The 55,553-nt window shown below is 72.1% G+C and carries 52 protein-coding genes and 1 pseudogene (2 of these 53 running past the window's edge); 25 read left to right on the plus strand and 28 right to left on the minus strand.

Going from position 1 to position 55,553, the window contains the following annotated elements; genetic code table 11:
- The 8 genes from hpnC to AB0P24_RS25280 form a co-directional block, all read right to left on the minus strand.
- Positions 1–275: the 5' end (the start) of a squalene synthase HpnC gene (hpnC, locus tag AB0P24_RS25245; protein WP_365797626.1), read on the minus strand. It extends 628 nt beyond the left edge of the window; only the first 275 of its 903 coding nucleotides appear in the window; its start codon is at positions 273–275; its stop codon lies beyond the left edge, outside the window.
- A 359-nt stretch (positions 276–634) separates the two neighbouring features.
- A complete protein-coding gene (locus tag AB0P24_RS25250; RefSeq protein WP_365797628.1) occupies positions 635–1,429 on the minus strand; it encodes an ABC transporter ATP-binding protein in 795 nt (264 codons plus the stop codon).
- A complete protein-coding gene (locus AB0P24_RS25255; RefSeq protein ID WP_365797630.1) occupies positions 1,422–2,351 on the minus strand; it encodes an ABC transporter permease in 930 nt (309 codons plus the stop codon). The genes AB0P24_RS25250 and AB0P24_RS25255 overlap by 8 nt, the downstream gene beginning before the upstream one ends.
- A gap of 209 nt (positions 2,352–2,560) precedes the next feature.
- Complete coding sequence (locus AB0P24_RS25260) at positions 2,561–3,445, minus strand: glycosyltransferase (RefSeq protein WP_181803038.1); 885 nt, start codon at positions 3,443–3,445, stop codon at positions 2,561–2,563.
- Positions 3,442–4,185, minus strand: coding sequence for a CDP-alcohol phosphatidyltransferase family protein (locus tag AB0P24_RS25265; RefSeq protein WP_234540340.1), 744 nt, complete (start codon positions 4,183–4,185; stop codon positions 3,442–3,444). The genes AB0P24_RS25260 and AB0P24_RS25265 overlap by 4 nt, the downstream gene beginning before the upstream one ends.
- A gap of 13 nt (positions 4,186–4,198) precedes the next feature.
- Positions 4,199–5,260, minus strand: a complete 1,062-nt coding sequence (locus AB0P24_RS25270; protein WP_365797633.1) for an iron-containing alcohol dehydrogenase family protein — start codon at positions 5,258–5,260, stop codon at positions 4,199–4,201.
- Positions 5,248–6,000 (minus strand): phosphocholine cytidylyltransferase family protein, encoded by a 753-nt coding sequence (locus AB0P24_RS25275; RefSeq protein ID WP_365797635.1) that lies wholly within the window; start codon positions 5,998–6,000, stop codon positions 5,248–5,250. The genes AB0P24_RS25270 and AB0P24_RS25275 overlap by 13 nt, the downstream gene beginning before the upstream one ends.
- Positions 5,997–7,769, minus strand: coding sequence for a DUF5941 domain-containing protein (locus AB0P24_RS25280; RefSeq protein WP_365797637.1), 1,773 nt, complete (start codon positions 7,767–7,769; stop codon positions 5,997–5,999). The genes AB0P24_RS25275 and AB0P24_RS25280 overlap by 4 nt, the downstream gene beginning before the upstream one ends.
- Before the next feature lie 436 nt (positions 7,770–8,205).
- Between AB0P24_RS25280 and AB0P24_RS25285 the strand changes: the two genes are divergently transcribed.
- Both AB0P24_RS25285 and idi read left to right on the plus strand, forming a co-directional pair.
- Positions 8,206–9,147, plus strand: a complete 942-nt coding sequence (locus tag AB0P24_RS25285; RefSeq protein WP_365797639.1) for a cation diffusion facilitator family transporter — start codon at positions 8,206–8,208, stop codon at positions 9,145–9,147.
- A gap of 201 nt (positions 9,148–9,348) precedes the next feature.
- Positions 9,349–9,942 carry an isopentenyl-diphosphate Delta-isomerase gene (gene idi / locus AB0P24_RS25290; RefSeq protein WP_365797641.1) on the plus strand — a complete coding sequence of 198 codons (594 nt, stop codon included), beginning with the start codon at positions 9,349–9,351 and terminating at the stop codon, positions 9,940–9,942.
- A gap of 6 nt (positions 9,943–9,948) precedes the next feature.
- Here the strand turns inward: idi and AB0P24_RS25295 are convergent, their stop codons facing one another.
- Complete coding sequence (locus AB0P24_RS25295; protein WP_365797746.1) at positions 9,949–10,443, minus strand: ATP-binding protein; 495 nt, start codon at positions 10,441–10,443, stop codon at positions 9,949–9,951.
- 279 nt (positions 10,444–10,722) lie between these two features.
- Here AB0P24_RS25295 and AB0P24_RS25300 point away from each other — a divergent pair, with 279 nt between their 5' ends.
- Positions 10,723–11,478: an enoyl-CoA hydratase/isomerase family protein gene (locus tag AB0P24_RS25300; RefSeq protein WP_365797643.1), complete on the plus strand. Its 756-nt coding sequence runs from the start codon at positions 10,723–10,725 to the stop codon at positions 11,476–11,478.
- On the opposite strand, the gene AB0P24_RS25305 is transcribed toward AB0P24_RS25300, so the two are convergent.
- The gene (locus AB0P24_RS25305; protein WP_365797645.1) at positions 11,450–11,662 is read right to left on the minus strand and encodes a hypothetical protein; all 213 of its coding nucleotides are present in this window, start codon (positions 11,660–11,662) and stop codon (positions 11,450–11,452) included. The two genes, AB0P24_RS25300 and AB0P24_RS25305, sit on opposite strands and share 29 nt — an antisense overlap.
- Here AB0P24_RS25305 and AB0P24_RS25310 point away from each other — a divergent pair.
- The 3 genes from AB0P24_RS25310 (at position 11,661) to AB0P24_RS25320 (ending at position 16,135) form a co-directional block, all read left to right on the plus strand.
- The gene (locus tag AB0P24_RS25310) at positions 11,661–12,530 is read left to right on the plus strand and encodes a hypothetical protein (protein WP_365797647.1); all 870 of its coding nucleotides are present in this window, start codon (positions 11,661–11,663) and stop codon (positions 12,528–12,530) included. The two genes, AB0P24_RS25305 and AB0P24_RS25310, sit on opposite strands and share 2 nt — an antisense overlap.
- Positions 12,531–12,995: 465 nt before the next feature.
- Positions 12,996–15,383 (plus strand): Tex family protein, encoded by a 2,388-nt coding sequence (locus tag AB0P24_RS25315; protein ID WP_365797649.1) that lies wholly within the window; start codon positions 12,996–12,998, stop codon positions 15,381–15,383.
- A gap of 152 nt (positions 15,384–15,535) precedes the next feature.
- Positions 15,536–16,135, plus strand: coding sequence for a DinB family protein (locus AB0P24_RS25320; RefSeq protein WP_365797651.1), 600 nt, complete (start codon positions 15,536–15,538; stop codon positions 16,133–16,135).
- Positions 16,136–16,204: 69 nt separating this feature from the next.
- On the opposite strand, the gene AB0P24_RS25325 is transcribed toward AB0P24_RS25320, so the two are convergent.
- The 3 genes from AB0P24_RS25325 to AB0P24_RS25335 all read right to left on the minus strand — a co-directional run bounded on the left by AB0P24_RS25325 (position 16,205) and on the right by AB0P24_RS25335 (position 19,523).
- Positions 16,205–16,681 carry a DUF1003 domain-containing protein gene (locus tag AB0P24_RS25325; RefSeq protein WP_365797653.1) on the minus strand — a complete coding sequence of 159 codons (477 nt, stop codon included), beginning with the start codon at positions 16,679–16,681 and terminating at the stop codon, positions 16,205–16,207.
- 136 nt (positions 16,682–16,817) lie between these two features.
- Positions 16,818–18,464: an ABC-F family ATP-binding cassette domain-containing protein gene (locus AB0P24_RS25330; protein ID WP_365797655.1), complete on the minus strand. Its 1,647-nt coding sequence runs from the start codon at positions 18,462–18,464 to the stop codon at positions 16,818–16,820.
- Positions 18,465–18,500: 36 nt separating this feature from the next.
- Positions 18,501–19,523, minus strand: a complete 1,023-nt coding sequence (locus AB0P24_RS25335) for an oxidoreductase (protein WP_365797657.1) — start codon at positions 19,521–19,523, stop codon at positions 18,501–18,503.
- 65 nt (positions 19,524–19,588) lie between these two features.
- Here AB0P24_RS25335 and AB0P24_RS25340 point away from each other — a divergent pair, with 65 nt between their 5' ends.
- Entirely contained in the window at positions 19,589–20,536 is a 948-nt protein-coding gene (locus AB0P24_RS25340) for an FAD-dependent oxidoreductase (protein WP_365797659.1), read from the plus strand.
- Positions 20,537–20,540: 4 nt separating this feature from the next.
- On the opposite strand, the gene AB0P24_RS25345 is transcribed toward AB0P24_RS25340, so the two are convergent.
- A complete protein-coding gene (locus AB0P24_RS25345) occupies positions 20,541–22,493 on the minus strand; it encodes a Xaa-Pro dipeptidyl-peptidase (RefSeq protein ID WP_365797661.1) in 1,953 nt (650 codons plus the stop codon).
- Positions 22,494–22,716: 223 nt separating this feature from the next.
- Between AB0P24_RS25345 and AB0P24_RS25350 the strand changes: the two genes are divergently transcribed.
- A complete protein-coding gene (locus AB0P24_RS25350; RefSeq protein WP_365797663.1) occupies positions 22,717–24,195 on the plus strand; it encodes a M1 family metallopeptidase in 1,479 nt (492 codons plus the stop codon).
- Between the two features lie 148 nt (positions 24,196–24,343).
- Complete coding sequence (locus AB0P24_RS25355) at positions 24,344–25,051, plus strand: MerR family transcriptional regulator (protein ID WP_365797748.1); 708 nt, start codon at positions 24,344–24,346, stop codon at positions 25,049–25,051.
- A 36-nt stretch (positions 25,052–25,087) separates the two neighbouring features.
- Here AB0P24_RS25355 and AB0P24_RS25360 read toward each other — a convergent pair whose 3' ends face one another.
- From AB0P24_RS25360 to AB0P24_RS25375, 4 genes are all read right to left on the minus strand, one after another.
- Positions 25,088–27,283 carry a 3-hydroxyacyl-CoA dehydrogenase NAD-binding domain-containing protein gene (locus AB0P24_RS25360; protein ID WP_365797665.1) on the minus strand — a complete coding sequence of 732 codons (2,196 nt, stop codon included), beginning with the start codon at positions 27,281–27,283 and terminating at the stop codon, positions 25,088–25,090.
- 39 nt (positions 27,284–27,322) lie between these two features.
- On the minus strand, positions 27,323–28,537 hold the full coding sequence (locus AB0P24_RS25365; protein ID WP_365797667.1) for an acetyl-CoA C-acetyltransferase: 1,215 nt from the start codon (positions 28,535–28,537) through the stop codon (positions 27,323–27,325).
- A 76-nt stretch (positions 28,538–28,613) separates the two neighbouring features.
- Positions 28,614–29,627 carry an LLM class F420-dependent oxidoreductase gene (locus tag AB0P24_RS25370; RefSeq protein WP_365797669.1) on the minus strand — a complete coding sequence of 338 codons (1,014 nt, stop codon included), beginning with the start codon at positions 29,625–29,627 and terminating at the stop codon, positions 28,614–28,616.
- Positions 29,627–30,778 (minus strand): CaiB/BaiF CoA-transferase family protein, encoded by a 1,152-nt coding sequence (locus AB0P24_RS25375; protein WP_365797671.1) that lies wholly within the window; start codon positions 30,776–30,778, stop codon positions 29,627–29,629. Before AB0P24_RS25375 ends, AB0P24_RS25370 begins: the two co-directional genes overlap by 1 nt.
- Before the next feature lie 179 nt (positions 30,779–30,957).
- Between AB0P24_RS25375 and AB0P24_RS25380 the strand changes: the two genes are divergently transcribed.
- Positions 30,958–32,136, plus strand: a complete 1,179-nt coding sequence (locus tag AB0P24_RS25380; protein ID WP_365797673.1) for a saccharopine dehydrogenase NADP-binding domain-containing protein — start codon at positions 30,958–30,960, stop codon at positions 32,134–32,136.
- Positions 32,137–32,166: 30 nt separating this feature from the next.
- Here AB0P24_RS25380 and AB0P24_RS25385 read toward each other — a convergent pair whose 3' ends face one another.
- From AB0P24_RS25385 to AB0P24_RS25400, 4 genes are all read right to left on the minus strand, one after another.
- Positions 32,167–32,313, minus strand: coding sequence for a hypothetical protein (locus AB0P24_RS25385; RefSeq protein ID WP_365797675.1), 147 nt, complete (start codon positions 32,311–32,313; stop codon positions 32,167–32,169).
- Positions 32,314–32,387: 74 nt separating this feature from the next.
- Entirely contained in the window at positions 32,388–33,080 is a 693-nt protein-coding gene (locus tag AB0P24_RS25390) for an endonuclease V (RefSeq protein WP_365797677.1), read from the minus strand.
- A gap of 80 nt (positions 33,081–33,160) precedes the next feature.
- Positions 33,161–33,499: a plasmid stabilization protein gene (locus tag AB0P24_RS25395; RefSeq protein ID WP_365797679.1), complete on the minus strand. Its 339-nt coding sequence runs from the start codon at positions 33,497–33,499 to the stop codon at positions 33,161–33,163.
- A gap of 42 nt (positions 33,500–33,541) precedes the next feature.
- Complete coding sequence (locus AB0P24_RS25400) at positions 33,542–34,645, minus strand: oxidoreductase (protein WP_365797681.1); 1,104 nt, start codon at positions 34,643–34,645, stop codon at positions 33,542–33,544.
- A gap of 203 nt (positions 34,646–34,848) precedes the next feature.
- Here AB0P24_RS25400 and AB0P24_RS25405 point away from each other — a divergent pair, with 203 nt between their 5' ends.
- The 4 genes from AB0P24_RS25405 to AB0P24_RS25420 all read left to right on the plus strand — a co-directional run bounded on the left by AB0P24_RS25405 (position 34,849) and on the right by AB0P24_RS25420 (position 39,274).
- On the plus strand, positions 34,849–35,265 hold the full coding sequence (locus AB0P24_RS25405; protein WP_365797683.1) for an SsgA family sporulation/cell division regulator: 417 nt from the start codon (positions 34,849–34,851) through the stop codon (positions 35,263–35,265).
- A gap of 303 nt (positions 35,266–35,568) precedes the next feature.
- The gene (locus AB0P24_RS25410; RefSeq protein WP_365797685.1) at positions 35,569–37,206 is read left to right on the plus strand and encodes an ABC-F family ATP-binding cassette domain-containing protein; all 1,638 of its coding nucleotides are present in this window, start codon (positions 35,569–35,571) and stop codon (positions 37,204–37,206) included.
- 96 nt (positions 37,207–37,302) lie between these two features.
- A complete protein-coding gene (gene ddaH / locus AB0P24_RS25415; RefSeq protein WP_365797687.1) occupies positions 37,303–38,079 on the plus strand; it encodes a dimethylargininase in 777 nt (258 codons plus the stop codon).
- Positions 38,080–38,299: 220 nt separating this feature from the next.
- On the plus strand, positions 38,300–39,274 hold the full coding sequence (locus AB0P24_RS25420; RefSeq protein WP_365797689.1) for an acyl-ACP desaturase: 975 nt from the start codon (positions 38,300–38,302) through the stop codon (positions 39,272–39,274).
- A 172-nt stretch (positions 39,275–39,446) separates the two neighbouring features.
- Here AB0P24_RS25420 and AB0P24_RS25425 read toward each other — a convergent pair whose 3' ends face one another.
- Positions 39,447–39,701, minus strand: a complete 255-nt coding sequence (locus tag AB0P24_RS25425; protein ID WP_174856072.1) for a WhiB family transcriptional regulator — start codon at positions 39,699–39,701, stop codon at positions 39,447–39,449.
- Positions 39,702–39,960: 259 nt separating this feature from the next.
- On the opposite strand from AB0P24_RS25425, the gene AB0P24_RS25430 reads away from it, so the two are divergent.
- Positions 39,961–40,752 (plus strand): VOC family protein, encoded by a 792-nt coding sequence (locus AB0P24_RS25430; protein ID WP_365797750.1) that lies wholly within the window; start codon positions 39,961–39,963, stop codon positions 40,750–40,752.
- A gap of 36 nt (positions 40,753–40,788) precedes the next feature.
- Here the strand turns inward: AB0P24_RS25430 and AB0P24_RS25435 are convergent, their stop codons facing one another.
- Both AB0P24_RS25435 and ligD read right to left on the minus strand, forming a co-directional pair.
- Positions 40,789–41,826 (minus strand): LacI family DNA-binding transcriptional regulator, encoded by a 1,038-nt coding sequence (locus AB0P24_RS25435; RefSeq protein ID WP_365797691.1) that lies wholly within the window; start codon positions 41,824–41,826, stop codon positions 40,789–40,791.
- Between the two features lie 119 nt (positions 41,827–41,945).
- Positions 41,946–42,965, minus strand: coding sequence for a non-homologous end-joining DNA ligase (gene ligD / locus AB0P24_RS25440; RefSeq protein ID WP_365797693.1), 1,020 nt, complete (start codon positions 42,963–42,965; stop codon positions 41,946–41,948).
- 118 nt (positions 42,966–43,083) lie between these two features.
- Between ligD and AB0P24_RS25445 the strand changes: the two genes are divergently transcribed.
- A complete protein-coding gene (locus AB0P24_RS25445) occupies positions 43,084–44,148 on the plus strand; it encodes an ATP-dependent DNA ligase (protein WP_365797695.1) in 1,065 nt (354 codons plus the stop codon).
- 9 nt (positions 44,149–44,157) lie between these two features.
- Here AB0P24_RS25445 and AB0P24_RS25450 read toward each other — a convergent pair whose 3' ends face one another.
- Entirely contained in the window at positions 44,158–45,348 is a 1,191-nt protein-coding gene (locus AB0P24_RS25450; RefSeq protein WP_365797697.1) for a zinc-dependent alcohol dehydrogenase, read from the minus strand.
- Between the two features lie 226 nt (positions 45,349–45,574).
- On the opposite strand from AB0P24_RS25450, the gene AB0P24_RS25455 reads away from it, so the two are divergent.
- A complete protein-coding gene (locus AB0P24_RS25455; protein WP_365797699.1) occupies positions 45,575–46,540 on the plus strand; it encodes a DUF3048 domain-containing protein in 966 nt (321 codons plus the stop codon).
- A 61-nt stretch (positions 46,541–46,601) separates the two neighbouring features.
- Here AB0P24_RS25455 and AB0P24_RS25460 read toward each other — a convergent pair whose 3' ends face one another.
- Complete coding sequence (locus tag AB0P24_RS25460) at positions 46,602–47,066, minus strand: MarR family transcriptional regulator (protein ID WP_365797701.1); 465 nt, start codon at positions 47,064–47,066, stop codon at positions 46,602–46,604.
- A 187-nt stretch (positions 47,067–47,253) separates the two neighbouring features.
- Here AB0P24_RS25460 and AB0P24_RS25465 point away from each other — a divergent pair, with 187 nt between their 5' ends.
- From AB0P24_RS25465 to AB0P24_RS25500, 8 genes and pseudogenes are all read left to right on the plus strand, one after another.
- Positions 47,254–48,009: a CoA transferase subunit A gene (locus AB0P24_RS25465; RefSeq protein WP_365797703.1), complete on the plus strand. Its 756-nt coding sequence runs from the start codon at positions 47,254–47,256 to the stop codon at positions 48,007–48,009.
- The gene (locus AB0P24_RS25470; protein ID WP_365797705.1) at positions 48,009–48,653 is read left to right on the plus strand and encodes a CoA transferase subunit B; all 645 of its coding nucleotides are present in this window, start codon (positions 48,009–48,011) and stop codon (positions 48,651–48,653) included. The genes AB0P24_RS25465 and AB0P24_RS25470 overlap by 1 nt, the downstream gene beginning before the upstream one ends.
- Positions 48,650–48,805: pseudogene (locus AB0P24_RS25475) on the plus strand (3-oxoadipyl-CoA thiolase); the annotation flags it as partial. The gene AB0P24_RS25470 and the pseudogene AB0P24_RS25475, both read left to right, overlap by 4 nt.
- A 191-nt stretch (positions 48,806–48,996) precedes the next feature.
- Positions 48,997–49,770: a protocatechuate 3,4-dioxygenase subunit beta gene (pcaH, locus tag AB0P24_RS25480; RefSeq protein ID WP_365797707.1), complete on the plus strand. Its 774-nt coding sequence runs from the start codon at positions 48,997–48,999 to the stop codon at positions 49,768–49,770.
- Positions 49,771–49,776: 6 nt separating this feature from the next.
- Positions 49,777–50,379 carry a protocatechuate 3,4-dioxygenase subunit alpha gene (gene pcaG / locus AB0P24_RS25485; protein ID WP_365797709.1) on the plus strand — a complete coding sequence of 201 codons (603 nt, stop codon included), beginning with the start codon at positions 49,777–49,779 and terminating at the stop codon, positions 50,377–50,379.
- Between the two features lie 5 nt (positions 50,380–50,384).
- Complete coding sequence (gene pcaB, locus AB0P24_RS25490; RefSeq protein WP_365797752.1) at positions 50,385–51,716, plus strand: 3-carboxy-cis,cis-muconate cycloisomerase; 1,332 nt, start codon at positions 50,385–50,387, stop codon at positions 51,714–51,716.
- A complete protein-coding gene (gene pcaD / locus AB0P24_RS25495; protein ID WP_365797711.1) occupies positions 51,713–52,831 on the plus strand; it encodes a 3-oxoadipate enol-lactonase in 1,119 nt (372 codons plus the stop codon). Before pcaB ends, pcaD begins: the two co-directional genes overlap by 4 nt.
- A 64-nt stretch (positions 52,832–52,895) precedes the next feature.
- Positions 52,896–53,687: an SDR family NAD(P)-dependent oxidoreductase gene (locus tag AB0P24_RS25500; RefSeq protein WP_365797713.1), complete on the plus strand. Its 792-nt coding sequence runs from the start codon at positions 52,896–52,898 to the stop codon at positions 53,685–53,687.
- A gap of 83 nt (positions 53,688–53,770) precedes the next feature.
- On the opposite strand, the gene AB0P24_RS25505 is transcribed toward AB0P24_RS25500, so the two are convergent.
- A protein-coding gene (locus AB0P24_RS25505; protein ID WP_365797715.1) for an AAA family ATPase crosses the window boundary here: on the minus strand, positions 53,771–55,553 show its 3' portion. The gene runs 899 nt beyond the window's last position; only the last 1,783 of its 2,682 coding nucleotides appear in the window; its start codon lies beyond the right edge, outside the window; it ends in the stop codon at positions 53,771–53,773.

Here is a 55,553-nt window from a genome sequence, read left to right on the forward strand (position 1 = left end):
ACGCGGCGCAGGTCGGCCTCGAAGGCGTCGAGCAGGACCAGGCGGTTGTCGGCATCGGCCTGCGACACGCCGAGCAGGCGGGCGTCGGCGCCGCCGGGGGCCAGGTCGCCGTCGCCGATGTCGTCGACGAGGCGGGCGAAGCCGTACACCGCCATCAGGTCGTCGCGCCAGGCTTTCGGCAGGAAGAAGGGGGCCACGGGGAAGTTCTCGTCCGCGGCCTTGTCCAGGGTGCCGCGCTCCGGGTCTCCGGTGCGCGCCGAGGCGGTCGCCGTCACCGTTCGCTGCCCGGGGCGGGGACGGCACGGCCTGCGTTGATCTGGGGAGTTTCCGTAGCCATTGCCGTCACATCTCCCGTTCTACACTGCCGACCCAATACACACTATTTCGGACACGCCGCCCGGCAATCCGCGGGGCGGCCCGGCAGAGGGTGTCGCGCATTATCGCCCCACTTGCCGCTTTCCGGGACCGGTACAGCTTACGTTGTACAACGCATCGAGGTTCGTCGGGGTGTCCCGCAGATCACAACAACACACCGATTGGCGTCAAGATTCCTAAGGCAAGCCGGAGTTGACGTTTCCTTTGCAGACGCGGGGCCCCACCGGAAAGGTTCCGGCGGGGCCCCGGCGAGTCAGGGCTACTTGCCCGTGAACTTCTCGTACTCCTTGAGTACCTCTTCGGTCGGGCCGTCCATGCGCAGTTCACCGCGCTCCAGCCACAGGACGCGGTCGCAGGTGTCGCGGATCGACTTGTTGTTGTGACTGACCAGAAACACCGTGCCCGCGTGCTCACGCAATTCACGGATCCGGTCCTCGGAGCGCCTGCGGAAGGCCGCGTCACCGGTGGCCAGCGCCTCGTCGATCATGAGGACGTCGTGGTCCTTGGCGGCGGCGATGGAGAACCGTAGCCGGGCCGCCATGCCGGAGGAGTAGGTGCGCATCGGGAGGGTGATGAAATCGCCCTTGTCGTTGATGCCGGAGAAATCGACGATCTCCTGGTAGCGGGCCTTTATGTCGTCCCGGGTCATGCCCATGGCCAGGCCGCCCAGGATGACGTTGCGCTCGCCCGTGAGGTCGTTCATCAGGGCCGCGTTGACGCCGAGCAGCGAGGGCTGGCCGTTGGTGTAGACCCTGCCCTTCTCGGCGGGCAGCAGGCCGGCGATGGCGCGCAGCAGGGTGGACTTGCCGGAGCCGTTGGAGCCGATCAGGCCGATCGCCTCGCCGCGGTAGGCGACGAAGGAGACGCCACGGACCGCGTGCACCTTGCGGACGCCCCGGTCTTCGCCGCGTTTGAAGATGCGGCTGAGGGCAGCCGTCGCGCTGCCCTTGCCGGTCTTGGCGCCGTTGACCCGGTAGACGATGTGCACCTCCTCCGCGATGACGGTGGGGATCCGCTCCCCGGGGTTGCGCTCCACGTCGTTGAGATCAGCCACGGCCGTACCGCTCCTCCGCCTTCCAGAAGTACACGAAACCGCCGGCGAACACGACCACGGCCCAGGACAGGGCGACGGCCCAGACGTGCGGCGGGAGGTTCGAGGCGCCGTAGCCGTCGATGAGGGCGAAGCGCATCAGGTCCATGTAGACGGTGGCGGGGTTCACCTGGAGGAGCGTGCGCGCCCACTCCGGTCGGCCCTCCATCATCTTGCTGATCGAGAACATCACGCCGGACATGTACATCCAGGTGCGCAGGATGAACGGCAGCAACTGGGCGAGGTCCGGCGTCTTCGCGCCCAGCCGGGCCACGACCAGGGCGAGGCCGGTGTTGAAGAGGAACAGCAGGAACAGGATCGGGACGACCAGCACCCAGGACAGGCCCGGGCGGCTGCCGAACCCGACCACCACCGCGATCATGACGATCATCGAGAAGAGCAGCTGCTGGAGCTGCTGGAGCGCGAAGGAGATCGGCAGCGAGGCGCGCGGGAAGTGCAGCGCGCGCACCAGACCGAGGTTGCCGGAGATCGCGCGCACGCCCGTCATGATCGAGCTCTGCGTGAACGTGAAGGTGAACACGCCGGTGACCAGGAACGGAATGTAGACGTCCTGCGACATGCCGCGGCTGGCGTGCAGGATGACACCGAAGATGAAGTAGTACACGGCCGCGTTCAGCAGCGGCGTGGCCACCTGCCAGAGCTGGCCGAGCTTGGCCTGGCTGTACTGGGCGGTGAGCTTCGCCTGCGAGAAGGCCAGGATGAAGTGGCGCCGCCCCCAGAGCTGGCGCACGTACTCGGGCAGCGAGGGGCGTGCGCCGCTCACCGCGAGCCCGTACCTGGCGGCGAGCTGCGCCGCCGTGAGGCCCTCGTCGGCGGACGGCACCGCGCTCACCGCGATCCCGCCGTCATGCGTTGTCTCACTCAAGGGTGGAAGCCTTCGCTTTCGGACGCGTCCTCGGATGCGTCTTCGGATGCGTCTTCGGATGCGTCTTACGTTCGTCTTACGGAATTGTGCTACTGGGCACGACACGTCTGCGCCATCGGACGCATTTCCGGGGACGCCGGAGTGCCGAGCGCGGCCGTTCCGTGGCGTGTCCGCACGCCGTCACGCGCGGACACACGCCTTCGAGCTTGTCAGATCACCGGAGGACGGCCCAGTCGCGTGAGTTTCCACACGGTCCGCCAGCGCATCGGGCGGCGGGGTCCGCAGGGGGTGGTCCAGCCCTCCCGGAAACCGGCGAACCAGGCGTGCAGGGCCGGCCGGGACGGGCGGCGCACCAGGGTCAGCAGCATCCACACCCCGAGGTAGACCGGGACCAGGAGGGCCGGCAGGTTGCGGCGGGCCAGCCAGACCCGGTTGCGTGCGACCATCCGGTGGTAGACCGCGTGCCGGGAGGGGGCGGTCGTGGGGTGGAACAGCACCATGTCGGAGCGGTAGTCGATCATCCAGCCGGCGTCCAGGGCCCGCCAGGCCAGGTCGGTCTCCTCATGGGCGTAGAAGAACTCGTCCGGCAGGCCGCCGACCTCGGCGAGGACCTGGGTGCGGACGGCGTTGGCGCCGCCGAGGAAGGTGGTGACCCGGGAGGAGCGCATCGGGTCGGAGGCCCGCAGCCGCGGCACGTGCCGGCGCTGGGTCTGCCCGGTCTCCGGGTCGGCGATGCGGAAGCTGATGATGCCGAGCCTCGGGTCGGCCGTGAAGGCCTCCCGGCACAGCTCGGCGGTGTCGTGCTCGGCGAGCAGGCCGTCGTCGTCGAGGAAGAGCAATATGTCGACGTCGCGGCCGCTCGGGCCGAAGGCTTCTATGCCGACGTTGCGCCCGCCGGGGATGCCGAGGTTCTCGGGCAGTTCCAGGGTGCGGACGCCGTCGGGCACCTCCGGGACGGGCGAGCCGTTGCCGACGACGACCACCTCGACCGGGTCGCCGTGCTGCTTGGCGACCGAGTCGAGGAGGGCGCGCAGTTCGTCGGGGCGGTTGCCCATGGTGATGACGACCGCGCCGACCTTCGGTCCGCCGCTCACCGCAGCCTGCTCGACGCGAGGACCGAGACCAGGTGCAGCAGGGTCTGGAGCAGCGCGATGCCGGCGAGCACGGCGGTGCCCAGACGGGTGAAGAAGAGGTCGCCGCGGACGTGGTCGACGATCGCGAGCAGCAGGATCAGCAGGGAGGCCTCGATGCCGAGGATCAGCCGGTGGAACCGGAGCAGGGCGGCGGCCCGGCGGGCCAGCGCCATGCCGGAGGAGCGCATCTCGGCGGCGGCCTCCTTGACCACCGGAAGGCCGGCCTGGTGACGGGCGACGCCGACCAGGTCGGTCTCGGCCTTGATCAGGATGGCGCCGAGCGCGGCCAGCGTGCCGAGGAAGGCCCACAGCCAGTCGATACGGCCGCTGCCGAACAGGTCGGCGGCGCGCAGCCCGAGCCCGACCAGGACCGCCGCGTCGGTGAGGTACGCCCCGACCCGGTCGAGATAGACCCCGCCCAGCGAGTACTGCTGCTTCCAGCGGGCGACCTCGCCGTCGACGCAGTCCAGCAGCAGGTACATCTGGACGCACACCACGCCGAGGACGGCGCCCGTGATCCCCGGCACCAGCAGGGCCGGGGCCGCGAGCACGCCGAAGACGGTCATCAGATACGTGAGCTGGTTGGGCGTGACCCTGGTGTTCACCAGGTAGCGGTCCACCCGCAGGGACACCTCACGCATGTAGAGGCGTCCCATCCAGTGCTCACCGCTGCGCCGGTCCTTGACCCCAGCGGGGTGCACGACCGGACGGAGTTCAGCTACCGATGGCCTTGACATAGTCGACGTAGAAGTCCTTGATCTGGTGGGTCTTGAGGTCGAGGTGTTCGAGGATGGTGTAGCGGCCGGGCCTGGTCTCCGGAGCGAACTCCACGACCCGGACGAACTCGTCCACGGTGAAGCCGATCTCCTCCGGCAGCACCGGCAGTCCGTGCCGGCGCAGCACATCGGCCATGTACACGGACTGTTCGTGGGCTCCGCGCAGATACATCGCGAAGGCCGCGCCCAGCCCGCACTGCTCGCCGTGGCTGGCGGCACGCCTCGGGAAGAGCAGGTCGAAGGCGTGGTTGATCTCGTGGCAGGCGCCGGAGGACGGACGGGAGTCGCCCGACACCGACATGGCGATGCCGCTGAGCACCAGCGCCTCGGCGAGGACCTGGAGGAAGTCGTTCTCGCCGATGCCGCCGGGGTGGCGCAGCACCGCCTCACCGGCCTGCCGGGCCATGGCGGCCGCCAGACCGTCGATCTTCTCGCCGTTGACGCGGTGGGACAGCTCCCAGTCCGCGATCGCCGAGATGTTGGAGACGGCGTCTCCGATGCCGGAGCGCACGAAGCGCGCCGGTGCCTCACGGATGACGTCGAGGTCGATGACGACGGCGATCGGGTTCGGCACGCCGTAGGAGCCGCGGCCCGCGTCGTTGTCGAGGGTGGCGACCGGCGAGCACAGGCCGTCGTGGGCGAGGTTCGTCGGCACGGCGACCAGCGGCAGGCCCACCCGGGCCGCGGCGAACTTGGCGCAGTCGATGATCTTGCCGCCGCCGAGGCCGACGACCGCGTCGTAGTGGCCGGCCTTGATGTCGCCGGCCAGCCGGATCGCGTCGTCGAGGGTGCCGCCGCCGACCTCGTACCAGGTGGCGCCGGGCAGACTCGGCGAGAGGCGCTCGCGCAGCTTCGAGCCGGAGCCGCCGCTGACGGCGACGGCGAGCCGCCCCGAGTGCGAGATGCGCTCGTCGGCGAGCACGCCCCCGAGGTCGTCGAGGGCACCCGGGCGGATGTCCACGACGACCGGCGAGGGGATCAGCCGGGTCAGTACTGGCACGCGATCTCCCGTCCCCTGGCGAGATCGTCGTGGTTGTCGATCTCGACCCACCGGACGTCGCCGATGGGCGCCACGTCGATCCGGAAGCCGCGGTTGACCAGTTCCTGGTAGCCGTGCTCGTAGAACTGCTGCGGGTCGGTCTCCCAGACCGCCTTCAGCGCGTCGGCGAGCTCGGGGGCCGCGTCGCCCTCGATGAGGGTGACGCCGATGTACTCACCGGTGGCCTCGGCGGGGTCCATCAGCTTGGTGATCTTCGTCATGCCCTTGTCGGCGTCGACGACGACCTTCATCTCCTCGTCCGCGAGGGACTTGACGGTGTCCAGGGCGAGGATGATCCGCCTGCCGTCGCCGCGGGCGGCGAGCAGCGTCTTCTCGACGGAGACCGGGTGCACGGTGTCGCCGTTGGCGAGGATCACGCCGTCCTTGAGGGCGTCACGGCCGCACCACAGGGAGTAGGCGTTGTTCCACTCCTCGGCCTTGTCGTTGTCGATGAGGGTGAGCTTGAGGCCGTACTTCTGCTCCAGGGCCGCCTTGCGCTCGTACACGGCCTCCTTGCGGTAGCCGACGATGATGGCGACCTCGGTCAGGCCGATCTCGGCGAAGTTCCCGAGGGTCAGGTCGAGCACCGTGATCGAGTCCTCTATCCCGGCGGGCCCCACCGGCACCAGTGCCTTGGGCAGGCTGTCGGTGTAGGGGCGCAGACGCCGGCCGGCGCCGGCCGCCAGCACGAGGCCGATCATGCGGGTTCTCCTTCGTCGTGTACGGCGGGCGCCCCTGCGGACACCCAGAAGCGGATGCTCTCGACGAGCACCAGCCCGGCCACGGCCACGGCGAGGACCGTGAGCGCGACCTTGAACTGCGCGGCGGTGAGCACCGCGGCCAGGACGGTGACGAGCAGCGTCCGCCCCTCCTGCCCCCCGATGGCGCGGACGAGCCAGGCCGGCGGCGCTCCGGCGTCGCCGCGGATGCGGTACACCGTGTCGTAGTGATGGTAGGCGACGGCAGCCACCAGGCCGAAAGCCGCGGGAAGGGCTCCGTTTACCCCGGCTTTACTTGCGAGGACGAGCACGGTGCCGTACTCGGCAGCCCGGAACAGGGGCGGGACCAGCCAGTCGAGGGCGCCCTTGAGGGGGCGGGCGAGGGCCCGGCCGGAGGCGAGGGCGTAGGCGACGGCGCCCGCGACCGGGGCCCAGGTCACACCGGAGAGGAGGCAGGCGGTGAGAACCGCCACGCCGGCGAGGGCCACCGGGAACGGGGAGCCGAACGGGGCGCGCAGGGCGCGGGACACGAATCCCGCGAGGGGGCCGTTGTCGGCCAGGTCCGCCAGCGCCTTCGCCGCCCGGTCGGTGCGCTTCGCCTTCCGGGTCAGCGACCGCAGGACCCGCCCGGCCGTGGTGTAGGTCGCGGCGAAGGCGCAGCCGGCCAGCAGCACGTAGAAGGTGATCCGCGGGGTCGTGGCCGCCGTCAGGACGGCTATCAGTGCCCATCGCTCGCCGATGGGCAGAACTATCATCCGGCGCACCCAGACCGTCCAGCCGACGCTGTCGAGCCTGCCGGAGAGGGCGGCGGTGGGGCTGGTGTTGGCGGTGGCGTCGTGGTTGGCCTCGTTGAAGGAGAAGTCGACCACGTGCCGGCAGGTCTGCAGGATCATCGCGCCGAGGGCGAGGGCCCATACGTCGTCGTGGCCCCCGCCGCGGGCGGCGCCGAGGGCGAGGCCCGCGTAGTACGCGTACTCCTTGGCCCGGTCGAAGGTGGCGTCCAGCCACGCGCCGAGCGTGGAGTACTGCAGGGAGTAGCGGGCGAGCTGGCCGTCGGTGCAGTCCAGGACGAACGAGCAGATCAGCAGGGCGCCGGCGGCGACGAAGCCGATCCGCGTACCGGTGGCCGCGCAGCCCGCCGCGATCAGGGCGGTGAGCAGGGAGGCGGTGGTGACCTGGTTGGGGGTCAGTCCGCGCCGGGCGCACCAGCGGGCGAGGTACCGCGAGTACGGGCTGATGAAGAAGGTGGTGAAGAAGCCGTCCCGGGACTTCACGGCCGACTTCAGGCGTACGGCCTCGTCGTCGACGGCGGCCACGGCCTGCCGTGCCTCGTTGCGGGCCTGCGGGTCGGCGGGTACGGCGGCGACCAGGCTGCCCAGCTCGGGGCGGTGGACGTCGGCGTCCATGGCGGTGACGAGGTTGTCGACCGCGAGGTCGGTGCTGCCGCCCGCGGAGGCCTCCCGGGCCAGCGCCTGGCTCAGGGCCGGACGGCCGGCGGGCTGGGCGGTGACGGCGCCGGGTATCGCGGCGAGCGGGAAGCGGGGGTCGGTGAGGCCGAGCCGCAGGGCGTGCACATGGCCGACGAAGCGGGCGTCCACGACGGCGACGCGCCGGTCGGCGGGTACGGCCGTGAGCAGCGCCTCGGTCTCGGCGGTGTCCGACGCCGCCCGCACCTCGAAGCCGAGCGCCCGCAGATCGCTCTCCAGTGACGATCCGGGCACCGGCGGACCGGTGACGATGGCGGTCGACAACCGAACTCACTCCCTGGGTGCCGGCGTACGGGCGCCGGTCTGCTGCGTGGTGGGGCGGGGGGGTGCCTGGTGGTCCCCTGACGGCATTCGGCAGAGGTTATCGGATGGTGAGGACCGCTTGTTCACCGGCCGTTCACGGCACGGTCGGCCCGCTCTGCCCCGGCCGTTGCCGAGATCATCATCCGTGATCCAGGCCCCGGCCGACAAACCGCGCTCCCAGAACGGGCATTGGGGACACCGGTCCATGGCGGCGCATCCCCGTCCGGCCGGCCGCCCACGCGGCGCGCCCCCTCACGGAAGGCAACTGAGGCCACCCTGACCTGCGGTTCGTTTCCGCAGGTCAGGGCACATGACAACGGTGTTCAGTGCCGCGTTGCCGGATACCCCCCACCCGTAGTTCACTGTGAGCCCGGGCGGAACACAGGAGGCGTATCTCATGGGGGCAGGGCACGACCACGGTCACGGCCACGACCACGCGCCGCCCACCGGTACGGCCGCGGCGGCGTACCGCGGACGGCTCCGGGTGGCGCTCGCCATCACCCTCGGGGTGATGATGGTCGAGGTCGTCGGCGGTCTGCTGGCCGACTCGCTGGCACTGATCGCGGACGCGGCCCACATGGCGACCGACGCCCTGGGCCTCGGCATGGCCCTGCTGGCGATCCACTTCGCCAACCGCCCGCCGAGCACCAACCGCACCTTCGGACTGGCCCGCGCCGAGATCCTCGCCGCCCTGGCGAACTGCCTGCTGCTGCTGGGGGTCGGCGGCTATGTGCTGTTCGAGGCGGTCCAGCGGTTCGTCACGCCCGCGGACACCCGTGGCGGCCAGATGATCGTGTTCGGTCTGATCGGGCTGGTCGCCAACATGATCTCGCTCACGCTGCTGGTGCGCGGCCAGCAGGAGAGCCTGAACGTGCGCGCCGCCTTCCTGGAGGTGGCGGCCGACGCGCTGGGCTCGCTGGCGGTGCTGATCTCGGCCGTGGTGATCCTGACCACCGGCTGGCAGGCGGCCGACCCGATCGCCTCGCTCGTCATCGGCCTGATGATCGTGCCGAGGACGTTCAAGCTGCTGCGCGAGACCCTGAACGTCCTGCTGGAGGCGGCACCGCGGGATGTCGACATGGCGGAGGTGCGGGCGCACATCCTGGCGCTGGACGGCGTGGAGGACGTCCACGACCTGCACGCCTGGACGATCACCTCGGGGATGCCGGTGCTGTCGGCGCACGTGGTGGTCCGCTCGGACGTGCTCAGCGCCATCGGGCACGAGAAGATGCTGCACGAGTTGCAGGGCTGCCTGGGCCACCACTTCGACGTGGAACACTGCACCTTCCAACTGGAGCCGGGCGGACACGCGGAGCACGAGGCCCGGCTCTGCCACTGACCCCGTCCGGCCGGGTCCTGGACGAGGCGCTCCGCACTGCCCCGGCGTCCTTGCGTTCGAGGGCCCCGGGCGGTTCCCTCCCACACCCGTAGGGCACGATCAACTACCGGGTCCCTCTTCCGGCGTGCCCGTGCCGGGAAGTGCCGGGAGTGTCGGATTCGTACGGCAGACTTGGTACGAAGACCGAGGCGAAGGATGGGTATGCCGATCACACCTGCCACCGCGACGCACAGCACGTCGGAAGGGACCGCAGACGCGATTTTCCTTGAACTCGTCGACGAGAAGGGTCTGACCATCGGCACCGCCGAGAAGATGGCCGCGCATCAGCCCCCCGGGCAGCTGCACCGGGCGTTCTCCGTCTTTCTCTTCGACGAACACGGCAGGCTGCTGCTCCAGCAGCGGGCGCTGGGCAAGTACCACTCCCCCGGTGTGTGGTCCAACACCTGCTGCGGTCATCCCTACCCCGGTGAGGCGCCCTTCGCGGCGGCGGCCCGGCGGACCTTCGAGGAGCTGGGGGTCTCCCCGTCGCTGCTCGCCGAGGCGGGCACGGTCCGCTACAACCACCCGGACCCGGCCTCCGGCCTGGTCGAGCAGGAGTTCAACCACCTGTTCGTCGGCATGGTCCAGGCGCCGCTCGCGCCGGACTCCGACGAGGTCGAGGCGACCGCCTTCGTGACGGCCGCCGAGCTGGCCGAGCGGCACGCCCAGGACACCTTCTCGTCCTGGTTCATGACCGTGCTGGACGCGGCCCGCCCGGCGATCAGGGAGCTGACGGGCCCGTCCGCCGGCTGGTGAGACCCCTCAGGGCAGCGTCGCGGGTTTGAGCGGCAGGGCGGCCCAGATCACCTTGCCGCCACTCGACGTGTGCTCCACGTCCACCACCCCGCCCGCCTCCCGGGCCACCTCCCGCACCAGCAGCAGCCCCCGGCCGCCGGTCTGGCCATGGTCGGCCTCCAGGGCGGTCGGGCGGTAGGGGTGGTTGTCCTCCACCGACACCCGCACCCACTCGGCGCCGACGGCGACCTCGACGGCGAGCACCGGCGACAGCAGCGCCGCATGCTTGACCGCGTTGGTGACCAGCTCGGAGACGATCAGCAACAGCCCGTACACCAGGTCCTCCGAGACCGGGACGCCCTGACGCTGGAGCAGGTCCCGTACGGCGCGCCGCGCCTGCGGGACCGAGGCGTCCACGGCGGCGGCGGTGAACCGCCAGACTCCTTCGTACGGCAGCGGATCCGGCGGCGGGGCGCCGCCTGCCTCTGGACGCGGGTCATGCCCGCGCCCGTGGTTCTCCATCGTCCGGTCGCCACCCTCGCGCTCGATTGTCACCACACGTCGAGTGTTGGTACAGACCCGCTCCGCGCCGGAGGACTGAACACAAGTCAGCAACTATCGAACGGATCTGACCGTTGGCGTATGACAAGGTCAGTTGTGGGATGACTCTTGCCCTCCTCGATGCCGACTTCGCGAACTATTCGGGTTGTACGGGTATGGGAACTTTCCGAGCGGGCGGGGGACGGCTCCCGTGAACCACCGGAATTCCGCCTCTTCCCGGCGCGGATACCATCGCGCACCATGGAGCCCCGCCTCGACCACCAGGTCAGAAACGCCGTTGCCACCGTAGTCATCGGCAACGCGGCCAAACGCAACGCGATGACCGCGCAGATGTGGCGCGCCCTCCCGCCTCTCCTCGACGGCCTCGCGGCCGACCCCGCCGTGCGCGCTCTCGTCCTCACCGGCGCGGGCGGCACCTTCTGCGCCGGCGCCGACATCTCCACCCTCCAGGGCTCCCCTGCCGAGGCACAGGCCCTCGCCGCCGCCGCCGAGGAGGCGCTCGCCGGGTTCCCCAAGCCGACCCTCGCCGCGGTGCGCGGCCACTGCGTCGGCGGCGGTTCGCAGCTGGCCGCCGCCTGCGATCTGCGGTTCGCCGAGGAGGGCGCGCTGTTCGGGGTGACTCCGGCGAAGCTCGGCATCGTCTACCCGGCCGCCTCCACCCGCCGCCTGGTGTCCCTGGTCGGCCCTGCCACCACCAAGTACCTGCTCTTCTCCGGCGAGCTGATCGACGCGGAGCGGGCCCTGCGCACCGGTCTGGTGGACGAGGTGCTGCCGCGGGGCGAGCTGGACAAGCGGGTGGCCGAATTCACCCGGATCCTGACCGAACGCTCGCAGTTGACGCAGGCCGCCGCGAAGGAGTTCGCGAACGGCCGCGCGGACCGGGACGCGCACTGGGCGGAGCAGGCGCGCGGCAACGACGACACCACCGAGGGGGTCGCCGCGTTCCTGGAGCGCCGCCGGCCGCGGTTCACGTGGACGGTTCCGCGCCGCGGATGAGGCGGCTCACCGAGCGGAGCCGGTCGACGACCTCGGCGGGCGCCCGGTGCGGGGAGCCCGCGTCGCAGGGCGGCCGCGGGCCGTACTCGACCCCCAGCTCCTCTGCCCTGCCGGACGGCGTACCGGGTCCGCATCGGGCCGGGCACTGGAGTCCGTACCAACCAGTCAGTAGCGTGCGGCTCATGACAACCGCCTTCCTGGAGCCGCTCGCCGGCCGCCGCTGCCAGTCCCTGCTCAATTCCCTGCACGCGACCCACTTCTTCAGCCCCGAGCTGGCCGAGGAACTGGCCGCGCTCGGCGTCACCCACCCGCGGGCCGTCAATTTCGCGGTGCGGGCGGCCGCGCTGGGGCCGGTCGGAGCCGGCACGGTGACGGCGACGTTCTACAACTACAAGTACGAGCTGGTGGCCCGGCATGTGCCGGCCGTCTGGGAGATCGCGTCCCCGAAGGACGTCCTCGCCGCCCGCGCGCGTGCCGTCGACGCGTCGCTGCGGAGGCTGCTCGGCGCGGACGCGGTGGCGTCCGAGGCGATGGCCGAGGCGGCGCGGCTCGCGCTGCGCGCCACCGAGGCCTGCGCGCGCCCTGGCCGCCCGCTGTACGCCGCCCACGCGGACCTGCCGGTGCCTCAGGAGCCCCACCTCGCCTACTGGCACGCGAGCACGCTGCTGCGCGAGCACCGCGGCGACGGGCACCTCGCGACGCTGCTGGCGGCCGGGCTGGACGGGCTGGAGGCGGTGGTGACGCATACGGCGACCGGCAAGGGCATGGCCCCGAAGTGGGTGTTCGCCACCCGTGGCTGGAGCCAGGACGACTGGGACGCGGCGGTGGCTCGGCTGCGCGAGCGCGGCCTGCTCGACGGGGCGGGCGAGCTGACCGAGGCGGGGGTGGCCCTGCGCGCGGACATCGAGGCCGAGACGGACCGTCTGGACCGGGCACCGTACGAGCACCTGGGAGCCGACGGCGTGACCCGCCTGACGGAACTGGCAGTGACCTTCGCTAGGGCCGCGGTGGCCGCCGGAGCGTTCCCCGCGGACCTTGTCGGCAAGGCCTGACGGGACCGAGGGCCGGGGCGGTTCCGGCACCGCCGGACACCGCCGTCGGGGCTGAGCGCCGCCGCGGCGGAAACATCGGAACCGGCGGATCGCGACACCGCCTACGCTCAGCACCGCTGCGGCCGAACCCCGGGACCAGCGGATCGCGACCCCGCCCGACAACACCGCCCACTCTCAGCACCGCTGCGGCCCAACACCAGGACCAGCGGAGCGCGACACCGCCCGACAACACCGTCCAGGCTCAGCACCGCTGCGGCCGAACGCGGGGACCGGCGGGTCGTGGGGAGCGGGTGATCGAGGTGGGGTGATTTGTTCGGCTCGTTGAATCAGGTGTGCGGGTGGTTTTTCGGGTGGGCGGGGGAATCGGGGAGAGTCCGTGTCGCGGAAAGGCGCCCTGGGGCCCGGTTGTCGGTGTCACCTGCCACAATTGCGGCGCAACCTCAGTGGAGAAGGCGGTACGGGATCGTGACGACACCCGGGTCCCTGGTTCCAGGGTCCATCGAAGGCAGGATCGCCGAGGAGCTCGGCGTACGGGAGCGGCAGGTCAAGGCTGCCGTGGAGCTGCTCGACGGCGGTTCGACGGTGCCCTTCATCGCCCGCTACCGCAAGGAAGCGACCGAGATGCTCGACGACGCGCAGTTGCGCACGATCGAGGAGCGGCTGCGCTATCTGCGGGAGCTGGAGGAGCGGCGGTCGGCGATCCTGGAGTCGGTGCGGGAGCAGGGCAAGCTCACCCCCGAACTGGAGGCGCAGATCCGGGGCGCCGAGACCAAGGCGCGGCTTGAGGACATCTACCTGCCGTACAAGCCGAAGCGGCGGACCAAGGCGCAGATCGCCCGGGAGGCCGGCCTGGAGCCGCTGGCCGAGGGGCTGCTCGGGGACCCGGGGGTGGAGCCGCTGGCGGCCGCCGCGGCCTTCGTCGACGCCGACAAGGGCGTCGCCGATCCGCAGGCCGCCCTGGACGGCGCCCGCGCGATCCTCACCGAGCGGTTCTCGGAGGACGCCGACCTCATCGGTGAGCTGCGTGAGCGGATGTGGGTGCGCGGCCGGCTCGCCGCCAAGGTGCGGGACGGCAAGGAGGAGGCGGGCGCGAAGTTCGCCGACTACTTCGACTTCGCCGAGCCGTTCACCGACCTGCCCTCGCACCGCATCCTGGCCATGCTGCGCGGCGAGAAGGAAGAGGTCCTCGACCTCGTCCTGGAGCCGGAGGAGCCGACCGAGGGCCCGTCCTCGTTCGAGGGAATCATCGCCCACAAGTTCGGGATCGCCGACCGCGGCCGGCCGGGCGACAAGTGGCTGTCGGACACGGTCCGCTGGGCCTGGCGCACCCGCATCCTGGTCCACCTCGGCATCGACCTGCGGCTGCGCCTGCGTACGGCCGCCGAGGACGAGGCGGTCGACGTCTTCGCGGCGAACCTGCGCGACCTGCTGCTCGCCGCTCCGGCCGGCACCCGGGCGACGCTGGGCCTGGACCCCGGTTTCCGGACCGGCGTGAAGGTCGCCGTCGTCGACGCCACCGGCAAGGTGGTCGCCACCGACGTCATCTACCCGCACGTCCCGGCCAACAAGTGGGACGAGGCGATCGCCAAGCTGGCCCGGCTCGCCAAGGAGCACGCGGTCGAGCTGGTCGCGATCGGCAACGGCACGGCGTCCCGCGAGACCGACAAGCTCGCCGGTGAACTCATCACCAGGCACCCGGACCTGAAGCTCACCAAGGTGATGGTGTCCGAGGCCGGCGCGTCCGTGTACTCGGCGTCCGCGTTCGCCTCCCAGGAACTGCCCGACATGGACGTGTCGCTGCGCGGCGCCGTGTCGATCGCCCGCCGGCTCCAGGACCCGCTGGCCGAGCTGGTGAAGATCGACCCCAAGTCGATCGGCGTCGGTCAGTACCAGCACGACCTGTCCGAGGTGAAGCTGTCCCGCTCGCTCGACGCGGTGGTCGAGGACTGTGTGAACGGCGTGGGCGTGGACGTCAACACGGCGTCCGCACCGCTCCTCGCCCGCGTCTCGGGCATCACCTCCGGGCTCGCCGAGAACATCGTCACCCACCGCGACGCCAACGGCCCCTTCACCTCCCGGAGCCAGCTGAAGAACGTGGCCCGGCTCGGCCCGAAGGCCTACGAGCAGTGCGCGGGCTTCCTGCGCATCCGTGGCGGTGACGACCCGCTGGACGCGTCGAGCGTCCACCCGGAGGCGTACCCCGTCGTACGGCGCATGGTGAAGACGTCGGGCCAGGAGGTGGCCGCGCTCATCGGCAACACGGGGGCGCTGCGCTCGCTGCGGCCGACGGACTTCGTGGACGAGACGTTCGGTCTGCCGACGGTCACCGACATCCTCAAGGAGCTGGAGAAGCCGGGGCGCGACCCGCGTCCGGCCTTCAAGACGGCCACCTTCAAGGAGGGCGTCGAGAAGATCTCCGACCTGTCGTCCGGGATGGTCCTGGAGGGGGTCGTCACGAACGTGGCGGCGTTCGGCGCGTTCGTCGACGTCGGTGTGCACCAGGACGGCCTGGTCCATGTCTCCGCGATGTCCAAGACGTTCGTCAAGGACCCGCGGGACGTGGCGAAGCCGGGTGACATCGTCAAGGTGAAGGTCCTCGACGTGGACATCCCGCGCAAGCGGATCTCGCTGACGCTGCGGCTGGACGACGAAGCGGCTCCGCCTCAGGGTGGCCGGCAGGGCGACGGCGGCGAACGGCGCCAGCGGGGCGGGCGTCCGCCGCAGCAGCGGCAACAGCAGCAGCGGCAGGGGGGCGGCGCTCGGCAGGCTTCGGCGCCGGCGCCCGCGAACAGTGCGATGGCCGATGCTCTGCGCCGGGCCGGGTTGCTGGGAGGGAAGGACGGGAAGCGCTGAGGGTGCCCGCCGGGGGCGGTGGGGAGCTGCGGGCTCGTTGTGGCCGGTCGCGCAGTTCCCCGCGCCCCCGGAGGGGCGCGTTTCCCTCGCCGGTGCCGTCTCGCGCCGCGTAATTCCGTGGACAACGATCTCCTGATCCGAAGACTGGTGCCATGACTGGCTCAGACTTCAAGGCCGATCTGCGGACCTACCTCCAGGACGCCCGGGACGTGCTGTTGTGGAAGCTGGAGGGGCTGTCCGAGTACGACATCCGACGGCCGCTGACGCCCACGGGCACGAATCTGCTGGGCCTGGTCAAACATCTCGCAGGTGCCGAGGCCTGGTACTTCGGGGCAGCCTTCGGACGGCCCTTCGACGGGGCACCACCGCTGTGGTTCACCGGTGACACGGAACCCAACGGAGATCTGTGGGCGCGGGCCGACGAGACGCGTGCGGCGGTGGTCGGCGGGTACCGGCGGGTCTGGACCCACTCGGACGAGACGATCGCGGCGTTGCCCCTGGACGCGGTCGGGCACCTCCCCGTCGATCCGCCGCGGGAGATCACCCTCCACCGCGTCCTCACGCACATGGTCGCCGAGAGTCAGCGGCACGCCGGTCACGCCGACATCGTGCGTGAACTCCTCGACGGCTCGACGGGACAGCGGGCGGACGGCAGCAATACGGCGCCCGGCGACGCGGCGGCCTGGGCCGAGCACCGGGACCGGGTGGAGCGGGCGGCCGAGGAGGCCGGGCGGGGCGGTCGGTGGACGTAGGACGTTCCACGCGGCCGGAGTTCCGCGTACGCGTCGGATGACCGTACGCGGACGCAGTCGGCCGAAAGATCATGTGTCCTTCGCAGGCCGGGCGGTGCCGTTCATCCGGGCCCGGTTCTCCGCGAGCAGTTCCTGGACGCGCCGCTCGACCTCCACGGGGTCGACGCCGAGGGCCTGGCCCATGTGGACCGACCACACCTCCGAGCGCACATTGGTCTCGAAGTCGAGGTCGGCGCGGACGTTCTCGCGGGCGGCCTGGCGGTTCTGGCTCACCATCACGAAGGTGGACAGGAAGATCGCCTCCAGGCTCACGATCATGGTGAGCAGGCCGAAAGGGAACGGGTCCCAGACCGCCCCGTCGCCGAACACCCCCTCGTTGCAGACGATCCAGACCGCGAACCACAACGCGTGCAGGTACACGAAGGTCATGGTCCCGGAGAAGGCGGTGACGGCGTCCGCGATCCGGTCCTGGGTGCCGCGCATGCGCGCGAGGACGTCCTGTTCGTGCACGATCCGCGCGGCCGGCCGCTTGGGCGATATGGCCATGGCCCCTCCCTGTCCGATGATCCGACTCGGGTCGGAGCGTACGTTGAGGGGGCCGATGGCGCCGGAGGGGGTGCCGGGTTGGATTGTCCGGCGGCTGCGGGCGGGTGGGGGCTGGTCGCGCAGTTCCCCGCGCCCCTTACGGGGCGCGTTCCGTCACCTTGCCCGCTGCCACCTCCAGGCGGCGGGTGACCCGGACCGCGTCCAGCATGCGGCGGTCGTGGGTGACCAGGAGGAGGGTGCCCTCGTAGGAATCGAGCGCCGATTCCAACTGCTCGATGGCAGGCAGGTCGAGGTGGTTCGTCGGCTCGTCCAGGACGAGGAGGTTGACGCCGCGGCCTTGGAGCAGGGCCAGCGCGGCGCGGGTCCGCTCCCCCGGTGACAACGTGGCCGCGGAGCGCAGCACGTGGTCCTGTTTGAGGCCGAACTTGGCCAGGAGGGTACGGACTTCGGCCGGTTCGGTGTCCGGTACGGCCGCGCCGAAGGCGTCCAGCAGGGACTCGTTGCCGTGGAACAGCTTGCGGGCCTGGTCGACCTCGCCGACCAGCACGCCCGAGCCGAGGGCCGCGTGCCCAGCGTCCAGTTCCACCCGGCCGAGCAGCGCGGCGAGCAGTGTCGACTTGCCCGCGCCGTTCGCGCCGGTGACCGCGACCCGGTCCGCCCAGTCGATCTGGAGGGACACCGGCCCGAAGGTGAAGTCCCCGCGGCGTACCTCCGCGTCCCGCAGGGTGGCGACGACGGCGCCGGAGCGCGGGGCCGCCGCGATCTCCATGCGCAGTTCCCACTCCTTGCGGGGCTCCTCGACGGCCTCCAGGCGTTCGATCATGCGCTGGGTCTGGCGGGCCTTGGCGGCCTGCTTCTCGCTGGCCTCGCTGCGGAACTTGCGGCCGATCTTGTCATTGTCGTTGGACGCCTTGCGGCGGGCGTTCTTGACGCCCTTGTCCATCCAGGAGCGCTGCATCTGGGCGCGGTCCTGGAGGGCGGTCCTCTTGTCGGCGTACTCCTCGTAGTCCTCGCGGGCGTGCCGACGGGCCACGTCACGTTCCTCCAGGTAGGCGTCGTAACCGCCGCCGTAGAGGTTGATCTGCCGCTGGGCGAGGTCGAGTTCGAGGACCTTGGTGACGGTGCGGGTGAGGAACTCGCGGTCGTGGCTGACGACGACCGTGCCGGCGCGCAGGCCGGTCACGAAGCGTTCGAGGCGCTCCAGGCCCTCCAGGTCGAGGTCGTTGGTGGGCTCGTCGAGGAGGAAGACGTCGTAGCGGGAGAGCAGGAGGGAGGCGAGTCCGGCCCGGGCGGCCTGGCCGCCGGAGAGGGCGGTCATCGGCTGCTCGAGGTCGACGGCCAGGCCGAGGGAGTCGCAGACCTCCTCGGCCCGCTCCTCCAGGTCGGCGCCGCCGAGGTCGAGCCAGCGCTCCAGGGCGGTGGCGTAGGCGTCGTCGGCGCCCGGTGCCCCGTCGACCAGGGCCTGGGTCGCCTCGTCCATCACGCGCTGTGCCTCGGCGACGCCGGTGCGCCGGGCGAGGAAGGCGCGGACGGTCTCGCCGGGCCGCCGCTCCGGCTCCTGGGGCAGGTGGCCGACGGTCGCGGCCGGCGGGGAGAGCCGCAGTTCGCCCTGTTCGGGGGCGGTGAGCCCGGCGAGCAGCCGGAGCAGGGTGGACTTGCCCGCGCCGTTGGCACCGACCAGCCCGATCACGTCACCGGGCGCGACGACGAGGTCGAGCCCGGAGAAGAGCGAGCGGTCGCCGTGCCCGGCGGCGAGGTTCTTGGCGACGAGGGTGGCAGTCATCAGAACGCCGATCCTAATGTCCGCGGGGCAGGGCGGTCAGCGCACCGTCGCCTGCACCAGGACGGTGCCGGACGTGCGGGCCACGACGAAGGACGCGCCTTTGGCCGCCTTGCCGTCCAGGGGGATGCGGTGGCGGCCGGGCTCCAGGACGCCGTCGAAGAGTTCGTGGGCGCGCGGCCGGGAGAGCCGGTCGAGGCGGTACGCCGTGAGCCGCACCCGGCAGGGCGAGGTGACCTCGATGCCGGCCGTGCCGTCGGCGGCGACCAGGCGGGCCAGCCGGCGCTGTGGCAGCGGGCTGCGATCGAGGGCGTGTTCGATCTGGGCGACGAGAAGCGGGACGATCGGGGCGAGGCCGTCGACGTGGGCCACGTCCACCCCCGCCCGCTCGAAGGCCTGGCGTACGGCGGTCCGCTCGGCCTCGCCCACCGTGGGGCCGAAGGCGACGGCACCGTAGCCGCGGAGTTCCTCGGCGGGGACGCCGTCGGCGTCGCGGGTGATGTCGGCCCCGATGCCGATGGTGCGCAGGGCGGCGGCCAGCTTGGCGAGGAGGGCCACGCGGGCGCCGATCAGCAGCACCCGGCGGCCGGGCGGCGGGACGGACTCCGCCAGCAGCGCGCCGAGGGCCTCACGGTACTCGGGGCCGCGGAAGCGGAAGGGGCCGATGCCCTGGTAGCCGTTCAGCTCCAGGTCGGCGTGTTCGCCGGTCTGCCAGGCGAACTCCCGCCAGACGTAGTCGTCGCCGTCGTGCTCGATGACCGCGGTGACCGCGCCGCAGGCCAGGTCCTCGCACTCCGGGCAGCCGTAGATGACGTACCGGTTGTCGGGCAGCGGTGCCTCCGACTCCAGGAGGAGGCTGCGGACCTGGGCGGTGAAGATCGCGGGCGGGACGTCGGAGGCGAGCGGGGAGACGGCGTCCAGGTCGGAGAGCTGGAACAGCAGCGGGTGGCCGTCGACGACGAAGTCCACGAAGTCCCGGTGGAGCTGGTAGCCGCCGTCGGCGCGGACACCGCCGGCGCGCGTCGCCGGAGCCAGGCCGAAGGTCGCGTATGCGGCAGACATGCTGTGAGTATCCCCAGAGCGGGACGATCTGAGCGCGGCATGACATATTCCGCTAACGTCACCGTGTGCGGTCTGAGCTGAGTGACGAAGTGATCGTGGTCGGTGGCGGGGTCGTCGGACTGACCACCGCGGTGGTGCTGGCCGAGGGCGGGCGCCGGGTGCGGGTGTGGGCCCGGGAGACCGGCGGGCGTACGACCTCGGCGGTCGCCGGCGCGCTGTGGTGGCCGTACCGCATCGAGCCGGAGGCGCTGGTCGGGGAGTGGGCGCTCGCCTCCTTTGTCGTGTACGCGGAGTTGGCGGCGCGGCCGGAGGAGACGGGCGTACGCCTGGTCGAGGGCGTACACGGCGGACAGCGGCTGGACGGGCTGGGTGCGTGGGCGGCTCAGGTGCCGGGGCTGGCCGAGACCGGTGAAGGCCTGGCGGCCCGGCTGCCGTTGATCGACATGCCGGTCCATCTGGGGTGGCTGCGGAAACGGTTGGAACGGGCGGGCGGGAAGGTCGAGGAGCGGGTGGTGGGCGACCTGGACGAGGTGGCCGCGCCGGTCGTGGTCAACTGCACCGGGCTCGGGGCCCGCTCCCTGGTCCCGGATCCGGCCGTGCGGCCGGTGCGCGGGCAGCTGGTCGTGGTGGAGAACCCCGGGATCACCACCTGGTACACGTCCGTCGACGAGGCGGAGGGGGGCGCCTCCGCCTACTTCTTCCCGCAGCCCGGCGGGCTGCTGCTCGGCGGTACGGCTCAGGAGGACGCCTGGTCGCTGGAGCCGGATCCGGAGGCCGCTGCCGGGATCGTGGCGCGGTGTGCGGCGATCCGGCCGGAGATCGCCGGGGCACGGGTGCTGGCGCACCGGGTGGGGCTGCGACCGTACCGGACGGCGGTCCGGCTGGAGCACGAACTCCGGCCGGGCGGGCGGATGCTGGTCCACAACTACGGGCACGGCGGGGCCGGGGTGACGGTCGCCTGGGGATGTGCGCGGGAGGCGGCCGGGCTGGTGGACGCCGGCCCGGCCGCCTGAGCGGTCAGCCGGCGGGGACGCGCTGGACGGTGTGCGGCGCGCGGACGCCGTACAGGGCGGTCGGCTCGGGGGCGGTCCACCGGGTGGCGGTCGCGCGGGTGAACGCGGCCGCGCCGCCGACCAGCGGGACCCTGGCCGTCGTACGGGACAGGTCCACGGTGAGCGTCGGGGTGGTGGACGGCGGATCGATGAGGTCCTTGTCCGTGCCCGCGACGATCAGCGCCAGGCGGTGGCCCTTGGGCACGACGTGGTCGGTGGCCGCCAGGTCGAGTGTGATCGTGTAGGACCTGCCCGGGGTGAGCGGGACGCCCTTGCCGGGGTCGGCGTAGGTGCCGAGGTCGGCCCAGCCGCGGCTGAAGACGGTGTAGTCGACGGCCTTGGTCCTGGCCGCGGTCTTCAGGAAGCACGCGCTGTCGCCGGCCGTGCTCTCGCCCCAGCAGGTGCGGTCGGTGAGGGTGGTGATGCCCTCGGCCGCGTCGGCGTAGTCCCGGATGGTGTCGGGGCCGAGGTCGACCAGGACGGCGGTCAGGTGGGCCGTCGAGGTGGTCGGGACGGCGGTGACGGTCACCTTCGACAAGCCGGACAGGCGCAGGTCACGGGTGAGCGGCGCGGTGAGGAAGCCGGCCTTGTCCGAGGTGGGGGTGGCGAGCTGGGCGGCCCAGTCGGTCTCGCTGTGCCGCGGGTCGTCGGTGAACGTCTCGGTGCCGGAGCCCCGGCTCAGCCCCAGGGTGCCGACGCCGGGCCGGCTGCCGGTGGCGGGGCGCAGGGTGGTGGCCTGCGTGCCACGCGGCGGCCAGACGGAGGAGGTCACCCACTGGTCGGGGTGGCGCTCGATGTCGGCCGTCGGCTCACGGTCGATGCCGTTGTCGTAGCCGAGGAGTGCGTGGTCGAACCAGCGGTGCAGGGTGTCGACCCAGGCGCCGCGCCGGTAGTCGAAGGGGTCCACGTGCCCGGTCTGGGAGAGCCAGATCTTGCGCTCGACGCCGTTGTGGGCGAGGGCGTCCCACCACTGGCCGAAGTGCTTGGTGCGGACGTTGAGGTCCTGCATGCCGTGCACGAGGAAGACGCTGGCCCTGACCTTGGCGGCGTCCTTGACGTAGTCGCGCTCGGTCCACAGTCCGGTCCAGTCGCCGCTGCGCGGGGCGCCGTCGACCAGCTTCTGCTGGACGGCACCGCACTTGGCGAAGGCCGCGTCGCTCTCCACGGCGCCGGCCAGCCAGTCGGGGCCCGAGTCGTAGAGCGGGGCGCCCTGGGCGAAGTAGTAGTCGTACCAGGAGGAGATGGCGCTGATCGGGACGATCGTCCTGAGACCCTCGACGCCGGTGGCGGCCACGCCGTTGGCGATGGTGCCGTCCCAGCTCTTGCCGATCATGCCGGTCCTGCCGTTGGTCCAGCTCGCCTTGACGGTGGTGGTGCCGGTACGGCTGCGGTACGCCTTGGCGCGGCCGTTCAGCCAGTCGATGACGGCCTTCGCGGACTGGATGTCGGAGCGGCCGCCGACGTCGACGCAGCCGTCGGAGCGGTTGGTGCCGGCCAGGTCGACGCCGACGAAGGCGTAGCCGCGGGGCACGAAGTAGTTGTCGTAGAAGAGCGGCATCTGGACGACGTCGCCGTTCGCGTCGTACGTCTTCACCTGGCTCTCGTTGCCGCGTCCGCAGCAGGAGTAGTAGGGGCTGGCGTCCATGATGACCGGCACCTTGCGGCCCTGCGCGGCGGGTTCCGCGGGCCGGACGATGTCGGCGGCGACGCGGTCGGTCTTCCCGTCGCCGTCGGAGTCCAGGCCGGTGTCCACCCAGACGGCCTCGCGGATGGCGTTCGCGTACGAGTAGACGGGCCGGCTCTCGCGAGGGGTACCGGCGGCCTGGGCCGCGCCCGGGGTGAGGAAGGCGGCGAGCAGGGCTGCGACGGCCGCGACGGCGAGCTGTCTCCAGATCGTGAAGCGCGTGCGTTTCGGCATGCGGCGGACGCTACCTCGGTCAACTCCCGTGCAGAAGGGGGCATCTGGGGGACGGGCGGGACGGATTGCGGCCGAATGGCGATCGTGTGACAGCAGGTGCCATGGACAGGCCAGGTGACACAGGGACTGAATAGGCTCCGAACAGTTTGGTGCTCCATCGACTTGGCGCCGCCCGCCGGGGTGTGGCGGGTGCGCCTGGGCCCCCTACCGACTTGGAGTTCTCGTGCACCGCAGAATCCTCGCGCCGGCCGCCCTCGCGGCGGCTTCCCTGCTGCTGGCGATCCCGGCATCGGCCGCGAGCTACAGCCCCGGCGCACCGGGCATCGGCGACCCCTACTACCCGTACTACGGCAACGGCGGTTACGACGTCTCCCACTACGACCTCCGGCTGCGGTACCAGCCGGCCGCCGACGAACTGGCCGGTACGGCGACGATCCTGGCGCGCACCACGCAGGACCTGTCCAGCTTCGACCTGGACTTCCTGCTGGACGTGAGCGAGGTGCGGGTCAACGGGGTGAAGGCGGACTTCGCCACGTCCGGCCAGCACGAACTGGTGGTCACGCCCAGGTCGCCGCTGGCGAAGGGCACACCGGTCACCGTCGTCGTCCGCTACAGCGGAGTGCCCTCGACGAAGAGCGCGTACGGCTTCGACACGTGGCACCGCACACCGGACGGCGCGGTCGCGGCGGACGAGCCCGAGTCGGCCTGGTGGTGGTTCCCGAGCAACGACCACCCGCTGGACAAGGCGACCTACGACGTGTCCGTGGCCGTTCCCGACGGCACCCAGGTCATCTCCAACGGCCTGCTCCAGTCGTCGAGTTCGCAGCGCGGCTGGACCCGGTACAACTGGCGGCAGAACAAGCCGCAGGCGACCTATCTGGCCACGCTGGCGGTCGGGAGGTTCGACATCACGACGAGCACCTCCGAGGGGGGCGTTCCGGTCGTCAACGCCTACAGCAAGGACCTCGGTGACAACGACGGGGCGGCGCGGGCGAGCGTGGAACGCACCGGGGAACTCGTCGACTGGCTCTCCGGCTACTTCGGGCCGTATCCCTTCAGCTCGGCCGGCGGCTACGTGCCGAACACCACCACCGGGTACGCGCTGGAGACCCAGACCCGCGTCTACTACAGCCCCAGGCAGTTTGCGAACGGCGCCAACACCTCCGTGGTCGTGCATGAACTGGCGCACCAGTGGTACGGCGACGACGTCTCGCTCAAGGGCTGGAAGGACATCTGGCTCAACGAGGGCTTCGCCCGGTACGCGCAGTGGCTGTGGTCCGAGCACGAGGGCGAGGGCACGGCGCAGGAACTCGCCGACTACGTGTACGCCTCGCATCCGGCCGACGACGCGTTCTGGACGGTGAAGCCGGGGGATCCCGGCCCCGACGACCAGTTCGACATCGCTGTCTACGACCGGGGGGCGCTGGCGGTGCAGGCGCTGCGGAACGCGGTCGGGGACGACGCGTTCTTCGCGATTCTGCGGGGTTGGCCGAAGGAGCACGCGTACGGGAACGCTTCGGTGGCCGACTTCGAGGAGTACGCCGAGAACGTGTCGGGGAAGTCGCTGGCGGGGTTGTTCGACACGTGGCTGTTCCAGCCGACGAAGCCGGCGGCGCCTGCGGGTGTCGCGGTGAAGGCCGTGGGGGATGTCGCGCAGCCCAGGTCCTGGAAGCAGATCGAGGCCACGAACGACGTGCACTAGGCAGGCGGTTGCCGGGGCGCGCGGGTGGGGGCCGCGGGCCGGCCGCGGCCGCTCGCGCCCACGCGGCGGAGCCGCCGGTGCCGCATGCTCGCGCATCCCGCGCACATCCCGGTGTCACAGTGCCGGTGTGACAGCGATACTGCTGCACATGACGACCGACACCGACGGCGGCTCCGGGGAGCCTGCGCTGACCATCGACGAACTGGCCGCGCGGGCCGGCACCACGGTCCGCACGGTCCGCTTCTACGGCACCAAGGGGCTGCTCCCGCCGCCGGTGATCGGTCCGCGGCGGGTGGGCCACTACGGGCGGGACCACCTGGCCCGGCTGGCGCTGATCGAGGAGTTGCAGCACCAGGGCATGACACTGGCGGCGATCGAGCGCTATCTGCGGCGGCTGCCACCCGGCCTGAGCCACCACGACCTGGCCATCCACCGGGCCGCGGTGGCCTCCTGGGCCCCGGACACCGAGGAGACGGTGACGGCCGCGGAGCTGCGGCGGCGGGCCGGGCGGCCGCTGGCCGAGGAGGACATCGAACGGCTCGTCGCCATGGACGTCGTACGGCCCGAGGGTGACGCCTACCGCCTCGACCCCGGCCTGCTCCGGCTCGCCGTACAGCTCCTCGACGTACCGCTGTCCGAGACGGCGATCCTGGCCGCGCGCACGGTCCTGACCGAGCACGCGCGGGCGGCCGCGCGCGAGCTTTCCCAGCTGTTCCGTGCCGAGGTGGCGGATCGGACCGAGGCGGACGTGAAGTCCCTGTCCGCCCACATGCAGCCGCTGGTGGTCCAGGCACTGCTGACGGCCTTCCAGCGGTCGCTCAGCGCGGAGGTCCACCAGTGGCTCGCGGGCCCCTGAGAAGGGCCCGCTCCGCGCACCCGGCTCGGCGTCGGCTCAGCGGCCGTCCGTGAAGGTCTCCCCCCGCTCCGCCTTCGCCACCAGCAGCGCGGGCGGGGTGAACCGCTCGCCGTAGGTGTCGGCGAGTTCACGCGCGCGGGCCACGAAGCCGGGCAGGCCTGCGCCCGCCCCGCCGTAGGCGTCGTAGCCGTTGATGTACTGGAGGACGCCGCCGGTCCAGCCCGGGAAGCCGATACCGAAGAGCGAGCCGATGTTGGCGTCGGCGACCGAGGTGAGGACGCCCTCCTCCAGGAGGCGGACCGTGTCGAGGGCCTCCGCGAAGAGCATCCGCTCCTGCATGTCCCGGAACGGGATCTGGTGCCCGGCCTTGGAGAAGTGCTCGCGCAGGCCGGGCCACAGGGCGGTCCGGCTGCCGTCCTCGGCGTAGTCGTAGAAGCCCGCTCCCCCGCTGCGGCCGGGGCGGCCGAACTCGTCGACCATGCGGTCGATGACCGCCTCGGCGGGGTGCGGGGTCCAGGTGCCGCCGGCCTCCTCGACGGCCCGCCGCGACTCGCGGCGGATCTTCTGGGGCAGGGTGAGGGTCAGCTCATCCATCAGGGAGAGCACCTTGGCCGGGTAGCCGGCCTGGGCCGCCGCCTGCTCGACCGAGGCGGGCTCGATGCCCTCGCCGACCATGGCGACGCCCTCGTTGATGAAGTGGCCGATCACCCGTGAGGTGAAGAAGCCGCGCGAGTCGTTGACCACGATCGGCGTCTTGTTGATCTGCCGGACCAGGTCGAAGGCGCGGGCCAGGGCCTCGTCGCCGGTGCGCTCGCCCTTGATGATCTCGACGAGCGGCATCTTGTCGACGGGCGAGAAGAAGTGCAGGCCGATGAAGTCGCTCTGGCGCTCGACGCCCTCGGCGAGGGCGGTGATGGGGAGCGTGGAGGTGTTGGAGCAGAGCAGGGCGTCGGGGGCGACGACGGACTCGATCTCCTGGAAGACCTTGTGCTTGAGAGCGGTGTCCTCGAAGACGGCCTCGATGACCGCGTCGCAGCCGGCCAGGTCCTGCGGGTCCGCGGTGGGCGTGATCCGCGCGAGCAGCGCGTCCGCCTTCTCCTGGCTGGTACGGCCCTTGGCGACGGCTTTGGCGCAGAGCTTCTCGGAGTAGCCCTTGCCCTTGCGGGCGGCCTCGGCCGAGACGTCCTTGAGGACGACGTCGATGCCCGCGCGGGCGCACGAGTAGGCGATGCCGGCGCCCATCATGCCCGCGCCGAGGACGGCGACCTTGGTGACCTTGCGGGGCTCGACGCCCCGTGGCCGGTTGGCGCCGGAGTTGACGGCCTGGAGGTCGAAGAAGAACGCCTGGATCATGTTCTTCGAGATCTGCCCGGCGGCCAGCTCCACGAAGTAGCGGGCCTCGATGACCTGAGCGGTCTCGAAGTCGACCTGGCTGCCCTCGACGGCGGCGGCGAGGATGCGGCGCGGCGCCGGGTAGGGGGCGTTGTTGGTCTGCTTGCGCAGGGTCGCCGGGAAGGCGGGCAGGTTGGCCGCGAACTTGGGGTTGGCGGGCGTGCCGCCGGGGATCCTGTAGCCCGGCCTGTCCCAGGGCTGCCGGGACTCGGGGTTGGCGTCGATGAACGCGCGGGCCTTGGCCAGCAGCTCTTCGGGGGTCGCGGCCACCTCGTGGACGAGCCCGTTCTCCAGCGCGCGCGTGGCGTTGTACTGGGTGCCCTGGAGAAGGACCTTCAGCAGTGCGTCGGCGATGCCGAGGAGGCGCACGGTGCGGACGACTCCGCCGCCGCCGGGGAGCAGGCCGAGGGTGACCTCGGGGCAGCCGATCTTGGTGCCGGGGGTGTCGAGGGCGACGCGGTGGTGGCAGGCGAGGGTGAGTTCGAAGCCGCCGCCGAGGGCCGCGCCGTTGATCGCCGCGACGACCGGCTTGCCCAGGGTCTCGATGCGGCGCAGATCGCGCTTGACGGCGAGGCCGCCGTCGAAGAGGTCCTGGGCGGTCTCGGGGGTGACCCGGATGAGGTCGCGCAGGTCGCCGCCGGCGAAGAAGGTCTTCTTGGCGGAGGTGAAGACGATCCCGCGGATCGAGTCCTGCTCGGCCTCCAGGCGGTCGGTGACCGCGGCGAGGGAGGCGGCGAAGGCCGCGTTCATGGTGTTGGCGGACTGGTCGGGGTCGTCCAGGACGAGCGTGACGACGCCGGTGTCGTCCTGTTCCCAGCGGATGGTGGTGCTCTCGGTCATGTGAGGGTCTCCGTGAGGTCTCTTGGTTCCGCCGGGGTTTCAGACGCGCTCGACGATGGTGGCGATGCCCATGCCGCCGCCCACGCACAGGGTGGCGAGGCCGTAGCGCTTGTCCTGGCGCTCCAGTTCGTCGACGAGCGAGCCGAGGATCATCGCGCCGGTGGCGCCGAGGGGGTGGCCGAGGGCGATGGCGCCGCCGTTGACGTTGACCTTGTCGAGGGACAGGCCCATGTCCCGCGCGTAGCGAAGGACGACCGCCGCGAACGCCTCGTTGATCTCGACCAGGTCGATGTCGTCGATGGTCAGGCCGGCCTTGGCGAGGGCCTTGCGGGTGGCGGGGGCGGGGCCGGTGAGCATGATGGTCGGCTCGGAGCCGGAGACGGCGGCCGAGACGATCCGCGCGCGCGGGGTGAGGCCGTAGCGCTCGCCGATCTCCTTCGAGCCGATGACGACCAGGGAGGCGCCGTCGACGATGCCGGAGGAGTTGCCCGCGTGGTGGACGTGGTCGATCCGCTCGACCCAGTGGTACTTCTGCAGCGCGACCGCGTCGAAGCCGCCCAGTTCGCCGATGTCGGCGAAGGAGGGCTTCAGCTTGGCGAGCGAGTCGGCGGTGGTGCCGGGACGCGGGTGCTCGTCGTGGTCGAGGACGACCAGGCCCGCGCGGTCCTTCACGGGGACCACGGAACGGTCGAAGCGGCCCTCCTTCCAGGCGGTCGCCGCGCGTTCCTGGGAGAGCGCCGCGTACTCGTCGACGTCCCGCCGGGAGAAGCCCTCGATGGTGGCGATCAGGTCGGCGCCGATGCCCTGCGGCACGAAGTTGACGGCCAGGTTGGTCATCGGGTCGTTGAACCAGGCGCCGCCGTCCGAGGCCATCGGCACCCGGGACATGGACTCGACGCCGCCCGCGAGGACGAGGTCCTCGAAGCCCGAACGGACCTTGGCGGCGGCCATGTTGACGGCCTCCAGACCGGACGCGCAGAAGCGGTTCTCCTGCACGCCGGCGACCGTGTCCGGCAGCCCGGCGGCGATCGCGGCGATCCGGGCGATGTCGGAGCCCTGGTCGCCCACCGGGCCGACGACACCGAGCACGATGTCGTCGATGGCGGCCGGGTCGAGGCCGGGGAAGCGGTCGCGGATCTCGTGGATGAGTCCGACGACCAGGTCGATGGGCTTCGTGCCGTGCAGGGCGCCGTTCGCCTTGCCGCGGCCGCGCGGGGTGCGGATCGCGTCGTACAGGTACGCTTCGGTGCTCACTGACAAGCCTTTCAACGAGGGTTTTCGCGCGGTGGGGGCGGAGCCGGTCTCCGGCCGGCTCGGAGCCAGTTCTTACTCAGAGCCAGTTCTTGACGGTCTCGACCAGGCGGGCCGGGTCCGGGCCGACGGGGGCGATCTCCAGCATGGTCACGCCCGCCTCCCGGAAGGCGGCGATGCGGTCACGGACGTACCCCTCCGGACCGCACAGGGATATGAGCTCGCAGAACTCGTCGGGTACGGCCGCCTCCGCCTCCTTCTTGCGGCCGGCGAGGTACAGCTCCTGGATGAGCCGGGCCTCCTTCTCGTAGCCGTAGGCGACGGCGAGGTCGTTGTAGAAGTTCTTGCCGGGGGCGCCCATGCCGCCGACGTACAGGGCGATCCGGGGGCGGGCCAGGTCGCGGACGGCGGCCGCGTCCTCGCCGATGGCGAGCAGGCCGCCGGCGACGATCTTCAGCTCGCCGAGGGCCGGGTCCCGTCGGGCGGCGCCCTCCGCCAGCGGGGTGCCCCAGACCTGGTGGGCCTTCTCGGGGATGAACAGGGTGGGCAGCCAGCCGTCGGCGATCTCGGCGGTCATCCGGACGTTGGCGGGGCCGAGGGAGGCGACGTAGAGCGGGACGTCGGGGCGGACCGGCTTGGTGAGGATCTTCAGGGGCTTCCCGAGGCCGCCCGGGCGGGGCATGTCGGTGATGCCGTGGTGGTCGATGACCTCGCGGCGCAGGATCCGCCGGGTCAGCTCGATCGTCTCGCGGGTACGGCCGAGGGGCTTGTCGTACGCCTTGCCGTGCCAGCCCTCGACCACCTGCGGGCCGGAGGCGCCGAGTCCGATGATCGCCCGGCCGCCGGAGACCGCGTCGAGGCCGGCGGCCGTCTGGGCGATGAGGGCGGGGGTGCGGGAGTAGACGTTGAGGATCGCGGAGCCGATCTTCATCCGTTCGGTGCGGGCGGCCAGGTAGCCCATGATCGTGGGCGAGTCGAAGCCGTACGCCTCCGCGACCCAGACCGCGTCGAGGCCCGCCGACTCCAGCGCGGCGGCCCGGTCGGCCGCCGCGCGCGGGTCGCCCGCGTACTCGAGGAAGGTCGAGAGCTCCATCAGATGCTGTCCTTGTCGTGGTCGTCGAGGAGTGCCGGTACGTCCCAGTCGCGGGCCACCGCGTCGGTGTCCGCGCCGGGCCGGGCGGGAGGGGTGCGCACGGTCGTGGGGCTCGCGGAGAAGCGCGGGGCGGGGGCCGGCTGGGTGATGCCGCCGTGGTCGGTGAAGGTGCCGCGGGCGGCCAGATGGGGGTGGTGCGGGGCCTCGCGCAGGGAGAGGACGGGGGCCACGCAGGCGTCGGAGCCCTCGAAGACCGCCGTCCACTCGTCCCGGGTGCGGGCCCTGAAGCGGGCGGCGACGCGCTCGCGCAGCTCGCCCCAGCGGGTCCAGTCCTTGCGGGCGTCGGCCAGGTCGTCCAGGCCGCCGAGAAGCCGCAGGAACTCGGCGTAGAACTGCGGCTCCAGGGCGCCGACCGCCATGTGGCCGCCGTCGGCGGTCTCGTAGGTGCCGTAGTAAGGGCAGCCGCCGTCCAGCAGGTTGGCCGCGCGCCGGTCCTGCCAGCCGCCCGCGGCCAGCATGGCGTGGATCATCGCGGAGAGGTGCGCGGTGCCGTCCACGATGGCGGCGTCCACGACCTGGCCGGTGCCGCCCGCGCGCGCGTGGTGCAGGGCGGCGAGGACGCCGACGACGAGGTAGAGGGAGCCGCCCGCGTAGTCGCCGAGCAGGTTGGCGGGGACGGCCGGGGGTTCGTCGGGGCGGCCGATCATGCCGAGGGTGCCGGTGAGGGCGATGTAGGCGATGTCGTGGCCCGCGCGGTGGGCGAGCGGTCCCTCCTGGCCCCAGCCGGTCATCCGGCCGTAGACCAGGCGGGGGTTGCGGGCGCGGCAGTCCTCGGGGCCGACGCCGAGCCGCTCGGCGACGCCGGGGCGGTAGCCCTCGATCAGGACGTCCGCGCGCGCGGCCAGGTCGAGGACGCGGGCGGGGCCGTCCGGGGACTTCAGATCGACCAGCACCGAGCGCTTGTTGCGGTTGGTGACGTCGTACGCCGGGTCGACGCCGAGCCCCGGGCCGCCGGGCCGGTCGACGCGGACCACGTCGGCGCCCAGGTCGGCGAGGAGCATGGCGGCGAAGGGGGCCGGTCCGATGCCGGCCAGCTCGACCACGCGCACGCCGGAGAGCGGGCCGTGTCCTGGCGTCCCTGCCGTGGTCATGCCGCCCCCAGTCATGTGACACAACTGATGTAACACCGATGATGTTAAGAACACGTTCCACTGGGCACAAGAGTGGACGAGCAAGCGCTTAGTCAAGATACCCCGCGGGGGTGCGTCCGCACTCCTCACGCTAGCCTCAGCCACCGACAACGGCGCGGGTTGCACGACCGAGAGGTGTCATGCGCAGGCTGAAGACGACGGACTGTCCCTATGACCTCGTGCTCTTCGGAGCCACCGGCTTCGTCGGCGAGCTCACCGCCGAGTACCTCGCCGCCCACGCGCCGCAAGGCCTGCGCTGGGCCGTCGCGGCCCGGGACGAACGCAGGCTGGAGGCACTGCGCGAGCGGCTGCCGGGCGGCGCCGGGGTCGGGGTGCTGCGCGCCGACGCGGCGGAGCCCGCCACGATCCGCGCCCTCGCCGAGCACGCGCGCGTGGTGGCCTCGACGGTCGGTCCCTACGGCCGTTACGGCGAGAGCCTGGTCGCGGCCTGCGCGGACACCGGCGCCGACTACCTGGACCTGTGCGGCGAGCCGGAGTTCGTGGACCTGATGTACGTCCGGCACGACGCACGCGCGCGTGAGACGGGCGCGCGCCTGGTGCACGCGTGCGGTTTCGACTCGGTCCCGCACGACCTGGGCGCGTACTTCACGGTCCGGCAGCTGCCGGAGGGCGTGCCGCTAACCGTGGACGGGTTCGTGACCGCCGACGCGGCCTTCTCCGGCGGCACCTTCGCCTCCGCGCTGGACCAGTTCGCCCGCCCCCGGCAGATGATCGCCGCCGCGCGCGACCGCGCCCGGCACGAGCCCCGGCTGATAAGCCGCCGGACGAGCGCGCCGACGGGTGTCCCGCGGTTCGCGCCCGAGGTCGGCGCCTGGGCACTGCCGCTGCCCACCATCGACGCCCGGATCGTGCGCCGCTCGGCCAAGGCCCTGGACCGCTACGGCCCCGACTTCCGCTACCGGCACTACGCGGCCGTCAAGCACCTGCCGGTGGCCCTCGGCGGGATCGCGGCCGTCGGCGCGGTCGCCGCGGCCGCCCAGCTGCCGCCCGCCCGGCGCTGGCTGTCGGACCGCCTCAAGCCGGGGGAGGGCCCGGACGCGGAGAAGCGGGCCCGCAGCTGGTTCACGGTCCGGTTCGTCGGTGAGGGCGGCGGACGGCGGGTGTTCACGGAGGTCTCGGGCGGGGATCCGGGCTACGGCGAGACGGCGAAGATGTTCGCCGAGGCCGCCCTCTGCCTCGCCTTCGACGACCTGCCGCCGACGGCCGGCCAGGTCACCACCGCGCAGGCGATGGGCGACGCGCTGACCGAGCGGCTGCGCGCGGCCGGGATCGGTTTCCGGGTGGCGGCCCTCCGCTAGGGCCTGGCCGGGACCCGACCGGAGACTCCGTCAGGACTGCCACTCCAGCACGGTGTAGAGCATCCCGACGATCCAGGCGAACCCCGCCACCACGGCGAGGGCCAGCGCCGCGTTCACGGCGCGCTCGGCGGACCGGGCGGGGTCGGCCGCGGACTTGGGTGCACGGTGTGTCGTCATGCGGGCCAGCCTGCCGTCCGACGGTAACAACGGCATCCGTACTCGTACTCAGAATCGCTACTCAGGGTCGCCGGTCAGGCCTGAGCCTCGCGCAGCGCCCTGCGGCACAGCGCGTCCGCGCGGCGGGTGGTCTCCGGCAGACGGTACTGCGGGGTGAGCGCGAGGGTGTGGGCGCAGGCGTTGTCGAGGCTCACCCGGTGGCCGACGGAGACGAAGACCGGCTTGACGGCGTCCCGGGTGCGCAGGGCGCGGCCGACCTCCTCGGCGCCGGCGAGCAGCGGCGCGTGGCTGCCGCGCGGGGCGCCGGGGTCGTCGTACGCGAAGGCGAAGGGGTTCTTCGCGACTCCGACGGTGGGCAGGCCGGTGAGGACGCCCAGGTGGCTGGCGAGGCCGAAACGGCGCGGGTGGGCGAGGCCGTAGCCGTCGCAGACGACCAGGCCCGGCGGGCAGGGCAGCGCGTCGAGGGCGGCGCGTACGGTCGGGATCTCGCGGAAGGCGAGCAGTCCGGGCACGTACGGGAAGGACACCCGGCCGACGGCGGTCGCCTCCGCGACGACCTCCAGGGTGGCCGCGTCCAGGACGACGGCTGCCGCGGCGACCAGATCGCGCTCGTCGTCGTAGGCCACGTCGACGCCGGTGACATGGCCGGTGCCGGGCGGCGGGCCCGGCTCGTCGAGGACCACCCGCCCCCGCAGCTCGTCCTGTACCGCCAGGGCCTGTTCCTCGGTCGCGGGCCAGCCCGCGGGTGCGCGTACCGTCGTCGTCATGGTGGGCACGAGCGTACGGCGTGCCACGCGCGCGTGCGGGGCCCGTGGGCCCTCACCGCACGCGCGCGTGCCGTGGAGTGTCAGCTCTTCTTGGCGTTGACGGCGCGTTGCAGCTCGGCCTTGTTCATGTGCGAACGCCCTTCGATACCGCGCTGCTTGGCCTCGTTGTACAGCTGGTCCCGGGTCGGGCCCTGGGAGCCCTGCGGGCTGCCCGACCGCTGGCCGCCGCGCTTGCCGGACGACATGTCCTGCGTGGAACTGCGGCTGGCGGACTTGGACTCACCGGACCGGGCGCGTTCCTTGTTGACCGTCCGAGCGGCGATCTCCTCGGCACGGCGCTTGCTCTCGCCCCGGTCGAGCGCGCTCTCCTTGATGTGCTCGTACTGGCGTTCCCGCTTGGGGCTGGATCCGCTGGGCATGGCCGCTCCCTTCTCGGTGTGCGGGGGACGAGTACCCACGGATCAGTTCTCCAGACGTGCCGCCCGTCCCTGCTCGCCGGCCGCCCAGCAGCTCAGGTCCGGCGTGCAGGCCACGGTGTCGTACGAGCCGGTGTCGACGGTCCGCCAGGTGCGGCCGCCGTCGGTGGTCAGGTCGGTGCCGGTGGGACCGACGGCGAGGGCCGTGGTGCGGCTGTGCGGGAGCCAGGCCACGCCGGAGCGGTAGGCGGGGGGCGGGACGGCGGCGGGCCGCCAGCTGCGGCCGCCGTCCGGGGTGACCGCGGCCGCCTGCGGTGAGGCCTGGTCGGGGCGGTAGTCGCCGCCGACCGCGAGGCCGTGGGTGCGGTCCCGGAAGGCGAGGGCGAAGACGCCCTTGGCCGGATCGCCCGCCGGGATCGTGGTGTCGGCGGCGGTCCAGGTCAGGCCGCGGTCGGTGGAGTGCAGCACGCGCGCGTGGGCGCCGCCGCCGGTGGCCAGCCAGGCGTCCTTCGGGCCGGAGGTGACCAGGCACTGGCCGCTCGCCGCGAAGCCCGCCTCGCCGGCCAGGGCGGCCGGCATGCCGTCGTCCGGCAGCACGCGCCACGAACGGCCGCCGTCGCTCGTCGACAGGATGCGGAATCCGCCGTCGACCGGGTCGCTCATGGCGAGGCCGTGGCGGCGGTCGAAGAAGGCCATGCAGTCGTAGAAGGCGGCGGGATCGGTGTTACGGAAGGCCTCCGTCCAGGTCCGGCCGCCGTCGTCGGTGCGGTAGACCCGGGACGCCTCGCCCTCGCCGATGGCCAGCACCACGGCGTGGCGCGCGTCGAACGCCTCGACGTCCCGGAACTGGAGGTCGCCCGCGCCCGGCGGAGAGACGTTCTGCCAGCTCGTCCCGCCGTCCGTGGTGCGCAGCACGGTGCCGCCGGTGCCGGCCAGCCAGGCGGTGTTCCGGTCGACGGCGGCCAGGCCCCGGAACCGCACGTCCGGGGTGCCGGTGTCCTTGACCGCCCAGTGCGGTGCCCGTGCCGTGGCCTGCGCGGAACCGGCGGTCAACGCGGCCAGCGCCGCCGTGCACGCCACCCCCACCGCGACCGCCCGGCCGGTACGCCGGGCCCGTCCTGTACGTCGCGTGCTCCCCAAGCGCCTCATGGCGCGCGAAGCTAGCCGACCGCGACCGCGTCGTCCAGAGGGCCCCACGGCCTCCTGCGACCGGTGAGCCGCGGGTGTGGACAAGCCCGGTGACAGAGGTCACTCGCCCCTCCTGTGCACGGATCGGCCGCTTCTTTCGTCTCTTCCAGTGCCAGGTCTCACACGCCCGGGAATCCGTACCACCGTCACGAGGGAGCAAGGCGTTGTCCACCGTCATCGAGCAGCCCGTAGAGGCTCGCCTGGTCGCCGCGTCACCGCGCATGCCGAGCATTCCCGCCACCCTGTGCTACGACCGCGAGGACCCCTTCGCCGTACGCATGACCTTCCCGGCCCCGGCCACCCTGGAGGGGGTCGACGTCTGCTGGACGTTCTCCCGCGAACTGCTGGCGGCGGGGCTGCACGCGCCCGAGGGCAACGGGGACGTCCGGGTACGGCCGTACGGCTACGACCGGACCGTGCTGGAGTTCCACGCCCCGGAGGGCACCGCCGTCGTCCATGTGCGCACCGGTGAGATACGCCGGTTCCTGGAGGCGACCGACGACCTGGTCCCCACCGGTCTCGAACACCTCCAGCTGGACCTGGACCAGGACCTGGCCGAGCTGATGCGGGACGCCTGCTGACCCGGCGCTCCCGCGCCGGCCGGGCGTGACAGGCGAGGGCGCGCGGTGGTTAATCGCGTTGACACCCCGTGAGACCCCTCCTAGCGTTGACGACGGTTCTGTTGCCGTCGATTGGAGAAGGACGTTGCTCGTCTGAGGTTCTGAGACACCGCGTCACACCTGCGAGGTGTGTCTGTGGCGTTCGGCCTCGGCGTGTGAGCCGTCCTCCCGGCACAGGATCCCTTCCTGCCCCTCTCGGCTTCTGCCTCGCGGTGTCTCGACACGCGTTTGCCCCCCGACACCGCAAGCAACCGCGAGGCGCCCATGTCTGCTTCCGTCACCGTCACCTCCCTGTCCTTCGCCTGGCCCGACGGCTCCCCCGTCTTCGACGGCCTGGACATCTCCTTCGGCCCCGGCCGCACCGGCCTGGTCGGCGTCAACGGATCGGGGAAGTCGACACTTTTGAAGCTCGTCGCCGCCGAGCTCACGCCGGCCGACGGCATCGTGAAAGTGGCCGGCGAGGTCGGCCACCTCCCGCAGAACGTCACGCTCGACACCGCCCTGCGCGTCGAGGAGGCGCTCGGCATCGCCGCCCGGCGGGCCGCGCTGCACGCCATCGAGGCGGGCGACGCGTCCGACCGGCACTTCGAGACGCTCGGCGACGACTGGGACGTCGAGGAGCGTGCCCTGGTCACCCTCGGCGAACTCGGGCTCGGCCACATCGGCCTGGACCGGACCGTCGGCGAGGTGTCCGGTGGCGAGTCGGTGCTGCTGCGGCTGGCCGCGCTGCTCCTTCGGCGGCCGGACGTGCTGCTGCTCGACGAGCCCACCAACAACCTCGACCTGTACGCCCGCAAGCGGCTGTACGCGGCCGTGGCGTCCTGGCCGGGCGTGCTGATCGTGGTCAGCCACGACCGTGAACTCCTCGAACTGGTCGACCAGATCGCCGACCTGCACGCCGGGGAGGTCACCTGGTACGGCGGCAACTTCTCGGCGTACGAGGAGGCCCTCGCCGTCGAACAGGAGGCGGCCGAGCGCATGGTGCGGGTCGCCGAGGCCGATGTCCGCAAGCAGCGGCGCGAACTGTCCGACGCCCAGGTCAAACTGGCCCGCCGCAAGCGGTACGGGCAGAAGATGTTCGAGCAGAAGCGCGAGCCGAAGATCGTCATGGGGGCGCGCAGGCGGGCGGCGCAGGAGTCCGCGGGCAAACACCGCATCATGCACGAGGAACGCCTCGCCGAGGCCAGGGAACGCCTGGACGAGGCGGTGGAGGCGGTCCGCGACGACGACGAGATCCGCGTGGAACTGCCGTACACGGCCGTTCCGCCGGGCCGGAACGTGCTGACGCTGGAGAACCTGGAACTCGCGCACGGCTCGCGGGTGAAGGGGATCCTCGATCTGCGCGGGCCCGAGCGGATCGCGCTGATCGGGCGCAACGGCGCGGGCAAGACGACGCTGTTGCGGACGATCGCCGGGGAGCTGGCGCCGGTCGCGGGCGAGGCGCACGCGCACGTGCCGACGCGTTTCCTGCCGCAGCGGCTGGACGTCCTCGACGAGGAGCTGACCGTCGCCGAGAACGTGGCCCGGTTCGCGCCGGACGCCGGCAACAACCGGATCCGCGCCCGGCTGGCCCGCTTCCTGTTCCGGGGCGCCCGGGCCGACCAGAAGGCGGGGACGCTCTCCGGCGGCGAGCGCTTCCGGGCGGCGCTGGCCGCGCTGCTGCTGGCCGAGCCGGCGCCGCAGCTGCTGATGCTGGACGAGCCGACGAACAACCTCGACATGGCGAGCGTCCGTCAGCTCACCACGGCCCTGGAGTCGTACGCGGGCGCCCTGATCGTGGCCAGTCACGACCTGCCGTTCCTGGAGTCGATCGGGATCACGCGGTGGCTGCTGATGGCGGACGGGGAGCTGACGGGCACGACGCCGGACGAGGTGGCCGGTCTCGGGGAGGGCACAGCCTGACGACAGGGGTTTTGTCGACACGGACCCGCGCTGCATGATGGCGGTCCGGCGCCCCGCAATGGGCGCCGGACCGAACCCCGACCCCGGAGACCCGTCGTGCCCAGCAAGAAGGCCCTCATCCGCCGCCCCAGCCCGCGCCTCGCCGAAGGCCTGGTGACGCACATCGAGCGGGAGAAGGTCGACGTCGAGCTCGCCCACGAGCAGTGGGAGGCGTACGCGGAGGCGCTGCGCGCGCACGGCTGGGAGACCGTCGAGGTGGACCCGGCGGACGAGTGCCCGGACTCGGTGTTCGTCGAGGACACGGTCGTCATGTACAAGAACGTGGCGCTGATCACCCGCCCCGGTGCCGAGTCCCGGCGCGAGGAGACGGCCGGCGTCGAGGAGGCGGTGGCCCGCCTGGGCTGCTCGGTCAACTGGATCTGGGAGCCGGGCACCCTGGACGGCGGTGACGTCCTCAAGGTGGGCGACACCGTCTACGTCGGCCGCGGCGGGCGGACCAACGCGGCCGGGGTGCAGCAGTTGCGGGCCGCGTTCGAGCCGCTGGGCGCGCGCGTGGTCGCCGTGCCGGTGAGCAAGGTGCTGCATCTGAAGTCGGCGGTGACCGCGCTGCCCGACGGAACGATTCTGGGGCACATCCCGAACATGGACCGGCCCTCGCTGTTCCCGGGGTTCCTGGCGGTGCCGGAGGACGCGGGCGCCCATGTGGTGCTGCTCGGCGGCGGCAAGCTGCTGATGTCGGCGAGCGCCCCGAAGACCGCGGAACTGCTGACCGACCTCGGCCACGAGGTGGTCACGGTGGACATCTCCGAGTTCGAGAAGCTTGAGGGATGTGTGACGTGCCTCTCGGTGCGACTGCGGGAGCTGTATGCCTGACGGGTGATCGATTCACGGCTTCAGACCCGGGACCTGCGGGTCCCGGGTCTGCTCGGTGTGCGACTCGCCTTGTGCACCGGGCCTGATCAGCAGTCTTTACAGCGCACTTAACCTACGGTTTCGTAACCTACGGATTCGTAGCTTACGATCTCGTAGGTTTCCGGCACCGCTCGCCGGTCCTCGTTCATCCGCTCTTGTTCGGCGTCCCCCTGGAGTTCTCGTGACGATCACTTCTCCCCATTTCGACAGCCCGTCCGTGTGGACCGACGCGCGACTGCTGTACGCCCTGGAGGAAGTGGTCGAGAAGGAGCTGAACCGCCATCTGAAGGTCGCCAAGGACTGGATGCCGCACGAGTACGTGCCGTGGAGCGACGCCCGTAACTTCCCCGGCTTCTTCGAGGACGGCCAGGCCTGGGGCAAGGAGCAGTCCAAGGTCACCGAGATCGGCCGGACCGCGCTGGTGGTGAACCTGCTCACCGAGGACAACCTGCCCAGCTACCACCACGAGATCGCCTCCCTGTTCGGCCGGGACGGCGCCTGGGGCACCTGGGTGCACCGCTGGACCGCCGAGGAGGGCCGGCACGGCATCGTGATGCGCGACTACCTGCTCGCCTCGCGCGCGGTGGACCCGGACAAGCTGGAGCAGTTCCGCATGTCCCACATGAGCGAGGGCTTCGAGTCGGACAACCGGCACTCGATGCTGCACTCGATCGCCTACGTCGCCTTCCAGGAGCTCGCGACCCGCATCTCGCACCGCAACACCGGCCACCAGTCCGGCGACCCGGTCTGCGACCGCATGCTGGCCCGCATCGCGACCGACGAGAACCTGCACATGGTCTTCTACCGCAACCTCCTGAAGTCCGCGTTCGAACTGGCCCCCGACCTGACCATGCAGGCGGTGCGGGACGTCGTGGTCAACTTCCGCATGCCCGGCCACGGCATCCCCGGCTTCGAGCGCGCCGCCGCCCAGATGGCGATCGGTGAGGTCTACAACCTGCGCATCCACCACGACGACGTGCTGCAGCCGGTGCTGCGCCACCTGAGGGTCCTGGAGATCGACGGTCTCGGCCCGGAGGGCCTGCAGGCGCAGGAGGAACTCGGCCTGTACATGGGCGGCCTGAACGCGGAGGCCTCGAAGTTCGACGAGAAGCTGGCCGCGCGCAAGGCACGGATGGCAGCGCGCGCCGGCGCGTGACGCCAGGGCGGACGGGCGCCCGGATTCTCCGGTGCGCCCTGTCGGTGGCCTGCGGCATGGGCCGCCTGCCGGCCCCGCTCCCGGCCGAGCTGCGCGCGACCTACGCGCCCGGACGTGGCGCAGCGGCGGACGCACCGTCTTGCCCGGGCGGACATGCCGGTTCGAATCCGGTTCAGCGGGACGCGCGGCGCAGTTCCAGGCGTTCCTTCTCGGACAGCCCGCCCCAGACGCCGAAGCGTTCGTCGTTGTCCAGCGCGTACTCCAGGCACGCCGAGCGCATCTCGCACATGCCGCAGATGCGCTTGGCCTCGCGCACCGAACTGCCGGGCTCGGGAAAGAAGAAGTCCGCCCCGGTCTGCGCGCACAACGCCTGCGCCTGCCAGGCCGGTACGGGCGTGCGGGGCGGGGTGATGGTGTCGAAGTGCATGGCCAGGATCGTGCCGGGCGGCGAAAAACGTTCGATCAACGCCCGCTCAACGGGACCGCGACGGACCACCGCAGCGTCGATCATGCTCCCGTGCACCACGCCCGCGCACGGCGGCGCGCGGAGCGGATCCGAAACTCGGCGAGCGCGTCAGGTGACCCACGGTAACCGGGTCGCGGTGGGCGTGGTCCGGCAGCGGTTGTCAGTGGGCGGTGGAAGACTCGGCGCAGCAGTGGACAGGACCCTTCCGAGGAGGGCGATGATGCTCACCACCCGTTTCGTCGACGGTGCTCCCAACTGGATCGACCTCGGCACTCCCGAGATCGACGGCGCCGTCTCCTTCTACCACGGTCTCTTCGGCTGGCAGTTCCAGTCGGCGGGTCCCGACGCCGGCGGTTACGGATTCTTCCAACTGGACGGCAGGACCGTCGCCGGCGGTATGCAGACCACCCCGGAACAGGGTCCGCCGTCCTGGACGGTGTACTTCCGGAGTGAGGACGCGCAGGCCACCGCGAAGGCGGCCGAGCAGGCGCACGGCAGCGTCCTCGCCCAGCCGATGGACGTGCTGGGCCAGGGCCACCTGGCGATCCTCGCCGACCAGGCGGGCGTGCCCTTCGGCATCTGGCAGCCGGCGCGCACCAAGGGGGTCGACCTGGCGGGCGATCCGGGTTCGCTGTGCTGGGTGGAGCTGTACACCCCGGACATCGCGGCCGCCGCCGCCTTCTACCGCAAGGCGCTCGGTCTGGAGACCTTCGGCGTGCCCTTCCCCGGCGGCACCTACACCTGTGTCAATCCGGCCGGCGGTGACGAGGCGTCGGTGTTCGGCGGCATGGTGCCGTTGGCCGAGGACCCGGCCGAGGCGCAGGCCGGCGCGTACTGGCTGCCGTACTTCGAGGTCGAGGACCCGGACGCGGTGGTCGAGAAGGCCCAGCAGACCGGCGGCAGGGTGCGGATGCCGGCGACCACGCTGGCGGGTGTGGGCCGGATGGCCAAGCTGGCCGACCCGTACGGCGCCCGCTTCGCGGTGCTCAAGAGCGAACCGCAGCAGGCCTGAGGCCGGATCCACGGGCAGGTCCGAGGCCGAGACCCGCTAGGCGGTCGCGCGCCGTATCAGTGTCGTGGGCAGGACGACGCTGCTCGGCGCGCCGGTCGCCGACTCCCCGCGGGTCAGCGTGGACAGCAGCAGCCGGGCCATCAACCGGCCCATCTCCTCGATGTCCTGGCGGACCGTCGTCAGCGCCGGTTCGGTCTGTCCGGCGACGGGCAGCACGTCGTCGAAGCCGATCACGGCGACGTCCTCGGGCACCCGGCGGCCGCGCTCGCGCAGGACGCGCAGGACGCCGAGCGCGGTGAGGTCGTTGGCGGCGAACACGGCGTCCACGTCGGGGCAGCGGTCGAGGAGTTCGCGCATGGCGCGCTCGCCACCGCCCGGGGTGAAGTCGCTGGTGACGACCAGCCGGGGGGCGCTCTCCCCCATCTCCCCCATCACGTCCCGGTATCCCTGGAGGCGGTCGGCCGCCGACGTCTGGTCCAGGGGTCCGGTGATGTGCGCGATCCGGGTGCGGCCGAGGCCGACGAGATGACGTACCGCCTCCTCGGCACCGCCCCGGTTGTCGCAGTCGACGTACACGGCACTGTTCGAGCCGCCGCCCCAGCCGGGCCGGCCGCCGAACACGGTGGGGACCCCGGCGCCCTCGATCAGACCGGGCAGCGGGTCGTCGAGGTGGAGCGAGAAGACCAGGGCGCCGTCGACATGGCCGCCGGCGAGATAGCGGGCCACCCGGGCATGGTCGTCCCGGCCTTCGGTGAGCAGCAGCACGAGCTGGTTGTCGTGGGCGGTCAGCTCCTTGCTGATGCCGCGCAGCTGGAGGGCGAAGAAGGGGTCGGTGAAGATCCGGGTCTCCGGTTCGGCGATGACGACGGCGACGGCGTCGTGCCGTTTGGTGACGAGGCTGCGGGCCGCCTGGTTGGGGACGTAGCCGAGTTCCTCGACCGCCCGCCGGACCCGCTCGACGAGGGGCTCGCGCACGCCGTCGCCGCCGTTGACGACCCGTGACGCGGTGGCCCGGGAGACCCCGGCCCGCGCGGCCACGGCCTCCAGTGTGGGGCGCGACACTGCCTCGGACACCTCGGCCCTCCTCCCCGGTGGCTGGCGATCAGCATAGCCCCGGGCGCAGGAGGCGGTGAGAGCGCTCTCGTGGCCGTGCCGTCCGCCGACGGCCGCCAGGGCGCCGCCAAGTCAGGCCGTCAGGAAGGCTGTTCGGGCCGGGCCCGGCTCGGCTGGACGCGTTTGGGCTCGCCCGGCATCTTCGGGTACTCCGGCGGATAGGGCAGGTCGCCGAGGCCGTGATCGTGTTCGTCGCGGCGGGCGAGTTCCAAAAGCGCGTCGAGGGAGCAAACGTGGTCGTCCATGTCCGCGTGCACATCGCCGGCTTCGGCGAACCGGGCCGGCATGGTGACGAGGTCGAAGTCCTCCGGGCGGACGTCGTCGACCTCCTCCCAGCGCAGCGGGGCGGAGACGGGCGCGTGCGAGCGGGGCCGCAGGGAGTAGGCGGAGGCGATGGTGCGGTCACGGGCGGTCTGGTTGTAGTCGACGAAGATGCGCTCGCCGCGCTCCTCCTTCCACCACTTGACGGTGACCCGGTCCGGCATCCGGCGTTCCAGCTCGCGGCCCACGGCGATCGCCGCGCGCCGGACCTGGGTGAAGGTCCAGCGGGGTTCGATGGGCACGAAGACGTGCAGCCCGCGGCCGCCGGAGGTCTTGGGCCATCCCCGCAGTCCGCCGAACTCGTCCAGGACGGCGCGCAGTTCGTGTGCGGCACGCACCGCGTCGTCGAAGTCGGTGCCGGGCTGCGGGTCGAGGTCGAGGCGGAGCTCGTCGGGGTGGTCGACGTCACCGCGGCGCACCGGCCACGGGTGGAAGGTGAGCGTGCCGTACTGCGCGGCCCACACGACCGCGGCCTCCTCGGTGGGGCACATCTCGTCGGCGCTGCGGCCGCTGGGGAAGGTGATGTGGGCGGTGGGGATCCAGTCGGGCATGTTCTTGGGGGCGCGTTTCTGGTAGAACCACTCGCCCTCGATGCCGTCCGGGTAGCGCTGGAGGGTGGTGGGGCGGTCGCGCAGGGCGCGCAGGATGCCGGGGGCGACGGCCGCGTAGTAGCGGGCGACGTCCAGCTTGGTGAAACCGCGCTCGGGGAAGAACACCTTGTCCGGGCTGGACAGCCGTACGGTCCGGCCGGCCACCTCCAGTTCCACCGCATCGCCCATGCGGCCACGGTAGGCGCACCGCCCCCGTCGCGCATGTCGCTCGACGCGGTCCGCGGGGCCGAACCGCGGGCGTGCCGCGTGACGAGCGGGCGCCGGGGAGCGCTCGTAGAGTCGTGGCATGGATCTGCCGGTGATGCCGCCCGTGAAGCCGATGCTCGCCAAGCCGGTGGCGACGATCCCGCCGGACATGCAGTACGAGGCGAAGTGGGACGGCTTCCGGGCGATCGTGTTCCGGGACGGCGCCGAGGTGGAGCTGGGGAGCCGGACCGGGAAGCCGTTGACCAGGTACTTCCCCGAGCTGGTGGCGGCGCTGCGGGAACGGGTGCCCGAGCGGTGCGTGCTGGACGGGGAGATCGTCATCGCGCGGGAGGGCCGGCTCGACTTCGACGCGCTGACCGAGCGGATCCATCCGGCGGACTCGCGGGTGCGCGCGCTGGCGGAGCGGACGCCCGCCTCCTTCGTCGCCTTCGACCTGCTGGCGCTGGCCGACGAGTCACTGCTGGACGTCCCGCTGACCGACCGCCGCGCGCTGCTCGCGAGGGCGCTGGCCAATGTCACCCCGCCGGTGCATCTGGCGCCGGCCACGACCGATGTCGAGGTGGCCCGGCAGTGGTTCGAGCAGTACGAGGGGGCCGGCCTGGACGGAGTCATCGCCAAGCCGCTCACGTCGCGCTACCGGCAGGACGAGCGCGCCATGTTCAAGGTCAAGCACGAGCGGACCGCCGACGTGGTGGTGGCCGGCTACCGCCTCCACAAGAGCGGCCCGGTGGTGGGCTCCCTGCTGCTGGGCCTGTACGACGACCGGGGCGCCCTCCAGCACGTGGGTGTGTCGGCCGCGTTCCCGATGAGACGGCGGGCCGAGCTGATCGAGGAGCTGGAACCGCTGCGCATGGAGGACGTCTCCGGCCATCCGTGGGCGGCCTGGGCGCAGGAGGCGGCCCATGAGTCGGCCCGGCTGCCCGGCGCGCCGAGCCGCTGGTCGGGCAAGAAGGACCTGTCCTGGGTGCCGCTGCGGCCCGAGCGGGTGGCCGAGGTGGCCTACGACCACATGGAGAACGGGGCCCGCTTCCGGCACACGGCCCGCTTTCGCCGGTGGCGCCCGGACCGCACACCGCTCAGCTGCACCTACGCCCAGCTGGAGGAGCCGGTGCGCTACGACCTCGCCGAGATCCTGGGGTCGTGACCGCCGCGGTCACGGCTTCAGGAGGATCTTCACCGCGCCGTCCTGCTTGTGCTGGAACATGTCGTACGCGTGCGGGGCCTCGGACAGCGGCAGCCGGTGGGTGGCGAAGTCCTCGACGCCGAGCGGGTCCTCGTCCGTCAGATACGGGAGGATCTCGTCGGTCCAGCGGCGGACGTTCGCCTGGCCCATGCGCAGCTGGACCTGCTTGTCGAAGAGCGTGAGCAGCGGCAGCGGGTCGGCCATGCCGCCGTACACCCCGCTCAGGGAGATCGTGCCGCCGCGGCGGACCAGGTCGATCGCCAGGTGGAGGGCGCCGAGCCGGTCGACGGCGAAGCGTTCCGCGAGGGGCGCGGCGATCTTGCGGGGCAGCAGGCCGGTCGCGGTCTGGGCCAGCTTGGCGGCGGCGCTGCCGTGCGCCTCGGTGCCGACGGCGTCGATCACGGCGTCCGGGCCCCGGCCGCCGGTCTCGTCGTGGATCGCGCGGACCAGTTCCTTCTCGTCGTCGAAGGCCCGCAGGTCGTACGTCTCGACGCCGCGGCGGGCGGCCCGTGCGAGCCGCTCGGGAACCAGGTCGACGCCGAACACCCGCTCGGCCCCGCGCGCCCTGGCGAGACGGCAGGCCATGTCGCCGATCGGCCCGAGGCCGAGGACGGCGAGGGTGCCGCCGGGCGGGACCGCGGCGTACTCGACGGCCTGCCAGGCGGTGGGGAGCACGTCGGAGAGGTAGACGAAGCGGTCGTCGGACGGTCCCTCGGGCACCTTGATGGGGCCGTAGTGCGCCTGCGGGACGCGCAGGTACTCGGCCTGGGCGCCGGGAACCGCGCCGTAGAGCCGGGTGTAGCCGAACAGGGCGGCGCCCATGCCCTCGCCGGTGACCTGGGTGGTCTCGCACTGGGTCATCAGCCCCGCCGAGCACATGAAGCAGTGCCCGCACGCGATCTGGAAGGGCACCACCACCCGGTCGCCCGGCCGCAGGTTCGGCACCTCGGAGCCGGTCTCCTCGACGATGCCGATGGGTTCGTGGCCGAGGATGTCACCCGGGGTCATGAACGGCGTGAGCACCTCGTACAGGTGCAGGTCCGAGCCGCACAGGCCGGCCGAGGTGATGCGGATGACGGCGTCGGTGGGCTCTTCGATGCGGGGATCGGGCACGTCGTCCACCCGTACGTCGCGTCGGCCCTGCCAGGTGACTGCCTTCATGACTCGCGCTCCCTCTGTCGCGTCCGCGCCGGTTCCGGCACGCGTTCGAAACGGCGGCCCGAGCCGGGTACCCGAGGGTCCCCGGCCGAACCGCCACCGGCCACGCCGCCGGGGCGGGACACGTCGACGCAGCCGATCGGGTTCGACCGGGTATGGCCACCGATGAACCGATGAGCACACAATCAAGGGTCAGGCGGGGCGGATGAACGGGGTGACAGTGGTGGGCATGCGACATGGGGCGCCGACGCGCCGGACCGTGCTGGCTGCGGCGCTGGCGGCCACGGTGACGTCCTCCCTGACAGCGGGCTGCACCCGGCACGGCACGACGGACGACGGCCGCGCACCGCAGGGCACCTCCACACCGAGCGGGCCGCACGCCACCGGATCCGTACTGGCCGTGAAGATCGACAACGTGGGCGCGGCCCGCCCCCAGACCGGGCTGGACTCGGCGGACGTGGTGTACGCGGAGCAGGTGGAGGGCGGGCTAAGCCGGCTGATGGCGGTGTACGCCACCCGGCTCCCCGAGGTCGTCGGCCCCGTCCGCAGCGCCCGTGAGTCGGACCTGGAGCTGCTACGCCAGTTCGACCGGCCGACGCTCGCCTTCTCCGGCGCCCAGAAGAAGCTGCTCCCCCTGATCGGCCGGGCCCCCCTACGGGCCGAGTCGCCCGGGCAGGCGTCCGCCGCCTACTTCCGGGGCAGCGACAGACCGGCCCCGCACAACCTCTACCTCCGCCCGGCCAAGCTGATGGACGGGGTGCCCGGCAGGGCGGCGCTCACCACCGGATTCCACTACGGCCCGGCCCCGGCCGGCGGCACGGCCACCGCCGCACGCACCGTGCGGTACCCGGCGGCCCGCTTCACCTTCACCTGGTCCGCCGACTCAAGCCGCTGGCTGGTGTCGCTGGACGGCACCGCGGACCGGACGACGGCCGGGAAGCGGCTGACGGCCGCGACGGTCGTGGTGCAGTACGTCAGGGTGACCACGTCCCGCTATCACGACGTGCTCGGCAACTACACGCCGTACACCGAGACGGTCGGGTCGGGGAAGGCCGACGTGTTGCGGGACGGGCGGTCGTTCGAGGCCACCTGGTCACGGCCGGCGGCCACAGGCGGCACGACGTTCACGGGGGCCGACGGCAGTCCGGTGAACTTCGCCGACGGACCGGTGTGGGTGGTGTTCGCGAAGGCCTAGGGGCCGGAACGAAGGCCCAGGGGCCGCAGGCGCCCAGGCCCTGGCCTGTCCTAGGCCTGGCCTAGGCCCTGGAGGCGGCGGTCTCCGTGGGATTGCGCAGGCTCTCCGCCGCGTCCGCGACCCGGCGGATCAGGCCGAAGAACTGAGTCTGCTCCTCGGCCGACAGCGGGGCGAGGAAGACCTGGTTCATCCGGGCGGTGCGCACGGCGAGCTTGCGGTGGGTGCGCAGGCCGTCGTCGGTCAGGCGCAGCAGGAAGCGCCGCCCGTCCTGCGGGTCACGCACCTTGTCGAGGAGCCCGCGCCGGCCCAGCCGGCTGATGACCTCGGCGATGGTCGACCGGTCCAGTCCCACCCGCTCCCCCACGGTCCGCTGGTCCAGTCCCGGCTCGGCGACGAGCGCGTTCAGCACGGCGAACTGCGGCGAGGTGATCTCCTCCGAGACCATCGTGTTCCACAGCAGGTAGTGGGCCTGCTGAAGCCGCCGGGCCAGGTGCCCGGGGTGGGTGGTGAGGTCCACCGCGGCCATATGCGCTCCCATGGTCCCGAATTCGTTGGTGCACTGAACGATACCCGCCGGGCCGGGTCCTGTCTGTATGTCCGTCCAATCATCGCCCGAGGTCTTGACTGGTTTCGACGCCAGTGGCAGCGTGGCAGACATCTCGCTGAAATACTCAGTGCCCTGATTAATTCGCTGAGAGATATGAGGCTCACGGATGGACAAGGTGGTCGCCACGGCCGCGGAGGCGGTGGCCGATGTGCCGGACGGCGCGTCGCTCGCGGTGGGCGGGTTCGGGCTGAGCGGTGTGCCGAACGTGCTGATCGGGGCGTTGTACGAGCGGGGTGTGGGGGGCCTGAGCGTCGTCTCGAACAACTGCGGTGCGATGGACACCGGGCTCGCGGTGCTGCTGGCCGCGGGGCGGATCGGGCGGGTGACGGGCTCCTACATCGGGGGGAACAAGGAGTTCGCCCGCCAGTACCTGAGCGGCGAGATCGAGCTGGAGCTGATCCCGCAGGGCACCCTCGCCGAGCGGCTGCGGGCCGGCGGTGCCGGGATCCCCGCGTTCTACACCCCCGCGGGGGTGGGCACGCAGGTCGCGGACGGCGGGCTGCCCTGGCGCTACGACGGGCAGGGCGGGGTGGCCGTGGCCTCGCCGGCCAAGGAGGTGCGGGAGTTCGAGGGCACCGACTACGTCCTGGAGCGCGGGATCCGTACCGACTTCGCGCTGGTGCGGGCGGCGAAGGGCGACCGGCACGGGAACCTGGTCTTCAGCAAGTCCACCCGCAACTTCAACCCCCTCGCGGCGATGGCCGGGAAGATCACCATCGCCGAGGTGGAGGAACTGGTCGAGCCCGGCGGGATCGATCCGGACGCGGTGCATCTGCCGGGCATCTTCGTACAGCGGGTGGTCGCCCTGACCCCCGGGCAGGCGGCGGACAAGAAGATCGAGCAGCGGACGGTGAGCAGCTGATGGCCTGGCGGCGTGAGGAAATGGCCGCGCGGGCGGCCCGCGAGCTGAAGGACGGCCAGTACGTGAACCTGGGGATCGGGTTGCCGACGCTGATCCCGAACCATCTGCCCGCCGGGGTGGAGGTGGTCCTGGAGTCGGAGAACGGCATCCTGGGCACCGGCCCCTACCCCAGCGAGGACGCGGTCGACCCGGACCTGATCAACGCCGGGAAGGAGACCGTCACGGTGCTGCCCGGCGCCTCCTTCTTCGACTCGGCGCTGTCGTTCTCGATGATCCGCGGCGGGCACATCGACGTCGCCGTGCTCGGCGCGATGCAGGTCTCGCAGAAGGGCGATCTGGCCAACTGGGCGATCCCGGGGAAGCTGGTCACCGGGATCGGCGGGGCGATGGACCTGGTCCACGGCGCCCGCACCGTCATCGTCGTGATGACCCACACCGCCAAGGACGGCTCGGCGAAGATCCTGAGCGAGTGCACGCTGCCGCTGACCGGGAAGGCGTGCGTGGACCGGATCATCACCGACCTCGGCGTCCTCGACATCACGGACGACGGGCTGCTGCTGGCCGAGACCGCGCCCGGGGTGAGCGTCGAGGAGATCACCGCCAGGACCGACGCCGAACTGATCGTCGCGGAGGGTCTGCTGTGAACACGGTGTACATCGCCGACGCCCTCCGCACGCCGATCGGCCGCCACAACGGCGCCCCGGCCTCGGTGCGCCCGGACGACCTGGCCGCCCACGCCGGCCGCGCGCTCCTCGCCCGCATCCCCGCCCTGGACCCGGCCCGGATCCAGGACGTCTGACGCGGCGTGGCCGCGGTACCGGTGTCGCGACCCTGCGCATCGGCGTCGGGCAAGGGCTCGCGCTTGTTCTCGAGCGACAGGCCGTACGGCACCCGCGGGTGCGTTGCGGCTGGTCGCGCCCGCGCGGCGGAGCCGCACAGCAATACAGCCCCGCGCCCCTGGAGGGGCGCTTACAGCTAGGACTTCTCATGACACTCACCCAGGCCGACATCGACCTTGAGATCGCCGCCGAGCACGCCGCCTATGAGAAGCGTGTCGCTGAGGGCGGCCCCGTCGAGCACCACCCCCGCCGGGGCTACGCCCCCTACCGGTCCTCCGTTCTCCGGCACCCGAAACAGCCCCTGGTCGCCATCGACACCAGCAGGGATCCGGAGCTGGTGGAGCTGCACTCGCCCGCGTTCGGAGAGCGGGACATCACCGGGATAGACAACGATCTGACCCGGCAGCACAGCGGAGAGCCCATCGGGGAGCGGATCACCGTCTCCGGGCGGCTGCTGGACCGCGACGGCCGGCCCGTGCGGGGCCAGCTGATCGAGATCTGGCAGGCCAACTCGGCGGGCCGCTACGCGCACCAGCGGGAGCAGCACGACGCCCCACTGGACCCGAACTTCACGGGTGTCGGCCGGACGATCACCGACGCCGACGGCGGCTACCGCTTCACCACCATCCAGCCGGGCCCCTACCCCTGGCGCAACCACCTCAACGCCTGGCGTCCGGCGCACATCCACTTCTCGATGTTCGGTACGGCGTTCACGCAGCGGCTGGTGACGCAGATGTACTTCCCGAGCGACCCGCTGTTCCCGTACGACCCGATCATCCAGTCGGTGACGGACGACGCGGCCCGGCAGCGGCTGGTGGCGACCTACGACCACAGTCTGTCCGTGCCGGAGTTCTCGATGGGCTACCACTGGGACATCGTGCTGGACGGCCCCGCCGCCACCTGGATCGAAGAAGGACGCTGACCTGCCATGACGAAGATCGACACGAGCAGCCCGGAGAACGTGCTGCCCACCCCGTCCCACACCGTCGGCCCGTTCTACGGGTACGCGCTGCCGTTCCGCGGCGGCGAGGACATCGCGCCCCTCGGACACCCGGACACGATCACGGTCCACGGATACGTCCTCGACGGCGCCGGCGACCCGCTTCCCGACGCGCTCGTGGAGCTGTGGGGCCCCGACCCGGCGGGCCATGTGGCCACGGCCGACGGTTCGATCCGCCGCGACCCGGCGAGCGGTGACTACCTCGGCCGCAACGGCGTGGAGTTCACCGGCTGGGGCCGGATCCAGACGGACACCGACGGGCACTGGTACGCGCGGACGCTGCGGCCCGGCGCCCGCGGCGGCAGCGCGCCCCACCTCAGCGTGTGCGTGTTCGCGCGCGGGCTGCTCGTACACCTGTTCACCCGGATCTACCTGCCGGGTGACGACGCGGTGCTCGCCGCCGACCCGCTGCTCACCCGGGTGGGTGAGCGACGCGACACGCTGATCGCCGCCGACGAGGGCCGGGGGACCTACCGTTTCGACATCCGCCTTCAGGGCGAGGGCGAGACGGTCTTCCTGGAGTTCCAGTGAATTCAGTGGAGTACGGCGGTGGTGACGCCGGGCTGCTCGGTCCCGGGTGGTCCGGATCCGCCGCCGCGTCCGCGACCGCGGACGGCGCGTGGCTGCGGGCGCTCCTTGACGCGGAGGCGGCCCTCACCCGTGCCCAGGCCGCCCTGGGGCCGGTCCCGGCCGAGGCCGCGACGGCCGTGACCGAGGCGGCCGACCCGGGCCGTTTCGACGTCGGCGCCCTCGCGGAGCGCGGCCGCGCCGGCGGCAACCCGGTCATCCCGCTGGTCGCCGATCTGACCGAGGCGGTCGGCGCGGAGTACGGACCGTACGTGCATCGGGGTGCGACCAGCCAGGACATCATGGACACGGCGACCATGCTGGTCGCCGCCCGCACCCTGGACCTGGTGCTCGCCGACCTCGGCCGCGCCGAAAGGGCCCTGGCCCAGCTGGCCGCCGGGCACCGTGACACGCCGATGCCGGGCCGCACGCTCACCCAGCACGCCGTTCCGACGACCTTCGGTCTGAAGGCGGCCGGCTGGCGCTCGCTGGTCCTCGACGCCCGGGACCGCGTGACCCGGGTCCGGGAGTCGCTGCCCGCCCAACTCGGCGGTGCGGCAGGCACGCTGGCCGCCTTCGGAGCGTACGGCGCGGAGCACGCCGAGGAGCTGCCGGCGGCGTACGCCCGTGAACTCGGTCTGGCCGCGCCCCTGTTGCCCTGGCACACCCTGCGCACGCCGATCGCCGACCTCGCCGGGTGTCTCGCCTTCACGGCAGGGGCGCTGGGGAAGATCGCCGCGGACGTGCTGACCCTGTCCCGTACCGAGATCGGCGAGGTCTCCGAGGGCGGCGGGGGCGGTTCGTCGGCCATGCCGCACAAGGCCAACCCCGTGCGAGCGACGCTGATCGCGGCGGCCGCCCGGCGGGCTCCGCAGCTCGCGGCGGTCCTGTACGGCTCGATGGCCGCGGAGGACGAGCGGCCGGCCGGTGCCTGGCACGCCGAGTGGGAACCGCTGCGGGATCTGCTGCGGACCGTCGGCGGGGCGGCCCGGGACGCGGCGGAGCTGGCGGCGGGGCTGCGGGTGCACCCGGAGGCGATGCGCCGCCACCTCGGCCTCACCGGCGGACTGATCGTCTCGGAGCGGCTCTCCGCCGAACTGGCCCCGGTGCTCGGCCGGGCCCGCGCCAAGGAGCTGCTCACCGAGCTGGCCCGGCGCACCCACACCGAGCACCGAACGCTTCCTGAACTCCTGGCCGAGGAGCCCGACCTGAAGGACGTCGATCTCGACAGCCTGACCGATCCCGCCCGCTACACCGGCTCCGCCGGTGTGCTCACCGACCGTGCGCTGGAGCGACGTTGACCGAGAACCTTCTCAACCACCGCGTCGAGGGTGCCGCTTCGGCTCCCCCGCTGCTGCTCGGGCCGTCGCTCGGCACCTCGTACGCCCTGTGGGACGCCGTGGCTCCCGAACTGTCGATCGCCCACCGCGTCGTGCGCTGGAACCTGCCGGGGCACGGCGGTTCGGCGCCCGACCTGGTCAAGGCCGGGGCGCGAGTCGGTGACCTCGCCGACCTGGTGCTCGCGCTGGCCGACGCGCTCGGGATCGAGCGGTTCGCGTACGCGGGGGTGTCGCTGGGCGGTGCCGTGGGGCTGCACCTGGCCGTCCACCACCCGGACCGGCTGGAGAACCTCGCGGTGATCTGCTCCTCGGCCCACTTCGGCGGGTCCGGGCCCTGGGAGGAGCGGGCCGAGCGGGTGCGCCGGGAGGGCGTGGAGTGGCTGGCGGAGAACGCCGGCTCGCGCTGGTTCACCCCCGGCTTCACCGTGCCGCGGCTGGTCGAGGACCAGCGGTCGGCCGACCCGGAGGCGTACGCCGCCTGCTGCGACGCGCTGGCCGCCTTCGACCTGCGCGACCGGCTCGGCGAGATCGCCGTCCGCACCCTGCTGATCGCCGGCCGCCAGGACCCCGCGACCCCGCCGCCGCATCTGCGGGAGATCGCCGACGCGGTGCCGTCGTCCACGCTGGTCGAACTGCCGGGCGCCGCGCATCTGGCGCCCGCGCAGTGTCCCGAGGCCGTCCTCACCGCGCTCCGCTCCCACCTCGACGGGGGCGCCAGGCGTGGGATGGCGGTACGCCGTGACGTGCTCGGCGACGCGCACGTCGACCGCGCCCAGGCCCGGCAGACCCCCTTCACGGCCCGCTTCCAGGACTTCATCTCGCGCTACGCCTGGGGCGAGATCTGGACCGACCCCACGCTCTCCCGCCGCGAACGCAGCATGATCACCCTCACCGCGCTGGTCGCCCACGGCCACTACGACGAGCTGGCCATGCATGTGCGGGCGGCCCGGCGCAACGGGCTGACACCGGAGGAGATCGGCGCGGTGCTGCTGCAGACGGCCGTGTACTGCGGGGTCCCGGCCGCGAACTCGGCGTTCGCGACGGCGCAGCGGGTGCTGGCGGAGGAAGAAGGGTGACCCTGCCGGTCGTATCTCCAGCGGCACCACCCACCCGCCACCGCCGTGTGCCTAGGCTGGAGGCATGTCCACTGTTCTGATCACCGGTGCCACCGCCGGGCTCGGCCGGTACGTCGCCTTCGAACTGGTCCGCTCCGGGCACCTCGTCCTCGCCCACGGCCGCGACCCGGGCCGTACCGGGCGGCTGGTCGACGAACTGCGCACCGAGGGCGCCGCGGAGGGCTTCGTCGCGGACCTGGCCTCGCTGGCCCAGGTCCGCGAACTCGGCGCGCGGGTCGCCGACGCCCATCCGGACCTGGACGTCCTGGTCAACAACGCGGGCGTCGGCGCCGGCACCCCCGGCTCGGGCCGCGAACTGAGCACCGACGGCCACGAGTTGCGCCTGGCCGTCAACTACCTGGCTCCGGTGGCCCTGACCCACGTCCTCCTGCCGGTACTGCGCGCGAACACCCCTGCCCGCATCGTCAACGTGGGCTCGGCGGGCCAGGAGCCCCTCGACTTCGACGACCCCGAATTCACCCGCGGCTACCAGGGGTTCGCGGCCTACTGCCGCGCCAAGTGGGCCCTTGCGGCCCACACCTTCGCCCTGGCGGAGGAGCTGGCGGGCACGGGAGTCCGCGTGAACGTCCTGCACCCGGCGACCTTCATGGACACGGCGATGGTCCGGGAGGGCGGAGTGGCGCCCTGGAGCACGGTGGCGGACGGCGCGCCGGGCGTCCTGGCCCTGGCGACGCAGGACTTGGGTACCGGGCGCTACTTCGACGGTACGAGTCCGGCACGAGCGCACGAGGCGACGTACGACCCGGAGACGCGGAAACGCCTGTCAGCGGTGACCGGTCAACTCCTGTCCCTGTAGCGCCGCCTCTTCCAGGGGCACGGAGAACCGCGCGATCAGCCCCCACGCACCCGCACCCGCACCCGCACCCGCACCCGCACCCGTCAACGCAACCCCCGGCCCGTATCCAAAACCTCCCGAGCCTGAGCGACCAGCCCATCCGCCCCACACGACCGGGCCAACGCCAGGCCCCGGTTCAGCTCGGCCACCGACCGCGCGGCGATCCCGTACTCCACCCGCGCCGCCGCATGCTCGTACTGGCAGGGCGACGCCTCCAGATAAGCCACCGCCTGCGAAGCCAGCCGCACCTGCCGCTGCCCGGTCTCCAGCGCGGCAGCGCACCGCAGCGCCTCGCCGATCGCCGTGTCCGTACCGAACCGCTCGGCCTGCCGTCGCGCGTCGCTCGCCAGCCGCGCCGCCCGCGCCGGGTCCTCGTTCGCGAGGGCCCGGGCGAGGTCGAGCGCCCAGGGCACGACCACGGGGTTGAAGTGCCCGCGGGTGGCGGCCGCCTTCTCCGCCGCCTCCAGTTCGTTCACCGCCTCCTTCGTGCGGCCGACGGCGAGCAGCAGCCGGCCGCGCACCGACCGCGGGTCCGGCATGACGATGGTGGACGGGTACGGCGGTGCGAAGCCGTACTGTTCGGCGGTCTCCCAGGCCTGCTGGACATGGCCGCGGGCGAGCAGCGTGTCGATGAGGTTGCAGGTGGCGGTCCAGTACAGGGGCAGCCGGCGGCCGACCCGCTCGGCGATCCGCAGGGACTCCCGCAGCGAGGTCTCCGCGTCCCGCAGCCGGCCGCGCCTGCGGTGGCCGAGGCCGACGTAGGCATGGGCGAGGGCGAGGTGGCCGCCGCTCCAGCCGGCGGTCTCGTAGGCGCGCAGGGCCTCGTTGTACAGGCTCTCCGCGCGGTCGAGGCGGTCGGTGTAGGCGTAGGAGCTGGCGAGCATGAGCAGGAGTTCCATGCCCCACTCGGTGTCCGTCCAGCCGAGGCCGGGTGCCAGCCGGCCGTTGACGAGGGCGCGGTCGCACAGCTCGACGACCTCCTCGGCGCTCTCGCCCTGGATGAGCAGGTCGAAGCCGCGCAGCATCAGCAGGGCGCGCTCGGAGTTGTCGCGGCCGGTGCAGAGGGCGGCGAGATCGGCGAGCCGTTCGGAGCGGCGCGGGGAGACGGCCTCGCCGGCGATGCCCTCCCACATGAACTGGACGGCCTGGAGCCGGAGTTTGGCGGGTCCCTCGTCGTGCCGGGCGGCCTCCGCCTCGACCGTGCGGACGGCATCCTCCAGTTGGTCGTTGTGGAGGAGGGCCTGGGAGAGCCGGAAGACGGCGTCGACGCGCTCGGGACCGGTGAGGCCGGACATGCCGAGGGCGCTGCGCAGATGGCCGATGGTGACGGCGGGTTGGGTGAGCAGGGTGGCGCAGCCCAGTTCGTAGAGCACGCGCGCGTGGACCTCGGGGAGGGGCGGTTCGCGCAGGGCGCGTTCGAGGCAGCGGCGAGCCGCGTCCGGGGCGCCGACGGCGAGGTGTTCCTTGGCCGCGTCCCGCAGCTGTTCGACGAGTTCCTCGTCGTCGTCCGGGTGCACCTTCAGCAGATGGCGGGAGGCCTCGGCCATGCCACGGCCGTCGTCGATGACGATCTGGGCGGCGATGCCGTGCATGGCGGTGCACATCGCGGGCGGGATGGAGTTGTAGACGGCGGTGGCGATCAGCGGGTGGACGAACTCCAGGTCACCGGTGTGGGACCGGGAGCCGGCCGGGTCGGGCGCGGTGAGGATACGGGCGGTGCGCAGCAGTTCGGCGCAGCGCTCGGCGTCGTCCACGGCCATGCTGGCGAGCTGGGCGACGAGGTCGACGGAGATGCCGGTGCCGAGGATGGCGGCGGCCCAGGCGAAC

It is taken from the genome of Streptomyces sp. NPDC086519 (assembly GCF_040686075.1).
GTDB classification, from domain to species: Bacteria; Actinomycetota; Actinomycetes; order Streptomycetales; family Streptomycetaceae; genus Streptomyces; species Streptomyces shenzhenensis.

Bases quoted from the DNA above. Each gene is read 5' to 3' on its own strand.
- AB0P24_RS25275 (WP_365797635.1), bottom strand. From the start codon at position 6,000: ATGATCGGCCTCGTGCTGGCGGCCGGCGCCGGCCGGCGTCTGCGCCCC.
- AB0P24_RS25285 (WP_365797639.1), top strand. From the start codon at position 8,206: ATGGGGGCAGGGCACGACCACGGTCACGGCCACGACCACGCGCCGCCC.
- idi (WP_365797641.1), top strand. From the start codon at position 9,349: ATGCCGATCACACCTGCCACCGCGACGCACAGCACGTCGGAAGGGACC.
- AB0P24_RS25295 (WP_365797746.1), bottom strand. From the start codon at position 10,443: ATGGAGAACCACGGGCGCGGGCATGACCCGCGTCCAGAGGCAGGCGGC.
- AB0P24_RS25300 (WP_365797643.1), top strand. From the start codon at position 10,723: ATGGAGCCCCGCCTCGACCACCAGGTCAGAAACGCCGTTGCCACCGTA.
- AB0P24_RS25310 (WP_365797647.1), top strand. From the start codon at position 11,661: ATGACAACCGCCTTCCTGGAGCCGCTCGCCGGCCGCCGCTGCCAGTCC.
- AB0P24_RS25305 (WP_365797645.1), bottom strand. From the start codon at position 11,662: ATGAGCCGCACGCTACTGACTGGTTGGTACGGACTCCAGTGCCCGGCC.
- AB0P24_RS25320 (WP_365797651.1), top strand. From the start codon at position 15,536: ATGACTGGCTCAGACTTCAAGGCCGATCTGCGGACCTACCTCCAGGAC.
- AB0P24_RS25325 (WP_365797653.1), bottom strand. From the start codon at position 16,681: ATGGCCATATCGCCCAAGCGGCCGGCCGCGCGGATCGTGCACGAACAG.
- AB0P24_RS25330 (WP_365797655.1), bottom strand. From the start codon at position 18,464: ATGACTGCCACCCTCGTCGCCAAGAACCTCGCCGCCGGGCACGGCGAC.
- AB0P24_RS25335 (WP_365797657.1), bottom strand. From the start codon at position 19,523: ATGTCTGCCGCATACGCGACCTTCGGCCTGGCTCCGGCGACGCGCGCC.
- AB0P24_RS25345 (WP_365797661.1), bottom strand. From the start codon at position 22,493: ATGCCGAAACGCACGCGCTTCACGATCTGGAGACAGCTCGCCGTCGCG.
- AB0P24_RS25355 (WP_365797748.1), top strand. From the start codon at position 24,344: ATGACGACCGACACCGACGGCGGCTCCGGGGAGCCTGCGCTGACCATC.
- AB0P24_RS25360 (WP_365797665.1), bottom strand. From the start codon at position 27,283: ATGACCGAGAGCACCACCATCCGCTGGGAACAGGACGACACCGGCGTC.
- AB0P24_RS25370 (WP_365797669.1), bottom strand. From the start codon at position 29,627: ATGGAGCTCTCGACCTTCCTCGAGTACGCGGGCGACCCGCGCGCGGCG.
- AB0P24_RS25375 (WP_365797671.1), bottom strand. From the start codon at position 30,778: ATGACCACGGCAGGGACGCCAGGACACGGCCCGCTCTCCGGCGTGCGC.
- AB0P24_RS25380 (WP_365797673.1), top strand. From the start codon at position 30,958: ATGCGCAGGCTGAAGACGACGGACTGTCCCTATGACCTCGTGCTCTTC.
- AB0P24_RS25385 (WP_365797675.1), bottom strand. From the start codon at position 32,313: ATGACGACACACCGTGCACCCAAGTCCGCGGCCGACCCCGCCCGGTCC.
- AB0P24_RS25390 (WP_365797677.1), bottom strand. From the start codon at position 33,080: ATGACGACGACGGTACGCGCACCCGCGGGCTGGCCCGCGACCGAGGAA.
- AB0P24_RS25395 (WP_365797679.1), bottom strand. From the start codon at position 33,499: ATGCCCAGCGGATCCAGCCCCAAGCGGGAACGCCAGTACGAGCACATC.
- AB0P24_RS25400 (WP_365797681.1), bottom strand. From the start codon at position 34,645: ATGAGGCGCTTGGGGAGCACGCGACGTACAGGACGGGCCCGGCGTACC.
- AB0P24_RS25410 (WP_365797685.1), top strand. From the start codon at position 35,569: ATGTCTGCTTCCGTCACCGTCACCTCCCTGTCCTTCGCCTGGCCCGAC.
- AB0P24_RS25425 (WP_174856072.1), bottom strand. From the start codon at position 39,701: ATGCACTTCGACACCATCACCCCGCCCCGCACGCCCGTACCGGCCTGG.
- AB0P24_RS25430 (WP_365797750.1), top strand. From the start codon at position 39,961: ATGCTCACCACCCGTTTCGTCGACGGTGCTCCCAACTGGATCGACCTC.
- ligD (WP_365797693.1), bottom strand. From the start codon at position 42,965: ATGGGCGATGCGGTGGAACTGGAGGTGGCCGGCCGGACCGTACGGCTG.
- AB0P24_RS25445 (WP_365797695.1), top strand. From the start codon at position 43,084: ATGGATCTGCCGGTGATGCCGCCCGTGAAGCCGATGCTCGCCAAGCCG.
- AB0P24_RS25450 (WP_365797697.1), bottom strand. From the start codon at position 45,348: ATGAAGGCAGTCACCTGGCAGGGCCGACGCGACGTACGGGTGGACGAC.
- AB0P24_RS25455 (WP_365797699.1), top strand. From the start codon at position 45,575: ATGCGACATGGGGCGCCGACGCGCCGGACCGTGCTGGCTGCGGCGCTG.
- AB0P24_RS25460 (WP_365797701.1), bottom strand. From the start codon at position 47,066: ATGGCCGCGGTGGACCTCACCACCCACCCCGGGCACCTGGCCCGGCGG.
- AB0P24_RS25465 (WP_365797703.1), top strand. From the start codon at position 47,254: ATGGACAAGGTGGTCGCCACGGCCGCGGAGGCGGTGGCCGATGTGCCG.
- AB0P24_RS25470 (WP_365797705.1), top strand. From the start codon at position 48,009: ATGGCCTGGCGGCGTGAGGAAATGGCCGCGCGGGCGGCCCGCGAGCTG.
- pcaH (WP_365797707.1), top strand. From the start codon at position 48,997: ATGACACTCACCCAGGCCGACATCGACCTTGAGATCGCCGCCGAGCAC.
- pcaG (WP_365797709.1), top strand. From the start codon at position 49,777: ATGACGAAGATCGACACGAGCAGCCCGGAGAACGTGCTGCCCACCCCG.
- AB0P24_RS25500 (WP_365797713.1), top strand. From the start codon at position 52,896: ATGTCCACTGTTCTGATCACCGGTGCCACCGCCGGGCTCGGCCGGTAC.